Origin of the sequence: Loktanella gaetbuli (assembly GCF_020531945.1) — a bacterium.
GTDB classification, from domain to species: Bacteria; Pseudomonadota; Alphaproteobacteria; order Rhodobacterales; family Rhodobacteraceae; genus Loktanella; species Loktanella gaetbuli.
This window is the reverse complement of record NZ_JAJATZ010000003.1, coordinates 166228-220915: the sequence shown is the minus strand read 5'-3', so window position 1 is coordinate 220915 and position 54688 is coordinate 166228. Positions and strand designations below refer to the sequence as shown.

General features: G+C 61.8%; 62 protein-coding genes (2 of these 62 running past the window's edge). 34 read left to right on the top strand and 28 right to left on the bottom strand.

The window, feature by feature from the left end; all coding sequences use genetic code 11:
• Positions 1 to 43, bottom strand: partial view of an FtsX-like permease family protein gene (locus tag LGQ03_RS07700; protein WP_226747939.1) — the 5' end (the start) only. It extends 2348 nt beyond the left edge of the window; only the first 43 of its 2391 coding nucleotides appear in the window; its start codon is at positions 41 to 43; its stop codon lies beyond the left edge, outside the window.
• A complete protein-coding gene (locus tag LGQ03_RS07695) occupies positions 40 to 696 on the bottom strand; it encodes an ABC transporter ATP-binding protein (RefSeq protein WP_226747938.1) in 657 nt (218 codons plus the stop codon). The genes LGQ03_RS07700 and LGQ03_RS07695 overlap by 4 nt, the downstream gene beginning before the upstream one ends.
• 145 nt (positions 697 to 841) lie before the next feature.
• Between LGQ03_RS07695 and LGQ03_RS07690 the strand changes: the two genes are divergently transcribed.
• The gene (locus tag LGQ03_RS07690) at positions 842 to 2017 is read left to right on the top strand and encodes an acetyl-CoA C-acyltransferase family protein (RefSeq protein ID WP_226747937.1); all 1176 of its coding nucleotides are present in this window, start codon (positions 842 to 844) and stop codon (positions 2015 to 2017) included.
• A gap of 63 nt (positions 2018 to 2080) precedes the next feature.
• Here the strand turns inward: LGQ03_RS07690 and LGQ03_RS07685 are convergent, their stop codons facing one another.
• Positions 2081 to 2368, bottom strand: a complete 288-nt coding sequence (locus LGQ03_RS07685) for a YggT family protein (RefSeq protein ID WP_056030126.1) — start codon at positions 2366 to 2368, stop codon at positions 2081 to 2083.
• Positions 2369 to 2487: 119 nt separating this feature from the next.
• On the opposite strand from LGQ03_RS07685, the gene LGQ03_RS07680 reads away from it, so the two are divergent.
• The 7 genes from LGQ03_RS07680 to LGQ03_RS07650 all read left to right on the top strand — a co-directional run bounded on the left by LGQ03_RS07680 (position 2488) and on the right by LGQ03_RS07650 (position 7957).
• Positions 2488 to 3030, top strand: coding sequence for an acyl-CoA thioesterase (locus tag LGQ03_RS07680; RefSeq protein WP_226747936.1), 543 nt, complete (start codon positions 2488 to 2490; stop codon positions 3028 to 3030).
• A 63-nt stretch (positions 3031 to 3093) separates the two neighbouring features.
• Positions 3094 to 4461, top strand: coding sequence for an MFS transporter (locus LGQ03_RS07675; protein ID WP_226747935.1), 1368 nt, complete (start codon positions 3094 to 3096; stop codon positions 4459 to 4461).
• Positions 4458 to 5369, top strand: coding sequence for a penicillin-insensitive murein endopeptidase (gene mepA, locus LGQ03_RS07670; protein ID WP_226747934.1), 912 nt, complete (start codon positions 4458 to 4460; stop codon positions 5367 to 5369). The genes LGQ03_RS07675 and mepA overlap by 4 nt, the downstream gene beginning before the upstream one ends.
• A 1-nt stretch (position 5370) precedes the next feature.
• Positions 5371 to 6246, top strand: coding sequence for an esterase-like activity of phytase family protein (locus LGQ03_RS07665; RefSeq protein WP_226747933.1), 876 nt, complete (start codon positions 5371 to 5373; stop codon positions 6244 to 6246).
• 86 nt (positions 6247 to 6332) lie between these two features.
• Positions 6333 to 6959, top strand: a complete 627-nt coding sequence (locus tag LGQ03_RS07660; protein WP_226747932.1) for a queuosine precursor transporter — start codon at positions 6333 to 6335, stop codon at positions 6957 to 6959.
• Between the two features lie 376 nt (positions 6960 to 7335).
• The gene (arfB, locus tag LGQ03_RS07655; protein WP_090158190.1) at positions 7336 to 7764 is read left to right on the top strand and encodes an alternative ribosome rescue aminoacyl-tRNA hydrolase ArfB; all 429 of its coding nucleotides are present in this window, start codon (positions 7336 to 7338) and stop codon (positions 7762 to 7764) included.
• A 10-nt stretch (positions 7765 to 7774) separates the two neighbouring features.
• A complete protein-coding gene (locus LGQ03_RS07650; protein WP_226747931.1) occupies positions 7775 to 7957 on the top strand; it encodes a nicotinate phosphoribosyltransferase in 183 nt (60 codons plus the stop codon).
• Positions 7958 to 8050: 93 nt separating this feature from the next.
• On the opposite strand, the gene LGQ03_RS07645 is transcribed toward LGQ03_RS07650, so the two are convergent.
• Complete coding sequence (locus LGQ03_RS07645) at positions 8051 to 9343, bottom strand: nicotinate phosphoribosyltransferase (RefSeq protein WP_226747930.1); 1293 nt, start codon at positions 9341 to 9343, stop codon at positions 8051 to 8053.
• A gap of 185 nt (positions 9344 to 9528) precedes the next feature.
• Between LGQ03_RS07645 and LGQ03_RS07640 the strand changes: the two genes are divergently transcribed.
• The 3 genes from LGQ03_RS07640 to LGQ03_RS07630 are packed head-to-tail and all read left to right on the top strand — an operon-like array spanning position 9529 to position 10879.
• Positions 9529 to 9795, top strand: a complete 267-nt coding sequence (locus LGQ03_RS07640) for a PepSY domain-containing protein (protein WP_090158193.1) — start codon at positions 9529 to 9531, stop codon at positions 9793 to 9795.
• A gap of 27 nt (positions 9796 to 9822) precedes the next feature.
• On the top strand, positions 9823 to 10377 hold the full coding sequence (locus tag LGQ03_RS07635; RefSeq protein WP_226747929.1) for a cytochrome b/b6 domain-containing protein: 555 nt from the start codon (positions 9823 to 9825) through the stop codon (positions 10375 to 10377).
• Positions 10355 to 10879, top strand: coding sequence for a helix-turn-helix transcriptional regulator (locus tag LGQ03_RS07630; protein WP_226747928.1), 525 nt, complete (start codon positions 10355 to 10357; stop codon positions 10877 to 10879). The genes LGQ03_RS07635 and LGQ03_RS07630 overlap by 23 nt, the downstream gene beginning before the upstream one ends.
• Positions 10880 to 10883: 4 nt before the next feature.
• Here the strand turns inward: LGQ03_RS07630 and LGQ03_RS07625 are convergent, their stop codons facing one another.
• The 4 genes from LGQ03_RS07625 to LGQ03_RS07610 all read right to left on the bottom strand — a co-directional run bounded on the left by LGQ03_RS07625 (position 10884) and on the right by LGQ03_RS07610 (position 14622).
• The gene (locus tag LGQ03_RS07625; protein WP_226747927.1) at positions 10884 to 11342 is read right to left on the bottom strand and encodes a tellurite resistance TerB family protein; all 459 of its coding nucleotides are present in this window, start codon (positions 11340 to 11342) and stop codon (positions 10884 to 10886) included.
• Positions 11343 to 11406: 64 nt separating this feature from the next.
• Positions 11407 to 12453 carry an AbrB family transcriptional regulator gene (locus LGQ03_RS07620; RefSeq protein ID WP_226747926.1) on the bottom strand — a complete coding sequence of 349 codons (1047 nt, stop codon included), beginning with the start codon at positions 12451 to 12453 and terminating at the stop codon, positions 11407 to 11409.
• Positions 12454 to 13359: an oxygen-dependent tRNA uridine(34) hydroxylase TrhO gene (gene trhO, locus LGQ03_RS07615; RefSeq protein WP_226747925.1), complete on the bottom strand. Its 906-nt coding sequence runs from the start codon at positions 13357 to 13359 to the stop codon at positions 12454 to 12456.
• Between the two features lie 39 nt (positions 13360 to 13398).
• Positions 13399 to 14622 (bottom strand): Hsp70 family protein, encoded by a 1224-nt coding sequence (locus tag LGQ03_RS07610; protein ID WP_226747924.1) that lies wholly within the window; start codon positions 14620 to 14622, stop codon positions 13399 to 13401.
• A 127-nt stretch (positions 14623 to 14749) separates the two neighbouring features.
• Between LGQ03_RS07610 and pncA the strand changes: the two genes are divergently transcribed.
• The 4 genes from pncA (at position 14750) to LGQ03_RS07590 (ending at position 18084) form a co-directional block, all read left to right on the top strand.
• Positions 14750 to 15346 carry a bifunctional nicotinamidase/pyrazinamidase gene (pncA, locus tag LGQ03_RS07605; RefSeq protein ID WP_226747923.1) on the top strand — a complete coding sequence of 199 codons (597 nt, stop codon included), beginning with the start codon at positions 14750 to 14752 and terminating at the stop codon, positions 15344 to 15346.
• Positions 15343 to 16533, top strand: coding sequence for an NAD(P)/FAD-dependent oxidoreductase (locus tag LGQ03_RS07600; protein ID WP_226747922.1), 1191 nt, complete (start codon positions 15343 to 15345; stop codon positions 16531 to 16533). The genes pncA and LGQ03_RS07600 overlap by 4 nt, the downstream gene beginning before the upstream one ends.
• A gap of 12 nt (positions 16534 to 16545) precedes the next feature.
• A complete protein-coding gene (locus LGQ03_RS07595; RefSeq protein ID WP_226748186.1) occupies positions 16546 to 17379 on the top strand; it encodes an NAD-dependent epimerase/dehydratase family protein in 834 nt (277 codons plus the stop codon).
• 141 nt (positions 17380 to 17520) lie between these two features.
• Positions 17521 to 18084, top strand: a complete 564-nt coding sequence (locus LGQ03_RS07590) for a L,D-transpeptidase (protein ID WP_226747921.1) — start codon at positions 17521 to 17523, stop codon at positions 18082 to 18084.
• On the opposite strand, the gene LGQ03_RS07585 is transcribed toward LGQ03_RS07590, so the two are convergent.
• Positions 18081 to 19229, bottom strand: coding sequence for a capsular polysaccharide export protein, LipB/KpsS family (locus LGQ03_RS07585; protein WP_226747920.1), 1149 nt, complete (start codon positions 19227 to 19229; stop codon positions 18081 to 18083). The genes LGQ03_RS07590 and LGQ03_RS07585 overlap by 4 nt on opposite strands.
• A 3-nt stretch (positions 19230 to 19232) precedes the next feature.
• Positions 19233 to 19889, bottom strand: coding sequence for a peroxiredoxin (locus tag LGQ03_RS07580; RefSeq protein WP_226747919.1), 657 nt, complete (start codon positions 19887 to 19889; stop codon positions 19233 to 19235).
• A gap of 122 nt (positions 19890 to 20011) precedes the next feature.
• On the opposite strand from LGQ03_RS07580, the gene LGQ03_RS07575 reads away from it, so the two are divergent.
• Positions 20012 to 21451 (top strand): aldehyde dehydrogenase family protein, encoded by a 1440-nt coding sequence (locus tag LGQ03_RS07575; RefSeq protein WP_226747918.1) that lies wholly within the window; start codon positions 20012 to 20014, stop codon positions 21449 to 21451.
• 61 nt (positions 21452 to 21512) lie between these two features.
• Here the strand turns inward: LGQ03_RS07575 and LGQ03_RS07570 are convergent, their stop codons facing one another.
• Both LGQ03_RS07570 and LGQ03_RS07565 read right to left on the bottom strand, forming a co-directional pair.
• Entirely contained in the window at positions 21513 to 22160 is a 648-nt protein-coding gene (locus LGQ03_RS07570; RefSeq protein ID WP_226747917.1) for a pseudouridine synthase, read from the bottom strand.
• Positions 22157 to 22813: a YggS family pyridoxal phosphate-dependent enzyme gene (locus tag LGQ03_RS07565; protein WP_226747916.1), complete on the bottom strand. Its 657-nt coding sequence runs from the start codon at positions 22811 to 22813 to the stop codon at positions 22157 to 22159. The genes LGQ03_RS07570 and LGQ03_RS07565 overlap by 4 nt, the downstream gene beginning before the upstream one ends.
• 230 nt (positions 22814 to 23043) lie before the next feature.
• On the opposite strand from LGQ03_RS07565, the gene LGQ03_RS07560 reads away from it, so the two are divergent.
• The 5 genes from LGQ03_RS07560 (at position 23044) to holA (ending at position 29030) form a co-directional block, all read left to right on the top strand.
• Positions 23044 to 24351 carry a porin gene (locus LGQ03_RS07560; protein ID WP_226747915.1) on the top strand — a complete coding sequence of 436 codons (1308 nt, stop codon included), beginning with the start codon at positions 23044 to 23046 and terminating at the stop codon, positions 24349 to 24351.
• Positions 24352 to 24543: 192 nt separating this feature from the next.
• Positions 24544 to 24909 (top strand): DUF3576 domain-containing protein, encoded by a 366-nt coding sequence (locus LGQ03_RS07555; protein ID WP_090158206.1) that lies wholly within the window; start codon positions 24544 to 24546, stop codon positions 24907 to 24909.
• A gap of 68 nt (positions 24910 to 24977) precedes the next feature.
• Positions 24978 to 27539, top strand: a complete 2562-nt coding sequence (leuS, locus tag LGQ03_RS07550; RefSeq protein WP_226747914.1) for a leucine--tRNA ligase — start codon at positions 24978 to 24980, stop codon at positions 27537 to 27539.
• A complete protein-coding gene (locus LGQ03_RS07545) occupies positions 27529 to 28011 on the top strand; it encodes a hypothetical protein (protein WP_226747913.1) in 483 nt (160 codons plus the stop codon). The genes leuS and LGQ03_RS07545 overlap by 11 nt, the downstream gene beginning before the upstream one ends.
• Positions 28008 to 29030, top strand: coding sequence for a DNA polymerase III subunit delta (gene holA, locus LGQ03_RS07540; RefSeq protein WP_090158209.1), 1023 nt, complete (start codon positions 28008 to 28010; stop codon positions 29028 to 29030). The genes LGQ03_RS07545 and holA overlap by 4 nt, the downstream gene beginning before the upstream one ends.
• A 100-nt stretch (positions 29031 to 29130) precedes the next feature.
• Here holA and LGQ03_RS07535 read toward each other — a convergent pair whose 3' ends face one another.
• The 4 genes from LGQ03_RS07535 to LGQ03_RS07520 all read right to left on the bottom strand — a co-directional run bounded on the left by LGQ03_RS07535 (position 29131) and on the right by LGQ03_RS07520 (position 33608).
• Positions 29131 to 29370 (bottom strand): hypothetical protein, encoded by a 240-nt coding sequence (locus tag LGQ03_RS07535; RefSeq protein WP_056030209.1) that lies wholly within the window; start codon positions 29368 to 29370, stop codon positions 29131 to 29133.
• A gap of 106 nt (positions 29371 to 29476) precedes the next feature.
• The gene (locus LGQ03_RS07530) at positions 29477 to 30145 is read right to left on the bottom strand and encodes a YjbF family lipoprotein (RefSeq protein WP_226747912.1); all 669 of its coding nucleotides are present in this window, start codon (positions 30143 to 30145) and stop codon (positions 29477 to 29479) included.
• A complete protein-coding gene (locus LGQ03_RS07525) occupies positions 30142 to 32325 on the bottom strand; it encodes a YjbH domain-containing protein (protein ID WP_226747911.1) in 2184 nt (727 codons plus the stop codon). Before LGQ03_RS07525 ends, LGQ03_RS07530 begins: the two co-directional genes overlap by 4 nt.
• A 95-nt stretch (positions 32326 to 32420) precedes the next feature.
• A complete protein-coding gene (locus LGQ03_RS07520; protein WP_226747910.1) occupies positions 32421 to 33608 on the bottom strand; it encodes a BaiN/RdsA family NAD(P)/FAD-dependent oxidoreductase in 1188 nt (395 codons plus the stop codon).
• A 39-nt stretch (positions 33609 to 33647) separates the two neighbouring features.
• On the opposite strand from LGQ03_RS07520, the gene LGQ03_RS07515 reads away from it, so the two are divergent.
• Positions 33648 to 33959: an HNH endonuclease gene (locus LGQ03_RS07515; RefSeq protein WP_090158713.1), complete on the top strand. Its 312-nt coding sequence runs from the start codon at positions 33648 to 33650 to the stop codon at positions 33957 to 33959.
• Between the two features lie 19 nt (positions 33960 to 33978).
• Here the strand turns inward: LGQ03_RS07515 and LGQ03_RS07510 are convergent, their stop codons facing one another.
• Positions 33979 to 34575, bottom strand: a complete 597-nt coding sequence (locus LGQ03_RS07510) for an enoyl-CoA hydratase/isomerase family protein (protein ID WP_226747909.1) — start codon at positions 34573 to 34575, stop codon at positions 33979 to 33981.
• Positions 34572 to 35330, bottom strand: coding sequence for an SDR family oxidoreductase (locus LGQ03_RS07505; RefSeq protein WP_226747908.1), 759 nt, complete (start codon positions 35328 to 35330; stop codon positions 34572 to 34574). Before LGQ03_RS07505 ends, LGQ03_RS07510 begins: the two co-directional genes overlap by 4 nt.
• 102 nt (positions 35331 to 35432) lie before the next feature.
• Between LGQ03_RS07505 and LGQ03_RS07500 the strand changes: the two genes are divergently transcribed.
• From LGQ03_RS07500 to lpxK, 6 genes are all read left to right on the top strand, one after another.
• Entirely contained in the window at positions 35433 to 36929 is a 1497-nt protein-coding gene (locus LGQ03_RS07500) for a DUF2125 domain-containing protein (RefSeq protein WP_226747907.1), read from the top strand.
• A 73-nt stretch (positions 36930 to 37002) separates the two neighbouring features.
• Positions 37003 to 38346 carry a TldD/PmbA family protein gene (locus LGQ03_RS07495; RefSeq protein ID WP_226747906.1) on the top strand — a complete coding sequence of 448 codons (1344 nt, stop codon included), beginning with the start codon at positions 37003 to 37005 and terminating at the stop codon, positions 38344 to 38346.
• Entirely contained in the window at positions 38333 to 39103 is a 771-nt protein-coding gene (locus LGQ03_RS07490; RefSeq protein WP_226747905.1) for a 3'(2'),5'-bisphosphate nucleotidase CysQ, read from the top strand. Before LGQ03_RS07495 ends, LGQ03_RS07490 begins: the two co-directional genes overlap by 14 nt.
• A gap of 69 nt (positions 39104 to 39172) precedes the next feature.
• Positions 39173 to 39418 carry a DUF4170 domain-containing protein gene (locus tag LGQ03_RS07485; RefSeq protein ID WP_056030722.1) on the top strand — a complete coding sequence of 82 codons (246 nt, stop codon included), beginning with the start codon at positions 39173 to 39175 and terminating at the stop codon, positions 39416 to 39418.
• Positions 39419 to 39420: 2 nt separating this feature from the next.
• Positions 39421 to 40503, top strand: coding sequence for a hypothetical protein (locus LGQ03_RS07480; protein WP_226747904.1), 1083 nt, complete (start codon positions 39421 to 39423; stop codon positions 40501 to 40503).
• Positions 40503 to 41480, top strand: a complete 978-nt coding sequence (gene lpxK / locus LGQ03_RS07475; protein ID WP_226747903.1) for a tetraacyldisaccharide 4'-kinase — start codon at positions 40503 to 40505, stop codon at positions 41478 to 41480. The genes LGQ03_RS07480 and lpxK overlap by 1 nt, the downstream gene beginning before the upstream one ends.
• On the opposite strand, the gene LGQ03_RS07470 is transcribed toward lpxK, so the two are convergent.
• Genes LGQ03_RS07470 through LGQ03_RS07460 form a run of 3 tightly spaced genes read right to left on the bottom strand, consistent with a single transcriptional unit; the run spans position 41477 to position 43776 of the window.
• Entirely contained in the window at positions 41477 to 42598 is a 1122-nt protein-coding gene (locus LGQ03_RS07470; RefSeq protein WP_226747902.1) for a CaiB/BaiF CoA transferase family protein, read from the bottom strand. The genes lpxK and LGQ03_RS07470 overlap by 4 nt on opposite strands.
• A complete protein-coding gene (locus LGQ03_RS07465; RefSeq protein ID WP_056030243.1) occupies positions 42598 to 43251 on the bottom strand; it encodes a DsbA family protein in 654 nt (217 codons plus the stop codon). Before LGQ03_RS07465 ends, LGQ03_RS07470 begins: the two co-directional genes overlap by 1 nt.
• 15 nt (positions 43252 to 43266) lie before the next feature.
• Complete coding sequence (locus LGQ03_RS07460) at positions 43267 to 43776, bottom strand: DUF721 domain-containing protein (protein WP_226747901.1); 510 nt, start codon at positions 43774 to 43776, stop codon at positions 43267 to 43269.
• 68 nt (positions 43777 to 43844) lie between these two features.
• Between LGQ03_RS07460 and mutY the strand changes: the two genes are divergently transcribed.
• A complete protein-coding gene (gene mutY, locus LGQ03_RS07455) occupies positions 43845 to 44897 on the top strand; it encodes an A/G-specific adenine glycosylase (RefSeq protein WP_226747900.1) in 1053 nt (350 codons plus the stop codon).
• A 44-nt stretch (positions 44898 to 44941) separates the two neighbouring features.
• Entirely contained in the window at positions 44942 to 46084 is a 1143-nt protein-coding gene (locus LGQ03_RS07450) for an alkane 1-monooxygenase (protein ID WP_226747899.1), read from the top strand.
• On the opposite strand, the gene LGQ03_RS07445 is transcribed toward LGQ03_RS07450, so the two are convergent.
• From LGQ03_RS07445 to LGQ03_RS07430, 4 genes are all read right to left on the bottom strand, one after another.
• Positions 46081 to 47112 carry an NADP-dependent oxidoreductase gene (locus LGQ03_RS07445; RefSeq protein ID WP_226747898.1) on the bottom strand — a complete coding sequence of 344 codons (1032 nt, stop codon included), beginning with the start codon at positions 47110 to 47112 and terminating at the stop codon, positions 46081 to 46083. The genes LGQ03_RS07450 and LGQ03_RS07445 overlap by 4 nt on opposite strands.
• A 151-nt stretch (positions 47113 to 47263) precedes the next feature.
• The gene (locus tag LGQ03_RS07440; protein WP_090158226.1) at positions 47264 to 48376 is read right to left on the bottom strand and encodes a site-specific DNA-methyltransferase; all 1113 of its coding nucleotides are present in this window, start codon (positions 48374 to 48376) and stop codon (positions 47264 to 47266) included.
• Positions 48377 to 48474: 98 nt separating this feature from the next.
• Complete coding sequence (locus LGQ03_RS07435) at positions 48475 to 49104, bottom strand: ribonuclease HII (RefSeq protein ID WP_226747897.1); 630 nt, start codon at positions 49102 to 49104, stop codon at positions 48475 to 48477.
• A gap of 38 nt (positions 49105 to 49142) precedes the next feature.
• A complete protein-coding gene (locus LGQ03_RS07430) occupies positions 49143 to 49592 on the bottom strand; it encodes a hypothetical protein (RefSeq protein ID WP_226747896.1) in 450 nt (149 codons plus the stop codon).
• Between the two features lie 156 nt (positions 49593 to 49748).
• On the opposite strand from LGQ03_RS07430, the gene LGQ03_RS07425 reads away from it, so the two are divergent.
• The 3 genes from LGQ03_RS07425 to LGQ03_RS07415 all read left to right on the top strand — a co-directional run bounded on the left by LGQ03_RS07425 (position 49749) and on the right by LGQ03_RS07415 (position 52300).
• Positions 49749 to 50030 (top strand): hypothetical protein, encoded by a 282-nt coding sequence (locus LGQ03_RS07425; RefSeq protein WP_090158229.1) that lies wholly within the window; start codon positions 49749 to 49751, stop codon positions 50028 to 50030.
• Complete coding sequence (locus tag LGQ03_RS07420) at positions 50008 to 50706, top strand: winged helix-turn-helix domain-containing protein (RefSeq protein WP_226747895.1); 699 nt, start codon at positions 50008 to 50010, stop codon at positions 50704 to 50706. Before LGQ03_RS07425 ends, LGQ03_RS07420 begins: the two co-directional genes overlap by 23 nt.
• A 433-nt stretch (positions 50707 to 51139) precedes the next feature.
• A complete protein-coding gene (locus tag LGQ03_RS07415; RefSeq protein WP_226748185.1) occupies positions 51140 to 52300 on the top strand; it encodes an amidohydrolase in 1161 nt (386 codons plus the stop codon).
• 98 nt (positions 52301 to 52398) lie between these two features.
• Here LGQ03_RS07415 and LGQ03_RS07410 read toward each other — a convergent pair whose 3' ends face one another.
• The 3 genes from LGQ03_RS07410 to LGQ03_RS07400 are packed head-to-tail and all read right to left on the bottom strand — an operon-like array spanning position 52399 to position 54478.
• On the bottom strand, positions 52399 to 52866 hold the full coding sequence (locus LGQ03_RS07410; RefSeq protein WP_226747894.1) for a DUF3237 domain-containing protein: 468 nt from the start codon (positions 52864 to 52866) through the stop codon (positions 52399 to 52401).
• Positions 52863 to 53804, bottom strand: a complete 942-nt coding sequence (locus tag LGQ03_RS07405) for an alpha/beta hydrolase (RefSeq protein ID WP_226747893.1) — start codon at positions 53802 to 53804, stop codon at positions 52863 to 52865. The genes LGQ03_RS07410 and LGQ03_RS07405 overlap by 4 nt, the downstream gene beginning before the upstream one ends.
• On the bottom strand, positions 53801 to 54478 hold the full coding sequence (locus LGQ03_RS07400; protein ID WP_226747892.1) for a TetR/AcrR family transcriptional regulator: 678 nt from the start codon (positions 54476 to 54478) through the stop codon (positions 53801 to 53803). The genes LGQ03_RS07405 and LGQ03_RS07400 overlap by 4 nt, the downstream gene beginning before the upstream one ends.
• A gap of 133 nt (positions 54479 to 54611) precedes the next feature.
• Here LGQ03_RS07400 and LGQ03_RS07395 point away from each other — a divergent pair, with 133 nt between their 5' ends.
• Positions 54612 to 54688, top strand: partial view of a shikimate dehydrogenase gene (locus LGQ03_RS07395; RefSeq protein ID WP_226747891.1) — the start only. It continues 814 nt past the right edge of the window; 77 of the gene's 891 nt are visible here — the first part of the coding sequence; it begins with the start codon at positions 54612 to 54614; its stop codon lies beyond the right edge, outside the window.

The following is a 54688-nucleotide window of genomic DNA, read 5'->3' as shown; positions in this document are numbered from 1 at the left end:
GCCACCAGTGTGACAGCAGCGCCTGAAGTGTTGCACAGGTCACGCGATGCGACCCTTGCGCAGGTGAATCTGCCGCTGCATCTGGCCTGCCAGTGCTTGCGAATGGGTGACCATCAGCAAACCCGCGCCTGTGTCGCGCACCAGGTCCAGCATCAACGCCAGCACCGTGGCGGCTGTTTCCTCGTCCAGGTTGCCGGTGGGTTCGTCCGCCAGCACGAGTTTCGGACGGGGGGCCAGCGTGCGGGCAAGTGCCACCCGCTGCTGTTGTCCGCCGGACAATTGTTCCGGGTATTTGTCCAGTTGCGCATCCAGCCCCATGCGGTTGGCCAGTTGTGCGCACCAAGCCGCATCATGCCTGTCTGCCAGCCGCGCCTGAAAACTGATGTTGTCGGCAACCTTGAGCGACGGGATCAGGTTGAACTGCTGGAACACCACGCCCACCGTACCACGGCGCAGGGCCGCACGGTCTGCATCGTTCAGCGCGGTCAGATCCACGCCGTCCAGCAGGATCTGGCCGCGGTCGGCACTGTCCAGCCCGCCGATCAGGTGCAACAGCGTGCTCTTGCCGGACCCGCTCTCTCCGGTCAGGGCCAGTGTTTCGCCGGCATTCAGCGACAGGCTCACGCCGTCCAGCACCGTGATCTGGCCGTCGGCGCTGGCATAACCCTTGTGCAGATCGGTGACGGTCAACAGCATGGTGGACTCCTTTCGCAATAACATAAGGTGCGGTCGCGTTTTTCCACTCCTGCGGTTGCTTTGCCGCAGGGTTACGTTCCCCGGGGGCTGGTGCCGGGGCGCACCGCTTGTCATCCTGTCGCAAATCAAGGGGAGAGGGTTCAACATGTCAGAGATTGTCATTCTGGGGGGTGCCCGCACGGCCATCGGCACCTTTGGCGGTGCCTTGGCGGGTACGCCGCCCATCACACTGGGGGCGATTGCCTCCAGGGCGGCACTGGACAGGTCCGGCGTCACGGGCGACCAGATCGGTCACGTGGCGTTCGGCCATGTCATCAATACCGAACCGCGGGACATGTATCTGTCGCGGGTTGCCGCGATGGATGCGGGTGTGCCCGACACGACGCCTGCGATGAACGTGAACCGTCTGTGCGGATCCGGCGTGCAAGCCATCGTGTCGGTGATCCAATCGCTGGCGCTTGGGGATGCCGATTTCGGCCTTGCGGGGGGTGCTGAAAACATGTCGCGCAGCCCCTTCATCCTGTCGGACCAACGATGGGGTGCGAAAATGGGCGACGTCGTGACCCGTGACATGATGCTGGGGGCGCTGAATTGTCCCTTTGGCACGGGCCACATGGGGATCACGGCGGAAAACGTCAGCGCCGAACATGCTGTCAGCCGTGCGGATCAAGACGCCTTTGCACTGCTCAGCCAGCAACGCGCAGCGGCTGCGATGGCGGCGGGCTATTTCGACGATCAGATCGTTCCGGTCCCGGTCAAGGTCAAGCGCGAGATGGTGGATTTCGCCACGGACGAACACCCCAAGGCGACCACGGCAGAGGGACTGGCCAACCTGCGCCCGGCCTTTGCCAAGGACGGCAGCGTGACGGCTGGCAACGCCTCTGGCCTCAATGACGGGGCTGCGGCTATCGTTCTGGCGCGTGCGGATGCCGCGCAGGCGGCGGGCCTGACACCGCGGTTCCGCGTGCTGGGCTACGCCCACGCCGGCGTCCGGCCAGAGGTCATGGGGATCGGCCCCGTGCCTGCGGTGCGCAAGCTGCTGGAAAAGACCGGCCTGACTGCTGCCGATTTCGACGTGATCGAAAGCAACGAGGCCTTTGCCGCACAGGCGCTTGCCGTCAGCAAGGAATTGGGTCTGGACCCCGCCCGTGTGAACCCCAATGGCGGTGCAATCGCTCTGGGCCATCCGGTGGGCGCTACGGGTGCCATCATCACGGTCAAGGCGATGTACGAGCTAGACCGCATTCAGGGTAAACGTGCGCTGATCACCATGTGTATCGGTGGCGGTCAGGGCATCGCGCTGGCGATAGAGCGGATCTGACGTATCATCTTGCCACAAATACTCACGCCGTAGGCATTGGTCGCCCCGCGCGGGGCGACCAAATCAATAGAACAAGGCCGCGTTGTTCAGCAGCACGATGCGGATGATCTCGATCCCGATCAGTGCCACGATGGGCGACAGGTCGATCCCGCCCAGGTTCGGCAGAACACTGCGCAGCGGGCCATAGATCGGTTCCAGAATACGTTGCAGCGTGTACCAGATCTGCCCGACCAGCGGCTGGCGCACGTTCAGCACGTCGAAACTGATCAGCCAGCTCATGATGAAATGGGCAAAGATGAAAAAGCGCGCCACGCCAAGCAGCAGCAGGATGATTTCAAAGATCGAGGTCATGGGCGTCACTTTCGTCTGATGATGCCCCGCAGGTAAGCGCAAGCCGGGGGCGCATCAAGTGTTTCGTGCCGCAGCGGCACGCATTGACCCGCGCGCCACCTGCTGGCACGGCCCTGCGCATGTATCCGTTTGTCCGTCTTGCCAAGGAATTCATTCTGCATCGCAACGCGGGCGACCTGCCTGTGCTGGGCGCGCATGTCAGTCATCATCGCTGCTGGCCGCAGGATCTCGATGTTTTCGTGGAAATGAACAACGGGCGTATCCTGACGATCCTCGATCTGGGCCGCACGATCCTGGCGCAGCGGGTCGGGTTGCTGCGTGCATTACGGCAGAACAAGTGGGGCCTGACGATGGCGGGGGCCAGTGTGCGCTATCGCCGCCGGATCAGACCGTTCGAGCGTTTCCGCGTCGTCAGCCGCTGCGTGGGCTGGGACGCACGGTTTTTCTATCTCGATCAATCGATCTGGGTCGGAGACATCTGCGCGGCGCAGGCGCTGTACCGGTCCGCCGTGACGGACCGGAATGGCATCGTTGATCCTGCGCGCGTCTTTGCTGCGGCCGGTTTCGACGCAACCCCGCCCGCGCTGCCCGCTTGGACCCAAAGCTGGATCGACGCGGATGCCACCCGGCCCTGGCCACCGGAACTGCCTGCAGGGACGTAAACGGGACTTGCCAGCGCGGGGCCTGCCGGGGTTAGGTTGTGCCTGGGCGACACGGGGCAGGTCATGGCAGTATCACGCAAACGCATCTGGGGCTGGATGGCCTTTGATTGGGCATCACAGCCGATGTACACGCTGGGGCTGACATTCGTTTTCGGCCCCTATTTTGCCAGCGTTGCCACCACCTATTTCATGGACAGCGGTCTGGATCGCGCCGCTGCCGGGGCCGAGGCACAGGGCCTGTGGTCGATGGGGCAGGCCGTGGCTGGATTGCTGATCGCGATCACCGCACCATTTCTGGGGGCATTCGCCGACAATTCCGGGCGCAAGATGCCGTGGATCGCAGGATTTTCGATCCTGTTCGTCATTGCCACGGCGATGCTGTGGAACCTGACACCGGATGGTGCCTGGATCTACATGGCGCTGATCGTGTTCTACGCCGCTTTCTTTTGCGCTGAATCCGCGCTGAATTTCGTCAATGCGATCCTGCCCAGCCTTGGCAACCGCCAAGAGGTCGGGCGCATCTCCGGGTCGGGTGCTGCCTTTGGCTATTGGGGTGGCGTTGCGTCCTTGTTCATCATGTTGCTGCTGTTCGTCGAGGACCCCGACAGCGGAGTCACTTTGATCGGTCTGGCCCCCGCGCTGGGCCTTGATCCCGCCCAAATGGAAGGCACCCGCGCGGTCGGCCCATTCATTGCGGTGTGGTTCGCGCTCTTTATGGTGCCGTTTTTCCTGTATGTCCGGGACGACCCGTCGCTGGGCGGTCGGTCCACCCGCATCAGTGCGGTCTGGGCCGAGCTCAAGGACACGCTGCGCGGCGTTGTGCGCCGCAAGAGCCTGCTGAATTTCCTGCTGGGGTCGATGTTCTACCGCGACGGGTTGAACGCGCTCTATGCCTTTGGTGGTGTCTATGCGGCGATCGTGCTGGGATGGACGACCATCAACATCGGCATATTCGGGATCGTGGCAGCCATTGCGGCAGCAATCTTTACCTGGGTTGGCGGTCTGGCGGACGCGCGGTTCGGGCCGAAACCCGTGATCCGCGTCTGTGTCTGGTGCCTGATCGCTGTCAGCGTGGTGATCGTGGGCATGTCCCGCGAGACGCTGTTCGGCGTGCCGCTGCCTGTGGGGTCCAGTCTGCCCGATACGATCTTTTTCGCGGCGGGGGTCATCATCGGCGGCGCAGGGGGCGCGACCTATGCCGCGTCACGGTCCATGATGGTCCGTCACACCGACCCCGACCGCCCGACCGAAGCCTTTGGGTTGTTCGCACTGACCGGCAAGGCGACAGCATTCCTTGCGCCGGCCAGTATCGCGGTGTTCACATATCTGACAGGTAACGTGCAGCTTGGGTTTTTGCCGGTCATCTTTTTGTTCCTGCTTGGCCTGTTTCTGCTAAGGTGGGTCAACAAAGACGGGGACCGAGCAGCATGATCCGCACCATCGCAGCACTGACACTACTGACGGCCCTCGCGGCCTGTCAGCCGGAAAAACCGACGGTTTCGCCCGTCGTGTCGACACAGAACACGAATGATACACGGATCGCGAAACGCGTCTTTGGCGCGATACCGGAACCATCTGCGCAGGCCCCGGCACCGCTGGGGTTCTATTCGCGCGGCTGTCAGGCAGGGGGGCAGGCCCTGGCCGAAACCGGGCCGACCTGGCAGGCCATGCGCCTGTCGCGCAATCGCAATTGGGGTCAGCCCGAACTGATTGATTTCGTGCAGGACCTGTCGCGGCTCGCCGCAGCGCAGCCGGGGTGGAACGGTCTGTATGTGGGCGACATCAGCCAGCCGCGTGGCGGGCCGATGCTGACCGGTCATGCCAGCCATCAGGTCGGTCTGGATGCCGACATATGGCTGAAACCTGCCACCTCGCTTTCGCTGACGCGGACCGAACGCGAAAACATCTCGTCCGACCGGATGGACCGGCGCAGCGGCGCTTTCGTCAACAATAGCTGGACACCCCAGCATGAGGCGATCGTCAAGGCGGCTGCATCCGACCCGCGCGTGGCCCGGATCTTTATCTTTCCGGGGGCCAAGGTCGAGATGTGCAAGAACGCCACCGGCGACCGCAGCTGGCTGAACAAGGTGCGCCCCTGGTACGGGCACAATTACCATTTCCACGTGCGCCTGAACTGCCCGCGCGGTGCCGCGTACTGCGAGGATCAGCCCGCACCGCCCGCCGGTGACGGCTGTGCCGATGCGCAGGAATGGGTGAACAACATCATTAACCCGCCGCCGCCCCAGCCGCGCGACCCGAATGCCCCCGCACCCCAGCCCAAGCGTGAACTGACGATGGCCCGCCTGCCCGGGCAATGCGCCGCTGTCGCCGCCAACTGATATGCGCGCCTTGATCGTTGCCGCCCTTGCCCTGCTGGTGGGGTGCCAGTCCGTTGGGGATGCGCAGGCCGAACCGACCGTGACCTACCTGGGCCGCTATGTCTGGAACGATAGCGACCCGGCGTTTGGCGGGCTGTCGGGGCTGGAACTGAGCGCGGACGGCACGCGGATCTGGGCGCAAGGGGACCGTGGTGTTCTGTGGACCGGTGTGGTGACGCGCGACGGGGATCAGGTGACCGGCATCACGACGGACCCGCCACGCGTGTTGCGCATTTCGACCGGAGAGCCTGTTTCAGGTGCGACGGCCGATCCCGAGGGACTGGCCCTGTCAGCGGATGGCACGCTGTTCGTCTCATTCGAAGGGCTGGCCCGTGTCGCGGCCTACCCTGACCTGGACGGTCCTGCAGTGCGAGTGCCGCGTCCGGATATGTTCAGGGGTCTTCAGAACAATTCCGCGCTCGAAGCGCTTGCGATTGGCCCGGACGGTGCACTTTATACTTTGCCCGAGCGGTCGGGTGGCACGCATCGCCCTTTTCCGGTTTATCGCTATGCCGGCGGGGTCTGGACCACGGTATTCGACATCGCGCGCACCGATGCATTCCTGCCGGTCGGCGCGGATATCGGGCCTGATGGTCTGCTGTATCTGCTGGAACGGGATTTCACCGGATTCGGGTTTCGGTCGCGCGTGCGCAGGTTGCCGCTGGACGGCAGCGCATCGGAACTGCTGTTGCAGACGCGCACCGGGACGCATGACAACCTCGAAGGGATCAGCGTCTGGCGCGATGACGCAGGCGATATCCGCCTGACGATGGTGTCCGACGACAATTTCCGCTGGTTCCAGACGACCGAGATCGTGGAATACCGCGTCAGCGATTGACGCAAGCCGTCCGTGCGGCTAACCGGGCGCGTCCCCGCGATCTTGCGGGGCCAAGTGCCGCACCCTTGCCAAAACGGAAAACCGCTATGACCCGTATTCTACCTGGCGTGATCGCCATGGCCGCCATCGTCGTGGCCTCGAACATCCTCGTGCAATTCCTGATCCTCGACGGGCTGCTGACCTGGGGTGCGTTCACCTATCCGCTGGCGTTCCTTGTGACTGACCTGATGAACCGCATCTACGGCGTGTCCGCCGCGCGGCGTGTCGTTTTCGTGGGCCTGATCGTGGGTATCATCTGTTCGCTGATCGGCAGCCAGATCCAGCTGGAATTCGGTCCCGCCGTGCCGATCCGGGTCGCCATTGCATCCGCCACCGCATTTGGCGTGGCGCAACTGCTGGATATCACCGTGTTCAACAAGCTGCGCCTGGGCGTGTGGTGGGTGGCCCCGCTGGGATCGACGCTGGTGTCGTCGGTCGTGGACACGGCCATCTTCTTTTCCATCGCGTTTGCAGCAGTGTTCAACCCGCTGTCAGCAGGGGCCGCGGACCAGATCATCTGGGCACAGGACGCTGTCCCGTTTCTGAACGCAGGGCCGCTGGTGCCGCTGTGGGTGTCGCTCGCCGTGGCCGATTGGGGGGTCAAGATCGCGGTTGCGCTGGTTGCGCTGATCCCGTTCCGCCTGATTGTTCGCCGAGTCACAGCCACGTCATAAATGCAGTATCTGGTGTGATTAGGGTTTGACAGCCGCGATATCTGCGGCAACCCTCAACACAGGCGAAACATTTGAAAGGAGGTGATCCAGTGCATCATGAAGTTCTGGAGAAGTGTGTCGGGACAGCTTGGGGGGTTCTGATCTAGGGCAGCCCTTAGGTCTGTAGCACCACAGGTGGGTGACCCTATGGGTCCCTAACCGACCCACCTCCGATATTCAGGAAAGGGCTGTCCCATCGCCGGGGCAGCCCTTTTTTACGATGAACGCTGTGCGTTCATCGGGTGGGGGCAAGCGAATGGCGCAGGCAATCGCGGCCCCGCTCGGTACTCAACTGGGTGCTGGTGGCAAATGCGTCTTGGTCTGCTACATCATCCCTATGGCCGACGATCTGCGCATCACCGACAGCATCACCCTGCAAGGCTGGGAAATGACCGAGGCATTCACCCGTGCCTCCGGTCCCGGCGGGCAGAACGTGAACAAGGTCAGCACGGCGGTCGAGCTACGGTTCGAGGCCGCGCGCTCACCCTCCTTGCCCGATCCGGTCAAGGCGCGGCTCAAGCGGTTGGCGGGGCGGCGGTGGACATCCGACGGGGCGCTGGTGCTGTTCGTTCAGGACACAAGGTCCCAGGCCCGCAACCGCGAGCTGGCGCGCGAGAGGCTGGCCGAACTGGTCGAACAGGCCACGCAAAAACCCAAACGCCGCGTGCCAACGAAACCGACCTACGGATCGGTGAAACGGCGACTGAAGGCTAAGAAGGTCAGGGGTGAGGTGAAGTCCCTGCGCGGCAATGTCACGCCCGACTGACGGAACGCGGATGCCCCTGACGCTGTTGGACAACAACCTCAGACAGGAGACGACCGTGAAACAAAAATGGATCTACGCCCTCATCCCCCTCGGCTTTGTCGCCATCATCGCATCCCTGCTGCTGGGCGGCGAAGTCGTGCAGGAAACAACCGACAGCCCCGTCGGTGAGATTGTGGAGGGGCAGGAGGAGTAAGCAAATTTCCCCTTTGCATGCCACACTCATGTCAGAAGGCGGGCTCCGAACCTTGGGACAGAGCCACTTGATCAAGCTGCGGGATCAATAGAACTAGACCACAACCTCCACCCGCTCCTGCGCCCCCACCCCGAACACGCGCTTGTAGCGTGCGATCTCCTCCGCCGGACCCATCGCCTTGTTCGGGTTGTCGCTCAGTTTGACCGTGGGGCGGCCATCCGCCGCGATAGCTTTGCACACCAGGCTGAAGGGGGCGAGTGCGTCGCCCTCGGTCAGGCCGATGAAGTCGTTGGTCAGCATCGTACCCCAGCCGAAACTGACGCGGACGCGACCGGCGAATTGGCGGTGCAGGTCCAGGATCTTGTCCACCGTCAGCCCGTCGGAAAAGATGATCAGTTTTTCGCGCGGATCCTCGCCCCGTGCGCGCCACCAGTCGATGGCGGCCTCTGCCCCGGTGGCGGGGTCGCCGCTGTCGATGCGGATGCCGGTCCAGCCCGCCAGCCAGTCGGGTGCGTTGGCAAGAAAACCGGGCGTGCCAAAGGTGTCCGGCAAAATGACCCGCAGGTTGCCGTCGTGTTCCGCCTGCCAGTCGGCCAGCACATCATAGGGTGACCGCGCGAGTGCTGCATCGTTCTGCGCCAGCGCGGCATAGACCATCGGCAGCTCGTGCGCGTTGGTGCCGATCGCTTCCATGTCGCGGCTCTTGGCGATCAGGCAGTTGGACGTGCCGGTAAAGGCGTCGCCCAGCCCCTCGCTCATCGCTTGCACGCACCAGTCCTGCCACAGAAAGCTGTGCCGGCGCCGGGTGCCGAAATCAGCGATCCGCAGGTCGGGCACGTCGCGCAGGCGTTCGACCTTTTCCCAAGCCTTGGTCATGGCGCGGGCATAGAGCACCTGAAGTTCGAACCGGCCCATGTCGCCCAGCACCGCGCGGCCGCGCAGTTCCATCAGGGTGGCAAGTGCGGGAATTTCCCACAACATGACTTCTGGCCAGGACCCTTCGAACGTCAGTTCATACTGGCCGTCGCGTTTTTCCAGATGATAGGGTGGCAGGCGCAGGTTTTCGAACCAATCCATGAATTCGGGCGTGAACATCGCGCGCTTGCCGTAGAAGGTATTGCCGCGCATCCAGGTGGATTCGCCGCGCGACAGCGACAGGGACCGGATGTTGTCCAATTGCTCGCGCAGCTCGCCCTCGTCGACCAGATCGGCGAGGCGGATGGACTTGGTCCGGTTGATCAGGCTGAAGGTGACCTGCGTGTCGCGGTTGTTGCGAAAGATCGACTGACACATCAGCAGTTTGTAGAAATCGGTGTCGATCAGGGACCGGACGATCGGGTCGATCTTCCATTTGTGGTTCCAGACACGGGTGGCGATATCGACCATTGGGGTCCTCCGGCGTTTGGTTTCTTAGACCAACTGCCGTGCAGGCTTGCAAGGGCGGGGCGCGGCATAAGCCTGGGCTTATATCCGGACGCATAAGCCGTTGGCGGATAGTGCGGCAAACAAGGGTGGTTCAGATCGGTGTCAGGCCCGGCGCTGTGCCGCGGCATCACCCAAGGAACGCACCCATGAAAAAGATCGCAACACTGACCGCCCTGATCGCCCTGTCCGCTACGGCGGCGCTGGCAGAGCCGTCCTGCACCCCCGCCGCCGACGGTGCCGCAGCCCCCGTCTGGGAGGCCGTCAAGGCATTCGAGGAAGAAGGCGGCGTCGTAAAGGCGTTCAAGATCAACGGCGGCGACTGCTACGAAATCTACGGCTCGCTGGACGGCACCAACATGGAAGTTTTCTTTGACCCGACCACAGGCGAAGAGCTGGAACGTATCGACGCATAACCGCTGAACCACGAAAGGAGGCGCACCATGGCCGCTATGTCTGAACAGCACGGGACCGTCCGGGTCTGGGATATCGGGGTGCGCCTCTTTCATTGGTCACTGCTGACCTGCGTGGCGGGGGCGTGGCTGTTCGTCGATCCCCGCTCACTCCACCGCTGGCTTGGCTACTGCGTGATCGGATTGATTGCGTTTCGCCTGATCTGGGGGCTGGTGGGATCGCGCCACGCGCGGTTTACCGATTTCATCAAGGGACCCCGTACGGTGCTGGCCTATCTGCGCGCGATGGCTGCGGGAACCGAACGCCGTCATCTGGGTCACAACCCCGCGGGTGCCGCAATGATTGTGGCGCTGTTGCTGACGTTGGCGGGCATCTGCACCACCGGGATCATGATGGGGATGGATGCCTATTTCGGTGTCTCGTGGGTCGAGCATTGGCACGAAGGACTCGTGAACGGCTTGCTCATTCTGGTCGCCATGCATCTGGTGGGTGTGGTAACTGCAAGTTGGCGCCACCGCGAAAACCTTGTGGCGTCCATGGTCCACGGCCACAAGGACGCGCATGAAACAGGTGCTGAAACCTAATTCACGATCCCGACGCGTCCTTTTCCTGGGGGCCGCCGTTTTGCAGCTGGTCTGTCTGGGCCTTTTTACGATCGACATCCTCTCAGAGATGTCTTCGCCCGACTTTCACACCCTCGTTGAAACATTGAGCGTTCTCGGACTGTGTTTGAGCATCGCGGTCACGTTTCGTGAGTATCTGCACCTGATCAACCGCAATCGCCGGATTGAGCGGGAGCTGGGTGCCGCCACTGGCGCATTTTCACAAATGATGCAGGAAAATTTCGCGCAGTGGGGCCTGTCTCCGGCAGAGCGCGATGTCGCGCTGATGTCGGTCAAGGGCCTGTCCGTCTCGGAAATTGCCACATTGCGCGAAACGGCCAATGGCACGGTCAAAGCGCAATGCACTGCAATCTATCGCAAGGCCGGGGTATCCAACCGCGCAGAGTTGATTTCGGTGATGATCGAGGATCTGATCGCTGGCGTGCCGCTTCCTGGCCAGACCCACCAATCGTCATCAACATAAGGTATCAGGACGGGAACCGTCCTGATTTGGCCATCTCCTCGTCGTGCAATTCACGGGCGCGTTCTGGGGACACGCCCAGGATCGCCTCGATTTCGTGCAACAGGGCGTCTTCGGCGGCCGCCTCGTTTCCATCGGAAAAGACGACGGACCACAGCGCGCGCACGGCGTCTTCCAGGTGATCATCGCTGATATGCTGGTGCAGAACCTCGGCAAGTTCGGCTGTGTCGGGCATCGCGGATTCGAGCTTTTCACAACGGGCGCGCATCTTGGCCGCCTCGACCGGGTTCAGGTCATAAAGCGCGGCCAGCACGTGGTCGATCTCCTCGACCTCTTCGAACAGATAGGCCCGGTCGATCTTGGCCGCGCGCACCAACAGCGCCCCCAGTGCGTGCTGTTCATCCGCCTTTGGCAGCGGCGTGACCGTGGTACCGGGATGAAACAATGACAAAAGACGTTCTAGCATGGGACCCCCGGAAATGTGCAGGGTGATTCTAGCCTAGTCAGCCGATGCTGCAAAGCGGTCGCGCCTAGCGTTTTCGGCGCATCAAGACCTGAAAGGTCGCGGGCGCGATAGCGATCACCAGCGTGATCCTGACGATGTGCATGACAGAGACAAAGGCGATGTCCTGTCCCAGTGCCAGCGTCAGTAGTGACATTTCTGTCAGTCCGCCCGGCGAATACGCGAGGAATGCCTGGGACAGCGGGATACCCTGCGACAGAGCGATCACTTCGGCAAAGCCCAGTGCCACAACGAGCATGGCCACCGATGCGACCGTCGCGATCCACAGATCACGCCCGATCTGGCGCGGACTGGACCCCACGAATCGCGCGCCGATGATCGTGCCGATCACGATCTGGGCCACGATGACCAGAACGGTGGGTGGGGCGATTTCGACCCAGCCGACCAGATGCACGATACCCGACAGGATCATCGGTCCGAACACGGTCGCAGCGGGCAGGCGCAGCAAGCGGCCACCGTAGACGCCCAGCACGGCACAACCCAAAAGGATCAGGCCGTTGGTCAGGGTAATTGCGCTGATTGGGACGATGCCGCGCCCGTCGGTCCCAGACCGCACACCCAGCACATAGCCGAAATACATCACCACCAGTGTGACAACGATCAGAATACGGGCGGCGTGCGCCAGCGCGATCTTGCGGGTGTCGCCGCCGGCGGCCTCGCCCAGAATCAGCATTTCGTTCAGGCCGCCCGGCATGGCCGCATAAAAGGCGGTGACGGGATCGTAGCCGCCCAGCCTGCGGTAGACGACGATGGAAACACCGGCGGCGAGCGCCAGAAAGAACGGCAACAGCAGGATCGTCAGTGTCCAGCTGCCAAGGCGGTCGAACAGATCAGGGGTGATCGCACTGCCCAGCAAGACGCCGATGACAGGAATGACGATGGTGCGCAGCTGACCGGGTCCGCGCACGGGTAGCCCCACAATGGCCGCAAGCGTGGTGCCGATCATTGGTCCCAGCATCCAGGGCAACGGCATGTTGACCATCCAGCCGATGAACCCGGAAATTACCCCGATCAGCAGCGCAAGGCCGATGTCCTGATGCTGCCGGATCCGCACCTAGAGGCTGCCGATATGTCGTTCGCCCCGCGCACGGGCGAGGGCAATCTGGCGTTGGCGTTCGCGAAACCGTTCCTTGTCCTCGGGGGTGGTTTCGTCGACGCAGTGGTGGCAGGCGACGCCTTCCTCGAATGACGGCAGTTGCGTGTCCGCCGGTTCCAGCGGGCGGCGGCAGGCGTGGCACAGCACATGCGGGCCCTCGGCCAATCCGTGGCCGACGCTGACCCGCCCGTCAAAGACGAAACAGGACCCATTCCAGGTGCTTTGATCCTGTGGCACCTCTTCGAGATATTTCAGGATGCCGCCCTGCAGGTGATAGACGTCCTCGACGCCTTGCTGGCGCAGGTAGTTCGTCGATTTTTCGCAGCGGATGCCGCCTGTGCAGAACATCGCGATCCGCTTGTTGTGGAAACGGTGCTTGTTCGCTTCCCACCATGCAGGGAATTCGCCAAAGCTGCGGGTCTGCGGATCAATGGCCCCGTCAAAGGTGCCGATCGCGACCTCGTAGTCGTTGCGGGTGTCGATCACGGCCACATCATCGGATTGAATCAAGGCGTTCCAGTCAGCCGGGGTAACATAGGTGCCTGTCCCCTCGGCAGGGTTCACATCCGGTTGGCCCATGGTGACGATCTCACGCTTGAGCCTGACCTTCATCCGGTTGAAGGGCTGTTCGGTGGCGTGGCTTTCCTTGTGCGCAAGGTCCGCGCAGCCGGGCAGGGCGCGGATATGGGCCAGAACAGCGTCGATCCCGGCACGCGTTCCTGCGATCGTGCCGTTTATCCCCTCGCCTGCGAGCAGCAGCGTGCCGCTGATGCCATGCGCCTGACAGGTGTCCAGCAACGGCCCACGCAAGGCGGCGGGATCGGCAAAGCGCGTGAAATGATAGAGTGCGGCGACAGTAAACATGTTTCTTCGCATACGCCCGCGCGAAACGGGCGGCAACCCTCAGGCGCGTGCAGCGGCGCGTGCCAACCCGTCGGATACGGCTGTAAATGCGGCACCCCTGTCCAGCTTGGCGCGCGGAAAGTCCTGCGCCAACGCCTGCGTCAGAACACCCATCAGCGAAGAGCCGCCCACGAAAACAAGTGCCGCGATCTGGTCAGGGTCGGTGTCGCCTAATGCGTCGCGCGCTGCCTGACGCACCTCGGTTACCGGATCGGACAGGGTGTCGGCCAGTGCTGCACCATGCAGCGGCACCGCCAGGCCTTTTTCCAGCGGGGCGAGGTCGATGCGGGCCGCGTCGTGCGTGTTCGCCGCGATCTTGCCGTCCTCGACCGCAAAGGCGATGTCGTGGCCGAGCTCCATCTCGATCACCTCTGACAGGCGGGCAAAGGCGGTCTGGTCCACGCCCTGTTTGGCAAGATCCGCCACCAGACGCCGCGTTTCCGGCGCGTAGAGAAACGCGATTTTTTCCCAGGTGGCGAGGTCGTTGTAAATTGCATTGGGTGCGGTCGAGGTGCCGTTGCCAAACACGTCGCGCACGTCACCACCACGGCCCAGCAGCGGCATGACATGGGCCAGCGACAGCAGTCGGTCGAAATCGGTGCCGCCGATGCGTACGCCGTGACTGTTCAGGATCTCTATGCCGTCCGCGTTCTGCCGAAACAGCGTGAAATCCGATGTGCCGCCGCCGATGTCGACGACCAGACCCAGCTCGCCGGGTGGTAGCGGATCGGCAGTCAGGGCGGCGGCCTCTGGTTCGGGCAGAAAATCCACGGCGTCGAACCCGGCCATGTGGTAGGCTTCGGTCAGATCGGCAAGCGCGCGGGCATGGCGTTCGGGATCATGGTGAAACCGGACAGGCCGCCCCGACAGCGCGGTGTCAAAGGTCAGATAGGTCGATTCCTCGGCTGCGGCCTTTACGTGGCGCAGGAAATCCGCGACCACACCCAGCAGCGTCATGCGCTGATAGCCGATTTGCCGGGTTTCGCGCATCAACGGCGTGCCAAGAACGGATTTCAGCGCCCGCATGAACCGGCCTTCGCGCCCGCCGATCAGGGCCGCATTGGCCGCAGAACCGGTCAGCATCTGGTGGCGCGCCATGTCAAAGAAAACGGTCGTCGGCAGCGTGGTCTTGCCTGCCTCGACGGGGACGCGGAACACAGCGTCACCTGCCATCAGGGCAGCGGCAGTGTTGGATGTGCCGAAATCGATTCCAAGGGTGGGCATCGCGGTCTCCTGTTGCGGGACGCGCCGGATAGGCGAAACCCTGGTGCCTGACAAGTCGGCACCGGACAGCGATTGACCGAACCAGACGGCAGGCCTAACCCTAGGGGCAGCAAGGAGAGGATGACCGATGACCAGCGCCCTGATCGTGATTGATGTGCAAAATGATTTCTGTCCGGGCGGTGCGCTGGCGGTTTCTGGCGGCAATGACATCGTCACTGGTATCAATGCGCTGATGGACGATTTCAGCACCGTGATCCTGACGCAGGACTGGCATCCGGCGGGGCATTCGTCGTTCGCGTCCAGCCATCCCGGTCAGGCCCCGATGGACCTGATCACCATGCCCTATGGTCCACAGGTCCTGTGGCCCGATCACTGCGTCCAAGGCACGGCCGGGGCCGCTTTTCATCCCGATCTGCGCACGGACGGGGATCTGATCATCCGCAAGGGTTACAACCCGGCCATCGACAGCTATTCCGCATTCTTCGAGAACGACCAGACCACACCGACGGGGCTGGAGGGTTACCTGAAATCGCGCGGGATCACCCGGCTGACGATGGTGGGCCTGGCACTGGATTTCTGCGTGAATTACTCGGCTGTGGACGCCGCCCGGCTGGGGTTCGATGTCACCGTGCGCGAGGATCTGACCCGCGCAATCGACATGAACGGGTCACGCGATGCAGCCCTGACCGCGATGCAGGACGCCGGGGCCAGGATCGCCGTATGACGCTGCACCCCCATTACGATGTGGTGATTGTCGGGGGTGCGATCTATGGGTCGGCCGTGGCCTGGTTTCTGGCGTCAGATCCCGATTTCGACGGTCGCATCCTGGTGGTGGAACGGGACCCGACCTATGCGCGGGCTGCGACTTCGCTGACCAATTCTTGCATTCGGCAGCAGTTTTCCGATCCGCTGAACGTGCGGATCAGTCAGTTTGGCGCGGCCTATATCCGTGATTTTCGGACGCGGATGGGGCTGGGCGATACGGTGCCGCATCTGGCGCTGCACAGCTTTGGATACATGTATCTTGCCGATACACCGGGTTTCGCGGCAACGCTGCGCGAGGTGCAACAGATGCAGGCGGCCAACGGGGCCGCGACACGCCACATGACGGCCGACCAGATCGCTGAGGCCTATCCGTTCTATGCCTTGGACGACATCATCGCGGGCAACCACAACACCGTCGACGAGGGGTATTTCGACGGCGGCACATTGTTCGACTGGTGGAAACGGGGTGCCCGGCAAAAGGGCGTGACCTATGTTGCAGATACGGTCGTCGGTCTGGACCGCACCGCGGACAAGATCACCCACGCGCAATTGCAGGCCCATGGTCGCATTGGGTGCGATTGGCTGGTGAATTGCGCAGGCACCCGCGGATCAACGGTCGCGGCCATGGCGGGGCTGGGGTTGCCGGTAGAGCCGCGCAAGCGCTACAGCTATGTTTTCAAGGCAGAAACCCCGTTGGATCGTGCTCTGCCGCTGACAATCGATCCATCGGGTGTTCATGTGCGCCAAGACGGTGCCTATTATCTGGCGGGCAGTCCGCCTGACGATGATCCACCGGTCGATCCTGATGATTTCGGGTTTGACCACAGCCTGTGGCAGGAGAAGATCTGGCCCGCGATCGCAACCCGCATCCCGGCGTTCGAGCGGGTCAGGATCATGAACGAATGGGTCGGCCACTACGATTACAACACGCTGGACCAGAATGCGGTGGTCGGGCCGCATCCGCAGGTGGGCAATTTCGTCTTTGCCAACGGGTTTTCCGGCCACGGATTGCAGCAGTCGCCGGCCATCGGGCGCGGGCTTGCGGAATGGATCACACAGGGGGCATACCGGACGCTGGATCTGTCGCCACTGGGCTACGCCCGTGTCGCCACAAATACACCGATCATCGAAAAAGCCGTGATTTAGGGGAATATCATGTTGAAAAAGATCGTCCTGACCGGGGCCGCCGGAAATCTGGGCGGCGTGCTGCGCGCTCCGCTTGCGCAGATGTGCGAGGTGCTGATCAGCACCGACATCGCACCCGCGCTGGACGGCTGCCAACCGAACGAGACCTACATGCCCGCCGATCTGGGTCAGTTGGATCAGGTCGAACCCCTGCTGGAAGGTGCGGACATGGTCGTGCATTTTGGCGCGATCGGGGATGAGGCACCTTGGGACGAGATCCTCAATTCAAATATTGTCGGTGCCTACACCGTCTGGGAAGCGGCCTACCGTCAGGGCGTCCGCCGTGTGGTCTATGCCTCTTCGATTCATGCCGTCGGCATGCACGCCAAGACCGAAAATCTGGACGGCACCGAACGCCACAGGCCAGATACCTATTACGGTCTGGCCAAATGCTTTGCCGAAGATCTGGCCAGCCTCTATTGGGACAAGCGCGGGATCGAGTCCGTCTGCATGCGCATCCTGTCCTGTCAGCCGGAACCCGCAAACGCGCGCGCGCTGGGCAGCTGGTTGTCCTATCCCGACCTCATTCGCATGGTGCAGGCCGCGATCACCTCGCCCACGACCGGATTCAGCATCGTCTGGGGCGTGTCGAACAATGACCGTGCACCGGTCAGCAACGCCCGCGCGTCGTTCCTGGGGTATCGTCCCCAGGACAACGCAGAGAGCTATGCCCCGGACATCCTGCCGAACGCCGCGCCGATGGACCCGCAAAACCCCGAGGATATGTGCCACGGTGGTCCCTTTGCCGTGGTGCCATTGGGTGAAAGCGGTGTCGCGATGATCAAGGCGCGCAGCGTCAAACCGTAGGTGCCAGCGCATCTGTGTGATGCATCCGCATCGCCATTTCGATTATCCGATTGTTGACGGTCATTGGTCATAATCACGGCGCAATGGTGTATTTAGAATGGTATTGTTGATGCACGATTCCTTGACCGCAGGTGCCCTGTCATGTTGACCCGACGTTCCTTTGTCGCCGCCGCCGCCGCGCTGCCCTTGGCTGCTCCTGCGCTTGCGAATACCGCCACGTCCTACCCACGATTGCCGCGTAAATTTCGGCCGCAGATCGTTCATGTGAACCCTGATTTGCCCGCCGGCGAAATCCATGTGGTGCAAAAGGAATTCTTTTTGTTCTGGACGTTGGGGGATGGTCGCGCGCGTCGTTACGGCATCGCGACCGGGGCCGAGGGGCGTAATTATCGCGGCGTGCTGACCATCGCCCGCAAGGCTGAATGGCCCAGCTGGCGACCGACCCCCGACATGATCCGCAAGGAACCCGACGTTTACGGCCCCTATGTCGCGGGTCTGCCGGGTGGGCATCCGCGCAATGCGATGGGCGCACGGGCGCTGTATCTGCACGATCATCGCGGTGACACGTTCTATCGCATTCACGGCACACCCTTGCACGACAGCATCGGCCAGGCGTTTTCATCCGGTTGCGTGCGTCTGCGCAACGACCACGTTGCCGAATTGTATGACATGGTGCCGGTCGGCACCCGCGTTTATCTGTTCTAGAGGTCGGAACGGTTCAACTGTCGGTCCAGCCTATAGCCCAGATCGGATGGCAGGTCGTCATAGCGGGCATGAACCAGATAGTGATTCCATAGCCAGCCCAGAACCTGCCGCCGCAATGCCGCGTCAGGCATCCAGTCGGTTGACCGCCTTATTGCGTGGTCAAGGTCCTGTGCATTGCGCGCGCGCAAGACAAGCCCGTCGATATCATAGCAGGCATCGGCCAGAATGATGACGGGGCGGTCCATCAGCACAGCTTCCAGTCCGACTGTCGAATTCAGCGTGATGACGGCCTGTGCCGCCAGAATCAGGTCCCGGGTCACGTTGGTATTGGCAAAGATCACCCGCGGATGTGGGGTGATGTCACCCTGCACGGACAGTGGAAAACTGGGATGTTCCTTGATGACGAAAACCCGGTCCGGTTGCCGTTCGGCAGCATCGCGGATGACGTTGTAGAACTGGTGCATGTCGCGCACCCATGGGGAATGCAGCGTGACCTGCATGTCGGACGGGACCTGAAACGCGACAAAGATATAGGACCCCGGCAACGTGATCGGGTCGGGCCCTTTGGCCTTGGTCGCCCGCTGGTTCAGCAGGTCAGGCAATCCAGGTGCTGCAAAATCGGTGTCGCTGTTCAGGTAGAAGGCAGGATCGCGCGGCACGCTGTTGGCGGCATTCAGCCCGCGCGGGTCGATTTGCAGCGTGCCGGGAAAAAACCCGGCCTCGATGAACAGACGTTCGCGGTTCAGGCGGTCCGCCACGCTGGCCAGCACGGATTCGGGGAACAGCGATCCGTTGTAGATCAGCGCCGCCCTGTCGGGATCGTCTGATAATTGCGCCGCAAGCCGGTATTCAAGCAGTCGGGCCTCGACCGCCTTGAGCCAGCCGTACGCCCCCCCGATGACCCGGTTCCCGAATACCGCGGGCAACCGGATTTGTTTGCGCGTCAGATTGCCCGCAACAAGATCATGGGCGGGATCGCGGATGGCGCAGCGCAACGCGACCAGCACGCCGCGCCAGCCCTGCGTGTCGTGCAGGGCCCGCAGCGTCGCCCCGGTCCCGGTCTGCACGGTGTCCGACAGGGCACCGAGGGCCCTGTCGAAATGTTGCACGACGCCGGTATCCAGTTTCAGCCAGCGCCGTGACATGGGTCAGTCAGCCTTGAGCGCGGTTTTGCGCAGGTAGGGCAATACGGTGGTGAATTCACCGAATTTTGCCTTTGCGTCGGCATCCGACAAGGTGGCCGGGATGATCACGTCGTCGCCCACGTTCCAGTTTGCGGGCGTCGCCACACCGTTCTTGGCGGCGGTCTGCAGACCGTCCAGTGCGCGCAACACCTCGGCAAAGTTGCGGCCGACATTCATCGGATAGACCATCGACAGCTTCAGCTTCTTGTCGGGGCCGACAATGAAAACGGCGCGCACGGTGGCGGTGTCGTTCGGCGTGCGTCCGTCAGGCAGATAGGCCTCGGCCGGGAGCATGTCGAAGGCCTTGGACAAGGCCAGATCGGTGTCGGCGACGATCGGAAAGCCAGGATTAGCACCGCTGGCTGTCTCGATGTCCTTTTTCCACTTCTTGTGGTCCTCCACACCGTCGACACTGATGCCCAGCACGTTGGTGTCGCGTTTCGCCCATTCGTCGGCCAGTTGTGCGACCGCACCGAATTCGGTGGTGCAGACAGGCGTGAAATCCTTGGGGTGGGAAAACAGGATGGTCCATTTGTCGCCGACGAAATCGTGCAGGCTGATCGGTCCGTGATCGGTTTCGACGGTCAGGTCGGGGATCGTGTCGTTGATGCGCAGTGCCATGTCGTGATGTCCTTGTGCGATGATTGGTTGACCTTCACATAGACATTCACGTCGGGGTTTCCAACGCTTGCGGGGCGCGACCGGCAGTGACACTCTCACCTCAAATCCCACAGGAGCCTGTCATGCTGGACAAACGCGAATTCTATATCGACGGACGTTGGATGGGGCCCGCTGCCCCCCGTGATTGCGAGGTCATTGACCCCGCGACCGAAGAACCATGCGCCGTCATTTCATTGGGCGATCAACGCGACACCGACGCCGCCGTGATTGCGGCAACCGCCGCCTTTCCGGGCTGGGCCGCACTGGAACCGGCAAAGCGGGCGGAATATTGCGCAGCGATCCTCGATCAATACCGCGCCCGCAAGGACGAGATGGCCGAGGCGATCCGCGCCGAGATGGGTGCACCCATCAAGCTGGCCCGCGAAAGCCAGGCGCCCTGCCTGTCGTGGCATTTGAAGAATTTTCTGGATGCGATGGATCAGATCGACTGGTCCCGCCCCTTGGGGGATCATGCGCCCAATGACCGGATCGTGCTGGAACCGATCGGCGTGGTCGGGCTGATCACGCCATGGAACTGGCCGATGAACCAGGTCACGCTCAAGGTGATTCCGGCGCTGTTGGCCGGCTGCACCGTCGTTCTGAAACCCAGCGAAGAAGCCCCGCTGTCATCAATGCTGTTCGCAGAGTTCGTTCATGATGCCGGTGTGCCTGCGGGCGTGTTCAATCTGGTGAACGGTGACGGCGTGGGTGTCGGTGAGCAGCTGTCATCGCATCCGGACGTGTCGATGATCAGTTTTACCGGGTCTACCCGTGCGGGCATCGCGATTTCCAAGGCGGCGGCAGACACGCTCAAGCGGGTGACGCTGGAGCTGGGCGGCAAGGGCGCCAACGTGATCTTTGCCGATGCAGGCCCCAAGGCGGTCAAGCAGGGCGTACTGCATTGCATGCAGAATTCCGGTCAGTCCTGCAACGCGCCGACACGGATGCTGGTCGAGGAATCGATCTATGACCAAACGGTGGCAGAGGCCGCCGAGATCGCTCAGGGCATCAAGGTCGGCCCCACCGCCGAGGATGGTCGTCACATCGGACCCGTCGTGAACAAATCGCAGTGGGACAAGATCCAAAGCATGATCGAACGCGGGATTGCCGAGGGTGCACGCCTCGTGGCCGGTGGTCCCGGTCTGCCGGAAGGTGTCAACCGCGGCTACTATGTTCGACCGACCGTTTTCGCTGACGTGCGCAATGACATGGATATCGCGCAGCAGGAAATCTTTGGCCCGGTGCTGTCGATCATTCCGTTCAAGGATGAGGCCGATGCGGTGCGCATCGCAAATGACACACCCTACGGATTGACCAACTACGTGCAGTCCGAAGACGGGGCCAAGCGTAACCGCATGGCGCTGGCGTTGAAATCGGGGATGGTCGAGATGAACGGCACCTCGCGCGCGGCGGGCAGCCCCTTTGGCGGGATGAAAATGTCGGGACGTGCACGTGAGGGCGGCGTCTGGGGCATCGAGGAGTTTCTCGAGGTCAAGGCGATCAGCGGCTGGTCGACAGACTGACCGCAGGCAGAGTTTTCGCGAAAACTCTGACAGGGCCGATTTTTCGCGAAAAATCGGGGGATCAGAACGGTGGCTTGGCGGAAACCTTGACCGGCAAGCCACCGTCCGGATGACGGAAAGCCAGTGATTCGCTGTGCAGCATCAGGCGCGGGTGATCCAGCGCAGTGCCTGTTGCGTAAAACGGATCGCCCAGAATCGGATGGCCGATGGCCAACATATGCACCCGCAGTTGGTGGGACCGGCCAGTCTTTGGCATCAGGCGCATGCGGGTTTCATCGCTGCCGCGTTTCAGTCGGCGCCAGTCAGTCACAGCGGCGCGGCCATTTTCATGGTCGACCATCTGACGCGGCCGGTTCGGCCAATCCACGCACAGCGGCAGATCGACAGTGCCCTTGGCCTCGGCCACCTGTCCGTGCACCCGGGCGACATAGGTCTTGCGTGTCTGCCTGTTCTCGAATTGCAGGCCGAGGTGGCGCTGGGCATGGGGCGTCAAGCCGAAGATCATCACCCCGGACGTGTCCCGGTCCAGTCTGTGCACCAGCAGCGCATCGGGAAACACCGATTGCACGCGGGCGATGAGGCAGTCGGCCAGATGCGGGCCCTTGCCCGGGACAGACAGCAACCCGGCGGGTTTGTCGACCAGCAAGACCTGATGGTCATGGTGAAGCACCACCAACGGGTCCTGTGGCGGGGTGTAGGTGTCGGTCATCCTTGCGCGACCCTCTCACCAAAGATCGCGGACCCGACGCGGATATGCGTGGCCCCCAGCGCGATCGCGCTTTCAAAGTCGCCGCTCATACCCATGGACAGGCCGGTCAGCCCGTTGCGCGCCGCAAGTTTGGCGAGCAATGCGAAATGCAGTGACGGTTCCTCATCGACGGGGGGGATGCACATCAGTCCGCGCAAGGGCAGGTCTAGTGCGCGGCATTCCGTGACAAAATCATCCGTCTCGGCAGGCAGCACGCCGGATTTCTGGTCCTCTTCTCCGGTATTCACCTGAATGAACAGATCGGGACACCGTCCTTCTTCCTGAGCGATTCGAGCGATGGTCTGCGCCAGTTTCGGACGGTCAACTGTATGGATCGCATCAAAGAGCTGCATCGCGTTGCGGGTCTTGTTGCTTTGCAGCGGGCCGATCAGATGCAGGTCGATATCTGTGTAATGCTTTGCAAATTCGGGCCATTTCCCACTCGCCTCCTGCACCTTGTTTTCACCGAAACAGCGGTGCCCCTGATCCAGCACATGCGCCACCCTGTCGAGAGGCTGGACCTTTGAGACAGCGATCAGCGTGATGTCGGCGCGCGGGCGCCCTGCTTTTTCAGCGGCTTTGGTGATGCGGTCCTCGATCGTGGATAGGGTCACTGTATATCCTCTGTGCTGGGCAAAGATGCGGCCTCGTTGGTCAAATAGGACAGAACGGTGGCGGTGTCATGATGGGAAGCTGTCGGCATTGTGTGTCCCTCATGCATCATTTGTCCGTGACCCCCGTGCTGCGGGGCCAATTTCCTTGAGTGCGGGCCGCAACAGGCGCAAATACGCAGCAATGCCGGACAACTGGCATATTCGGGAATGCAAACACGAGGGAATTATCCATGAAAAGCATCCTTCTTACCTCGACCGCGCTGGTTGCCTTTGCTGGCGCAGCGATGGCAGAGAGCCACGGCGCAATGGCGCCGATGGCAGACGGTACGACCGCACCCAGCGATATGGCTATGGAGCCGCTCGCCGGGATGGGCCCGCAGGGCGTCGTCGTTGGTGCTGACGGTGAGTTCGGCTACAACGAAGAAGTCGAAAACGGCTTCTACTTTGACGGTGGCCTGTCGATCACGACTTCCGCTGGCATGAACATGGGCCTGACCGCTGGTCTGACCCTGGACATCGACCTGGGCTTTGGTGACGCAGAAGGCGACAACCTGACCGCTCCCGGTGGCGGCGGTACGTTCGGTGACATCTCCGTCGACGCATCCGATTTTGTCGTGTTCGTCGAAGGCCAGGGCGCTGCTCTGTACGTTGGTGACACCGAAACCGGTGCCGCAACGCGCTGGGCCGGCACGACCAACATGGAAAACGACGCTTTCCTGGAAGTCGACGATGTTGACGATGGCGCTGACGAAGGCGACTTCATCGACGGCGTGATGCGCGGCGACCTGGAAATGGGTCCGATCGCAGCGTCGCTCTCGTTCCTGCTGGTTGACGGCGTGAACGATCTGGTCGACACCGACGTCGAACTGGACAGCCTGGACGGCCTGTCGCTGGGCGTCGAAGGCACCTTTGGTGGCTTCGTGGTCGGTATGGCCTACCAGGAAGAGATCAGCCGCGGTCTGGTCGACTTCTCCTCCGTTGACACCAACAACGACGGCATCATCGGCGCAGCAGAAGCTGGCAACGACGATCCCGGCACCGTTGACGAGATCATCGGTCTGTACGCTGGTACGTCCTTTGCAGGCGCAGACGTCAAAGTCGCATACGCCAGCAACGAAACCAGCAACGAAGACTCGCTGGGTCTGCAGGTCGACTATCCGTTCGGTCCGGTTTCGGTTTCGGCATTCTACTCTGCTGAATCCGCAGTCGACGACAACTACGGTATCGGCGTCTCCTACGAGAACGGCCCGCTGGCCGGTGCTCTGTACTTCCACGACGGTAACGACGAAGAAATCGGTCTGGAAGCATCCTACGTCCTGGGCAACGGCCTGACGATGTACGCTGGTTACATCGACAACCGTGACGGTGGCGACGACTACGAAGCCTATGCCGCAGCAACCTACGACCTGGGTGGCGGTGCCGCTCTGATCGCAGCCTACGGTGACACCGGTGACGACTACACCGGCGCGAACGACGAGATCGGTAACTCCTTCGAAGTGAACGAAGGTGTGACGGTCGCAGTGTCCTTCACGTTCTAAGCGATACACTCTCATTCGAGAGTTGGGGGCGGTCCGCAAGGGCCGCCCCTTTTCGTTTCAGGGTGCTTATCGCGGGGCTGGGCTTGTGACAGGCTTGTGGCTTCGATACATAATTAGGCAATGCCAATTGCGCGACGGGGCCTAGACGTGACTCATGCGATCCGAGCTGGCCGAAGGGCCATAATCAGTCTGATGTTCGTCGCGCTGACGGGTTGCGGGTTTCTTGGCTTTGGCGGGGGCGCATCGGCACCGGCAGCCGCCCCGTCCGGGCCAAACCCGTATCTGTATAATGCAAGCCTGCAGGTTCTGTCGTTTCTGCCGTTGGAATCGGCCAATCAGTCGACCGGACAAATTGTCTATGGGTTCGGGCGTGCGCCGGGTGCCGCGCAGTCCTACCGCGTGGTTGCAACCGTCACCAGCAATGCGCTGGATGCGCGGTCTTTGGTCGTGGATGTCAGGTCTGCCAGCGGAGCTGCATCGCGCGAGGTCCGGCGCGGCATCGAGGATGCAATCTACACGCGCGCACGGGCGCTGCGGATCGCCGATCTCGCACCCTGAAAAATTCTGAACGTATTCTCTGGGCCGGGTCCTGTCCCGGCTCTTTGTCATTAGAAAGTCTGATACCGATGTCGTCCTACGCTCCGTCCGAAATCGAACCGAAATGGCAGGCCGCATGGGCCGATGCAGGGACCTTTGCGTCCGAACGTGACGAGTCCAAGCCGAAATATTATGTGTTGGAAATGTTCCCGTATCCATCGGGGCGCCTGCACATCGGTCACGTGCGCAACTACACGATGGGTGACGTGGTGGCCCGCTACAAGATGTCGACAGGCCACAACGTGTTGCATCCGATGGGATGGGATGCCTTTGGGATGCCTGCGGAAAATGCGGCGATGGCGACTGGCGGGCATCCGTCGGATTACACCTACAACAACATCGCGGAAATGAAGACCCAGATGAAACCGCTGGGATGGTCGCTGGACTGGAACCGGGAATTCGCGACCTGCGATCCTGCCTATTACGGCCAGCAGCAGGCGCTGTTTCTGGATTTTCTGGAAAAAGGCCTCGTCTACCGCAAGAACGCGGTGGTGAACTGGGACCCGGTCGACATGACCGTGCTGGCCAACGAACAGGTCGAGGACGGCAAGGGCTGGCGGTCCGGCGCAGAGGTCGAGCGGCGCGAGCTGACGCAATGGTTTTTCAAGATTTCCGACCATTCAGAAGAGCTGCTGGAAGCGCTGGACGGACTCGACAACTGGCCGGCCAAGGTCAAGCTGATGCAGGCCAACTGGATCGGCAAATCGCGCGGTCTGCAATTCTCGTTCAGCCTGATCGACGGACCTTCCGGCCATGACCGGGTCGAGGTCTATACGACGCGACCCGACACTTTGCTTGGTGCATCATTCGTCGGAATTTCGCCTGATCATCCGCTGGCCAAGCAGCTGGAGGCCGACAATCCTGATGTCGCCGCCTTCTGTGCTGATGTCCGCAAGGGCGGCACGACCGAAGAGGCACTGGAAAAGGCTGAAAAGCGCGGTTTCGACACCGGCCTGCGCGTGCGCCATCCGTTCGACACCGCCGCCGAACTGCCCGTCTATATCGCGAATTTCATTCTGATGGACTACGGCACCGGCGCGATTTTCGGTTGCCCGGCACACGATCAGCGTGATTTCGATTTCGCCACGAAATATGACCTGCCGATCATCCCGACCTTCTTGCCGTCCGAAGATGCGAGCACTGAATTTACCGCGGCCTATGTCCCGATGAAGTCGGAAAAGGTTTATTACTGCAAGGGGTTCGCCGGTGATGATTGGCAGACCGGCGATGCGGCTGTCGATGCCGCCATCGCATTCTGTGAGGAAAATGGCGTCGGCCACGGTGTGACGAAATTCCGCCTGCGCGACTGGGGGCTCAGCCGGCAGCGGTACTGGGGTTGCCCGATCCCTGTGGTCCATTGCGACGCCTGCGGCGTCGTGCCCGAGAAAAAGGAAAACCTGCCGATCGAGCTGCCGTATGACGTCAGCTTTGATGTGCCGGGCAATCCCTTGGACCGGCATCCGACATGGCGCGATTGCGCCTGCCCGTCTTGTGGTGCTGAGGCACGCCGCGAAACCGACACGATGGACACCTTTGTCGATTCGTCGTGGTATTTCGCCCGGTTCACAGCGCCAGGGGCCACGACCCCGACCAGTGCCGAAGATGCCGCCTATTGGATGAACGTTGACCAGTACATCGGCGGCATCGAACACGCGATTTTGCACCTGCTGTATTCGCGGTTCTTTGCCCGCGCGATGCATATGACGGGTCATTTGCCGGAAACGGCCAAGGAACCGTTCGACGCGCTGTTTACCCAAGGCATGGTGACCCACGCGATCTATACGACCAAGAACCCGCAGGACGGTCGCCCCGTCTACCACTATCCCGAAGAGGTCGAGCTGCGTGACGGCAAGGCATTCCTGAAGGAGGCAGGCACCGAGGTGACGGTGATTCCGTCGGCCAAGATGTCCAAGTCCAAGAACAACGTCGTCGATCCCACGCGCATCGTTGCGGAATTCGGCGCTGATACGGCGCGCTGGTTCGTCTTGTCCGACAGCCCACCGGAACGTGACGTTGAATGGACCGCAGCCGGCGCAGAGGCCGCGCACAAGCATCTGGGCCGCGTCTGGCGGATTGCGTCGGACATCGCTGAAGACACCTCACCCGCATCTGACGCTGATGAGGCCCTGCTCAAGGAGATGCACCGCGCGATCCGTGATGTGACCGGTGGCATCGACAGTTTTGGTTTCAACGCAGCCATTGCAAAGCTTTATGCCTTTACCAATGCGCTGTCGAAATCCAAGGCAGGAAGCGCGGCAAAGCGGACAGCCGCGATGACGCTCGCGCAGTTGATGGCCCCGATGACACCCCACCTGGCAGAGGAAATCTGGGCCTTGCTCGGGGGGCAGGGGTTGGTGATCGACGCGCCCTGGCCGGAGGTCGACGAGGCGATGCTGGTCGACGCCACAGTCACCTTGCCGATCCAGGTCAATGGCAAGCGCAAGGCCGAGATCGTTGTCGCGGCAGACGCGTCCAAGGACGAAATCGAGGCACTGGCGCTGTCACAGGACGCGGTGCAGCGGATGCTGGACGGTAGTGCGCCCAAGAAGATCATCGTCGTGCCGGGTCGGATCGTGAACATTGTCATCTGAGGGCATCACCCGACGTGCGGCCCTGTTGGCCGTGCTGGCGCTGGGGGCCTGCGGGTTCAAACCCGTTCTGGCCCCGGGCGGCACGGGTGACGCCTTGCGCGGTCAGGTTGTGATCGAGGCACCACGCACCATCGCCGGCTTTGCGGTGCGGTCGCGCCTGGTGGACCGTCTGGGTGATGGTGCCGAGCCATATCGCCTGTCCGTCAGTCTGGACCGCGCCCAAGAGGCAGCGGCGCTGTCGACGGGCGGGGACATCCTGCGGTACAATGTCGTCGGTGCTGCGGGCTGGGCGCTGACGGATGCGGCTGGGACGCGGCTGGGCGGTGGTCAGGTCGATGCCTTTACCAGCTATGCGGCCACGGGATCGACCGTTGCCACCCAAACGGCAGCGACCGACGCGAATGGTCGATTGATGATCTTGCTGGCGGACCGGATCGTCGCGGACATCTATCTGCTGGACCTTGCGCGATGAAGCTTGCGGGCCGGGATGCGGCCGGGTTCCTGCGCAAGCCTGACCCGACCCGCGCGGGTATCCTGATTTTTGGTGCGGACCCTGTTCGTGTGGCCACGGCGCGTGCGCAGGTGATTGCAGCACTGGTCGGGCCGCAAGGCGAAGCCGAGATGCGGCTGACGCGCATTCCTGCGGGCGATCTGCGCAAGGATGGCGCAGCGCTGGACGATGCGGTCAAGGCGCAGGGGTTTTTCCCCGGACCGCGCGTTGTGCATCTGGACGAGGCGACGGATGGGCTGTCACAACAGGTTGCTGCCGCACTCGAGGATTGGCGCGAGGGCGATGCACAGATCGTTGCGACCGCCGGGCAACTGACGGCCAAGTCAGCCCTGCGCAAGGCGTTCGAAGGGCATCGTAATGCGGTTGCCATCGGTCTGTATGACGATCCACCGGGGCGGGATGAAATCGAGGCTCAGCTATCAGCTGCAGGTCTGCAACCGCCGTCGCGGGATGTGATGGAGGCGATCACAGGCTTGGCCCATGGTCTGACACCCGGCGATTTTCGCCAGACGATCGAAAAACTGGGCCTGTACAAGCGCGGAGATTCGCTGCCTGTCACGGTCGAAGAGGTGCATCTGTGCGCGCCGCAGGCGGCGGATGTGGATGTGGACGACATTCTGGATGTGGTCAGTGCCGGCGATACAGCGCAGATTGGCACCGTGCTGCGTGATCTCTATGCGCAGGGTGTCGCGCCGACGACGCTGTGCATCGGCGCGATGCGTCATTTTCGGCGGCTGCATACGGTCGCGTCCGATCCGGGCGGTGCAGGGCAGGGGATCGCGCGGTTGCGTCCGCCGGTGTTCGGCCCGCGCCGGGACAAGATCATGCGTCAGGCCAGCCACTGGGGCCGCATACGGCTGGAACAGGCGCTGACGACGCTGACGGATACCGATCTGATGATCCGGTCATCCAGCCAGGCCCCGCAGGCAGCCCTGATGGAGCGCACGCTGATCCGTCTGGCGATGATGGCGCGCCGCTAGGCCGGTCGGGTCGCCACATACAGCTGTGCGATAGCGATGGTCCAAACGAAAAAGGCTGACCCGAAGGCCAGCCTTTCGAACTTCAAGATCCGGGGATCTATTAGTTGGTGGTGGTGGTCGCTGCAGCTTCGTCGTCGTCGCTGTCTGCGGATGCCAGAACCAGAGCTGCCAGCAGGCCGAGAACGACGTAGCCGGAGTTGATGGAGCCAGCAGGAGCCATCGGGGTGTCAACCATGACAACCGGTGCTTCCATGACTTCGGGTGCCAGGCCGCCAGCGGTAGCTGCGGCACCGGTCACTGCGATAGCAGCAGAGGCGGCGAGAGTAGTGATGATGCGCATGTCGGTACTCCAATTAGATGCACTGTGTGGATGATCTAGGGTTGTCTAACTACGTTTCACGCTCGAAACAAGATACTTCTTAATTTCGGGCGCTTGCAGCGCGTGTTCAGGGACGATCCAGAACAAGGAAACCCAGTTCGGGACTGATGGCCTGTCTGCTGCGGACAATCTGCCCACTGCCGTCCAGCCAGTAAGTGTTTGTAAACGATAGATTTTCGTTCTGACACTGCTCTTCGTAACGCTGCGTAAACACATCCAATTCGACGATCTGGATGGTTTCCGGACCGGCGGAATTGATGCTGCACTGCAACACTTCGGTGGAAATCTGGTCCAGATCGGACAGTGTTTCATGCGTTCTGACTGCATTTCCGCCGCCAGCGGCCAGTGCGCGGCGGGATTCGATTACCGATGCAGCCATCAGATCACGCGGAAAGCCGCGTGTGGCGATGACGATTCCGTTCTCTGTGGTGATGGATGCCTCGTCCTCACTGATCCAGGTGACGCGGTTGAGGTTGATGGCCGCGGGCACCATCAGTGCGCGCGATGTCCCCTCGTAGGCCTCGACAACCATCACGTCGCCGGGCAACTGATCCACCATGGCACGGGTGACCACAAAGGGTGCGGCCTCTGCCGCGGGCTCTTGCCCGGGGAGAGGCAAGTAGTTCAGCGCCTGTCTCACTGCACCGGCACCCTGATCCCCCTCGTTCAGTGGACCACATGCGGTCATCCCAAGGATGCAGGCACCCAGGGCTATTCCCTGCCAGACTGTCGTCATCGCCAGAACCTCCCGCTGGTATCCTCAAGGTCGTTGAACTGCCCGTCCCGCAGGCTGTTGTACAGACGGCCCGGCACCCGCAGACGTGCGCCGCCGTCGCGTGTCAGCGAACGCAATCCCGTGGAAACGGTCCGGCGGGTCGGTGATCCGATAAAGTAATCGGCTGGAATTGTCAGGCGGATCCCCTTGTCAAACGAGCCTTCGCCGAACTGGCTGAAGGGCATGTCGGTCAGGGTAAAGAACCCGCCGACGCGCCAGCCGTTGTCGAACTCGCGGTCCAGCGAGAATGTCGCGCCATAGTCGCCAGCCAGGTAGCGGCCCACGTCCAGTTGCGCATGATAGCCTTCGCCGATGTCATAGTAGCCGGACAGATGGCCTGTCACCACGTCGTAGTCGCCGACCTCGACCCGGTCGCCGTTGCGCCGCGTTTCATACAGGGCAAATCCGAACCCCATGTCCTGGTCGCGCAACTTGGAATAGTTCAGCTCTGCACCGAGGGCCCAACGGCGATCAACCGGCGCATAGAGAACTTCGCCGGACACGCCGCCGTACATCTTTTCCAGGTAGCCTGCCGTCAGGCGGCCATAGACCTCTGGCGCGAGGCGGTCGGCATAGGACACATACAGCCGGTCGAGCTGCAATCCGCCGTCCAGTCCGAAATAGGTCTGATCGGTCCGCACGTTCACGTAGTCGTTGGAATCGCGGAAATCGACCAGCGGATCACGCGCACCCAAGGCGGAAATGGAGGTCCGGCCGACGAACGACAGTTTGCGCGTGGCCTGATATTCGGCGTCAAAGGCGAGGCCGAAATCCGGGCTGATCGGTTCCCCCGGTGTGAACAAGACAAAATCGAGGTAAGGCCCGATGCCCCACTCGAATTTCGGGCTGGGCACGGGGGCGAGGTCCAGCGGCGCATCGGGGCCTGCGGGTGCAATCGTGATTTCGTCGAAAATTGCTGCGGTGCTGCCGACGGTGTTTTCCAGATCCTCGAAATCTGTGCGCGGCAGCGATACGGCCGACATGGGCAGGCCGTTGCGCTGGGGTTCCAGCACAAAGGTCTCGATCGCGTCGGGCATGACTTGCGTCATCATTCGGGCGACACGGCCAATGGCCTGCGTTTCGGAACGGTAGCGGTTGTTTTCAAACCGGACCCGCGCGGTGCGATCCGTCATGTCCAGACCGATCAGGTCAATACCCTCGATCTCGAGCAGGCCTGCCAGCGCCTCTCGGATGGCGGGTTGTGCGCCGCGGTTCCACGATTGCGCGGCGCGCTGCGCCTCGGTGCGTGTCTTGATCGGGGCAGGTGCCCTGTCCAACCCGCTGAATGTCGGGCGTTCGTTGGGGTTGATCGTGAACGTTGCACGCACCCCCAGTTCGTTGCCGTACATATAGCTGGCCCCCAGTTCGACACCGGGTTTGGGACGATAGGACACGCCGAAATTCAGCGGCGAAGACACCTGCACGGCGGGACGGGCCTGCCCGGGTTCATAGGCGATGGATGAATATTCTGCCTTGAAGGTCAGGTTCGGGGTGGCGGTATATTCGATCCCGCCAAAAGGTGCGATATCGCCGCGAAACCATTGTTCGACCGACAGCTGGCCACCCGTGTTCACGCCCGCATCCTCGTCAAAGACATCGGGTTCGTCGCGGGTTTCAAAGCTGCCGCCCAGCGGGTTGCTGACCCCGTTGCGTTCGCCCATGCGACCCCAGCCCAGACCGGCAGTCACCTTGAGGTTGGAACCGATGGATTTGGTGCCGACAACGTATTCGGAACTGTAACGTCCGGTGCCAAGGAAATCGCGCAGACCCACAGCGACGGCAGGCAGATAGCGACCCTCGTTCGTCAGGCGATACTGGATGTCGAAACTGCGGTCATAGGTGGTTGCGATGCCGCGGGTGCCATCCGCGCGCAGGCTGCCGTAGATATCGAACACACCATACCGAAAGCTACCTGAAATCCGGTCATTCAGCTGAAAGGTCAGGGTCGTGCGATATCCGGCGGTATCGGAATAGCTGCTGGTGATCGCCAGTTCGCCACTGTCCGCGCTTTCGGCGGTGGGCATTTCCAAAAGGCCGGTCGTACCAAAGCTTGTGTAGGTCGGACCCTCGGCGGACAAGGGTGCCGCCAGTACTGTCAACAGCGCAGCGTAGCTGGTTGTTCTGGCATATTTCAGCGTCATCTGCGTCACCTTCGTCCCTGCTTTATGGGCTTCTAACAGGAGGGGCCGCAGTTGGAAATCTTGAAAATCCGTAGCGGGCGAATCATGCCAAGCGGTCATGCGCCCGCGACAGGACTGGCCGCAGGCATCGTGGCAAGCGCCTGCATCGCCGCTGCACGCCCGGTCGCGAGGCAGGCGGTGATCAGGTAGCCGCCTGTCGGCGCATCCCAATCCAGCATTTCCCCCGCACAATAGGTGCCGGACCTGTCACGCAGTGCAAAGCCGTCCAGCGCGTCCCAGCGCAGCCCGCCCGCGGTCGAAATGGCCTGATCCATCGGCATTGGACCCTGCACGGGCAGCGGTAGCGACTTGAGCGCCTGCGCCAGCGCATCAGGGCTGTTGTAGGTCATGCCTGCACATTCGTTGAACAGCGCCTGTTTGACGACGGGCAGTTTGATCCCCTTGCGCAGCAGTGTTGCGCGGGACGGCTTTCCCTTGACGCGATTCAGTCTGGCCGCGATGTCATCCACACCCAGATCGGGCAGCAAATCGACATGCAGTGCTGCACCCTGCATCAGCGCATGGCTGACCTCATAGACGCCGCCGCCCTCGATGCCATCGCGTGTCAGGACCCATTCCCCGCGCGACATCAGGTCCCCGGCCCGCAGGACCGTCGCCTTGACCGGCTGTCCGATGACAGTGGCCATGTGATGCGACCAATCCACGCGAAACCCGCCGTTCGACGCGCGAAATGGGGCCACCTGCGCAAACTGCCCGGCCCAGGCCCCATCGGACCCAAGGCGCTGCCAGCTTGCGCCGCCCAGCGCGAGGATCGTGATGTCGGCTGCCACCTGCCGCGGTCCTTCGGGCGTGTCGAACTGGCAACCATCTGCGTCAAAGGCGGTCCAGCGCCAGCGCATGCGGCGCTGCACACCCTGCGCATCCAGCCGCGCGAGCCAGGCGCGCAACAGCGGCGAGGCCTTCATCGCGACCGGAAACACCCGGCCAGTCGATCCGGTAAACACCTGTTGGCCCAGATCATTGGCCCACTGGATCGCCTCATCCGGGCCAAAGACTGCCAGTGCCGCACGCAAGGCAGGCGAGGTTTCGGCGTAGCGGTCCGCGAATTTCGCGGCATCCTCGGCTTTGGTCAGGTTCAGGCCAGATTTGCCCGCCATCAGGAACTTGCGACCGACCGACGGCATCCGGTCGACGATCGTGACCGGCAGCCCGGCACCGGACAGCACGTCGGCGGCCATCAGGCCGGCAGGTCCAGCGCCGATCACAAGGGCGGTCTGTGGCATGGCTTGGCGATCCTTTGTGTTGGATTACCTTGTGCGATGATGACGCGTGACCCGCAAGATACCCTTCCGACCTGTGCGCTGTGCCTGCGGCCAGTGCCGCCCGGCGTGCCGCAAAGCCAGCATCACCTGATCCCCAAGCTGAAGGGCGGCAAGGGTGGGCCGACCGTTCTGGTCCATCACATTTGCCACAAGGAAATCCACGCGACCCTGTCAGAGGCTGAACTCGCCCGCGTCTATAACACGCCAGAGATGCTGCGCAGTCATCCCCGGCTGGAAAAATTCGCAAAATGGGTCGCCAAACGCCCGCCGGAATTCATGTCCAAGGTGCCAAAGCGCAAACGCGGGCGTTAGGTTTGGTGGGCTGTCATCGTTAGAAAATTGATTTCAGATCGCGCACATGGCCTGCATCGGCCTGCAACGCTGCCGTTGCCATGGCACGGGCGGCAGCGACGGGGTCATCCGCGATTTCCTCGATCAGACCGTATGTCAGGGCCTGTTCGGCCGTCCATTTCCGTGCGCCCAGCAGCAACGATTTCGCCCGTGCCGGACCGCACAGGGCCGCCAGGCGACCGGGATCGGACGGTTGCGGGCGCACACCCATTTTCATTACCGGATAGAAAAAGCTGGCCCCCGGCACCGCGATGCGCATGTCGCAGGCCAGTGCCATTCCCATCGCCCCCCCAGCCAGCGTGCCGTTCAGTGCGGCGATAGTCAGGCCGGGATGATCGGCAATGGCGGTGGACAATTCTTCCCACAGGGGCGACGTGGCCAGCCTGCCGACATCCGCCAGATCGGCCCCTGCACTGAACACGCGCCCGTTTCCGGTCAGGATCAGTGCCTTGGAATCCTGGGCGGCCTGCACGGCGCGGCACAGCTCTGCCAGCATGGCGGCAGTCAGTGCATTTGCCTTGTCCGGGCGGTCCAGCGTGAGGATCGTCAGATCGCCCTCGATCGCGGTGCGGATCACGCGACGCCGACCATTTGGCGGATCTTTTCGTCGCGCAGTGACACATCCTGTCCCAGATGGCTGTCGGCCTCTGACGTGCACATCCAGACCAGCGCCTGTGCTGCCCATTCAGGCGGGATGTGGTCGGACCAGTCCAGCTGGCTGACAGGGCCGATGCCTGACGCCTTGATGTCCTTTTGCATGTCCGTGGCCACGGTGCCGGGCGACAGACCCATGACCCGCAGCCCCTTGCCGCGGGATTCGCGGTCGGCCACCTGCGTCAGCATATAGGCCCCCGCCTTGGAGGCGCAGTAGGCGGACCACCCTTCGAGGGGGTTATGCGCTGCACCCGAGGATACGGTGATGATCGTGCCCGACCCTTGCGCGATCATCGGGCCCATCGCAGCGCGTATCCCGTGCATCGCTCCCTTGAGGTTGATGTCGATGGCCTTGGACCATGCCTCTGGGTCTGTGGATGACAGCGCACCCATCGGGTCGATCACGCCCGCATTGTTCACGATGATGTCAATCGCGCCATAGGTCTCGATTGCGGCACCCACGGCCTGCTCGACCTCCCAGTAGCGGGACACATCGCAGGGCACGGCCAGAGCCTTTTCACCGATCTCACCCGCGATTTCGACAATGTTTTCACGGCTGCGCGCGACCAGAACGACGTTTGCACCAGCAGCGGCAAAGGCGCGCGCCGCTGCTGCGCCGATACCGCGGCTAGCCCCGGTGATAAGCGCAGTCTTGCCTGTCATGTCAAAGTTTTTCATCGTCAGTCCCTTTTGATCGTGCGACGCAACAACTAGCATCGTTTTAACGTTTTCAAAACCATCGCGGCAGAGAGTCCGGGATGCGACCAAAGGAATGACAAGATGACCCGTACCCAAAATCTTGCGCCCGTACTGGCCAGTGCTCTCTGCCTTGCGGGCCTTCCCGCCTTTGCCGATGTCACGCCCCGTCAGGTCTGGGACAACTGGCAGGCGATCATCGACAGGTCCGGCAGCGGGGCGGTGACCGTCGGCAATCTGGAAGAGGGGGCGGACACGTTGATTGCGACGGACGTGGTCTACACTTTTTCCGGTTCCGACACGACAAGCGCCGTCATGGTCGATCGGATCACATTGCAGGACAACGGCGATGGCACGGTTTCGGTCAGCTTGCCTGACGACATTCCGGTGAACGTGCGCACCGATGAGGGCGAACGTATTGAACTCTACGTTACGCCATCGGGTGCGCAGACGCTGGTCAGCGGTACGCCGGACGCGATGAACTATGCCGTGTCGGCTGACCAGTATGTCGTCGGTCTGACCCAGATGGTCGACGCTGATGGCGCGCCGGTCGATCTGGATTTTCGCGTGGCGCTGAACGGTTTGACCGGCAACACCGTGCAGAACATCGGGACCGATCTGAACATCACCTATGATTTTGCCGCGCAAAGTGTTGATCTGCTGGTGGACGGTGCCGACGACACGGGCGAAGCCTTTACCATGTCGGGCAAGATCGATGCGATGGCACTCGATGCCGACCTGACCTTGCCTGCGGGTTCCGGCCTGTCCGATATCAGCGCGGATGGTCTGTCGGGCGTGCTGGTGTCTGGTGGCTATGGATACGATTCCGCTGCCTATATCTTTGCCAGTTCCGGCGCGGAAATGTCGGCTGACGGTACCGCGACGACCGGTGCCGTCCGCGTGGATTTCGGCATTGATGCCGACAGTCTGCGCTATGCCGTCCGGGCTGACGATATGGTTACGGCACTGCGCGGCACGGAACTGCCGACCCCGGTCGAAGTCGCGGCTGCATCTTATGAGGTGGGTCTGACCATGCCGGTCAGTCCGTCGGATGAACCCCAGCCATTCGCGCTGAATTTCGGTTTGAACGGTGTGACGTTGAACGATGAAACCTGGGGTCTGTTTGACCCAATGGGTGCTGTTCCGCGTGATCCGGCCGATCTGGTCATCGACCTGTCCGGCACGATGCTGTCTGCGGACAGCGACGATACAGGTGCAGATGACGTGATGGAAAACCCGCTTGCGGGGCGCACCCTTGCCAGCCTGGATGTGAATGAAATCCGTCTGGGTGCAGCAGGTGCGCTGGTCCGTGCCGTCGGCGCGTTCACCTACGACCTGAGCGGGGAACAGACACTGTCCGATGTGACAACCCCCGAAGGATCGGCTACCATTACGCTGACCGGAATAAACCAGTTGATCGACACGCTGATCGCCATGGGTGTCGTCCCGCAGGATCAGGCGATGATGGGCCGCATGATGCTGGGCATGTTCACGACCCCGGCCGGTGACGATACGTTGGAGACCGTTTTCACCTTCACGAACGACGGTCAGATCACGGCAAACGGTCAGCGCATCCGTTGAGCCATTGTGTCGCGCCTTGCGGTATTGAGGGCTGGGAATTAGGTCGAGCGCGACAAGACAAGGACCATTTGACATGACCGAACTCTCTGACCTGACCCAGGCGATGCTGGATGCGGCCCGCAAGGCGGGTGCCGACGCCAGCGATGCGCTGGCCGTGGACGGCACCTCGATCGAGATCGCGGTGCGGGCCGGTGCGCTGGAAAAGGCAGAGCGTTCGGAAGGTGTCGATATCGGTTTGCGCGTGTTCGTGGGGCAGCGACAGGCAAGTGTCGCATCCTCTGATACACGGCCAGAGGCGATTGCGGAAATGGCCGCGCGTGCCGTCACCATGGCGCGCGAGGCACCGATCGATCCCCATTGCGGGCTGGCCGCGCCCGATCAGTTGGCAACGGACACCGATATGTCCCGGCTGGACCTGTGTGATCCGGCCTCGGAACCAGACCCTGCGATGCTGCAGGACATGGCGCTGCGCGCCGAGGCGGCGGCACTGCGTGTCGAAGGGGTGTCGCAGGTGTCGGAAACCAGTGCAGGCTACGGTCGGCGTCGCATGCACCTGAGCCAGAGCAACGGATTCGCGGCCGGTTATGCCCGGTCGGATATCGGGTTGTCCTGCGTTCCGATCAGCGGGACCGGCACCGGCATGGAACGCGATTACGATTACGATTCGCGCATCTACATGACGGACATGCGCGACCCCGAGGATATCGGGCGCAACGCCGCCCTGCGCACTGTCGCGCGGATCGGTGCGCGTCGTCCCAAAACGGGGCAATATCCGGTGCTGTTCGATGAACGGATCGCCAGCTCTTTGATCGGGCATCTGGTGCAGGCCACCAACGGCAGCGCCATCGCACGCGGCGCGTCGTTCCTGCGCGATGCGCTGGGCGAACAGGTGCTGCCCAAGGGCATGACCCTGACCGAGGACCCGCACCGTGCACGCACGTCGGCCTCGAAACTGTTCGATGCCGAAGGTTTGCCCACGCAATCGCGATTGCTGGTCGATGACGGCAGGCTGACCGGCTGGACGCTTGACCTGGCCACTGGGCGCAAACTGGGGCTGCCGTCGACTGCGAACGCAGCGCGCGGCACGTCATCTGCGCCGCGTCCTGCGGTCACGAACCTGTCGCTGACGCAAGGCACGGCCAGTCGTGACGACCTGATCGCACAAATGGGCACGGGTCTGGTGGTCACCAGCATGATCGGGTCGACGATCAATCCCAACACCGGCGATTATTCGCGGGGCGCATCCGGGTTCTGGGTCGAAAACGGCGAAATCGCCTATCCCGTGAACGAACTGACGATTGCAGGCAATCTGCGCGACATGTGGTTGACCATGATCGCGGCAAACGACGCGCGCACCCATCTGAGCCGGGTGGTGCCGTCGCTCTTGGTCGAGGGCATGACGCTTGCCGGCGATTGATCTGCCATTGTTGATCGACGCGGCGCGGGCTGCGGGTGACATTTCGCTGTCGTTTCACGGACGGTCCCCGACGGTCTGGGAAAAGGATGGCGACCAGGGACCTGTGACTGAAGCCGACCTTGCGGTAAATCGCATGCTGTCGGAGCGTTTGCGCGCTGCGCGCCCGGAGTACGGTTGGCTGTCAGAGGAAACCCCCGACGACAAGGACCGCCTGGCCGCACAGCGCGTGTTTGTGATTGACCCGATCGACGGCACACGGGCCTTTATCCGCGGTGACAAGGATTGGGCCCATGCCATTGCCGTGGTCGAGGATGGCGTGCCGATCGCCGGTGTCGTCTATCTGCCTGCCCGCAGCCTGATGTTCGCCGCCGCGCTGGGACACGGGGCGACATGCAACGGTCGTCCGATCCGGGTCAGCGGTCAGTCGAACGTCGCGCGTGCCCAGGTGCTGACCACGAAACCAAACCTTGCGCCGCATCATTGGTCGGGCGGCGTGCCGCCGTTCACGCGGGGTTTCCGGTCGTCGCTGGCCTACCGGATGGCACTGGCCGCAGAGGGCAAGTTTGACGCCATGCTGACGCTGCGCCCGTCATGGGAGTGGGACATTGCCGCGGGTGCCGTCATCGTGTCCGAGGCGGGCGGTGATGTCACCGACCGGCGCGGTCGTCCGCTGCGTTTCAACACGCCCAAACGTCAGCTGGATGGTGTCATCGCCGGTGGCGCGGTCGTGCCTGCGCTGCTAGCCGCATTGGCCTGACCAAGCAGGCGGTTGTGCAGGCCGCCAGCGCCGCCTAGTTTGACGCAAACCCTGCAAGAGGACGACACCATGACCCAACGCCTGCATCTTGTTTTTGGCGGAGAGCTGATTGACCCGACCAAGAACGCGTTTGTCGATGTCGACAAGATCGACATCGTCGGCATGTTCCCGAATTATGACAGCGCCTACAACGCCTGGAAGGCCGCCGCACAGCGCACGGTCGACGATGCGCACACCAGATATTTCATCGCACATATTCACCGCCTGCGGGACGAGGAGCAGGCTGCATCCTCGACCGAGGAACTGGGCCACTAGGCATGACGCCCTGCGTCTGGTGCCGCTGCGGATCGCCGGCGATTGCGACCATGGCCGACACGCTGCGCAGCCGGTTGGCCGATGATGGCGATACGGTCCGTTTCGTTCTGACGGGGGATGGGTCGATCCCGCATCCCCAAGGCAAGCGCGAGGCGCGCGCCCATATCGACAGGACCCGGCCTGTCGCCTTGATCTGGATGGGCGGAACCGTCGATCTGGGCACGTTGCAGGCCGCAGCGGATGCGCAGTTGCCGGTGATCATGGTCAATATGAATGGGGCATCCATCGCCCCGTTGACGGGATTCTGGACGCGTGGACGCACGCGGGCTGTTCTGGGGCGGACACAGTTGGTACTGGCTGTCGACAAGGCCGCTGAACGGGCCTTTGTCGCGGCAGGTGTCGACCGGAAAAAGGTCAAAACGGACATCCGACTGGAAGAGCCGGTATCCGTTCTGCCCTATACCGAAACGGACCGCCGATCGATTGCGGACGCATTGAACAACCGCCCTGTATGGTGTGCCACGCGGGTCACGATGAATATGGTCGCGGGCCTGATCGCCGCCCATCGCCACGCCACGCGGCGTTCGCACCGCCTGCTGCTGGTAGCTGAGGCCGCCGATCCCGGCGCGGGTGCTGCACTTGCCCGGGCTTTTGGCGACCAGCGATTGCTGACAGAGCAGTCGTCTGTCGCGCAAATTCCACAAGAGGCCGCGCAGGTGCATATCGCTGACAGTGACGGCGATCTGGGACTGTGGCTGCGACTTGCCTCGGTCACCTTTGCCGGGGGGACGTTCGACCGGTCCGATGCGCAGGACCCCTTTGCAATCGCAACGCTGGGGTCTGGCCTGATCCATGGACCGATGACCGAACCATTCGCCGCGCGATATGCGAGGCTGGATGCCGCGCAGGCCACACGCAAGATCGATCAATGGACCGAACTTGGCCCGGCTGTCGAGGATCTGCTGGCGGCGGACCGGGTTGCGCGCCTTGTTGCGGCCGGGTGGGACGTGACATCGCAGGGGGCCGAGGCTGCGGATCTGATCGTCGGCCTGATCCGGGACGCAGTCGATGGGGTGGCCGCCTGATGCGCCCGCCCGGTTTCTGGTCAAATCCGCCGGATCATCCTGGCTGGCAGGCGCGGATACTGGCACCTCTTGCAGGTCTTTATGCGCTGGGAACGGCGCGACGTGTCGCGCAAAGGGGCTATCGTGCGCCGGTCCCGGTGATTTGCATCGGCAACATCAATGTCGGCGGCACCGGCAAGACACCGACGGCCATGGCGCTGGCCAGTCGCCTGCATGCCGCCGGACATGTCCCGCATATCGTGTCCCGCGGCTATGGGGGCACGTTGGAGGGCCCGGTGCAGGTCGTCGAACGCACCCATGATGCGGCGCAGGTCGGTGATGAGCCGCTGCTGCTGTCTGCCTTTGCGCCCACGTGGGTCGCCAAGGACAGGGCTGCCGGGGTGCGCGCCGCCGTCGACGCGGGCGCGGGCGTCATTCTGCTGGATGACGGATTTCAGAACCCGGCAGTGGTCAAGGACCTGTCCATCGTCGTCGTGGATGCCGCGCGCGGATTTGGCAACGGTCGGGTGATGCCGTCAGGGCCATTGCGGGAACCGGTGGACGCAGGCCTGGCCCGTGCGGACCTGCTGCTCGCCATCGGTGATGCCGCGGCGCAAATCCGTTTTGCCGCGCAATGGCATGTGCCGCAGTTGCGCGGCGAACTGGTGCCGCTGGTGACGGGGATGCCATGGACCAGCCTGCGCCTGCTGGCCTTTGCCGGGATCGGCCATCCCGAGAAATTCTTTGCCACGCTGCGCGCCATGGGGGCCGATGTTGTCCGTGCCGAACCGCTGGACGATCACCAGCCCCTGACCGAGGCGCTGATGACCCGTCTTGCGTCAGAGGCAAGGCTGCGCACGGCGCAACTGGTGACCACCGAAAAAGACGCGGTGCGCCTGCCCCCTGCGTTCCGGTCGCAGGTCCTGACGTTGCCGGTGCGGTTGCAGGTGGATGACTGGGGTCCGTTGGATCGGTCGTTGGCGGCGCTGGGCCTTTAGTCCAGCAGCGATTGATCCTGACCCAGCATTGGGGACGCACTGTCCGATACCGCCGTTGCGTCGGAAAACAGGACGGGCATGCGGACGCCCGGAACGCCATCACGGTCGATCCGGAGTCCCCGCGCGACCACCTGTGGGTCCGCGAACACCTCTGCCATGTCGTTGATCGGTCCGGCAGGCACGCCGTGGGATTCGCACCGCGCCAAAAGATCGGCCTTGGAGACCATCCGTGTTGCCGCCGTCAGCGCCGCGTTCAGCGCGTCGAGGTGTGCCAAACGGTCGGCATTGCTGGCAAAGCGCGAGTCCTTGGACAATGCCGGCAGGTCGAGCAGCGCGCACAGCCGTGCGAACTGGCTGTCGTTGCCGGTCGCGATGACGATATGCCCGTCGGCGCAGTCGTAGACCTGATAGGGGGCAAGATTGGGGTGGTGATTGCCCGTGCGTTCCGGTGGCGTGCCGGTGGTCAGGTAATTCATCGCCTGATTGGCCATGGTGGACACCGCAACGTCCAGCAGGGCCACGTCCAGATGCTGCCCACGCCCGGTACTGTGCCGCTGGTGGACAGCCGCGAGGATCGCCGTGCTGGCATACATGCCGGAAAACAGGTCCACGACGGCGACTCCCACCCGATTCGGCTGGCCGTCGGGTGGGCCTGTCACGCTCATCAGTCCGGACATGCCTTGAATGATGTAATCGTACCCCGCGCGGGAGGCATAGGGGCCGGTTTGTCCGAAACCCGTGATGGAACAATAGATCAGCGCGGGGAAATCATCGCGCAGGCTGGCGTAGTCCAGCCCGTATTTCGCCAGTCCGCCGACCCGGAAATTTTCAATGACGATATCTGCGTCGGCCAGCAGGCGGCGCACCTGTGCCTGACCCTCCGGCGTGCGGAAATCCACGACGACCGATGCCTTGCCACGGTTCGTGCCGTGGAAATAGGCAGCAGACCGGTCGCCGGCGCGATCAACAAAGGGCGGTCCCCAACGGCGCGTATCGTCGCCGTCGGGGGATTCGACCTTGATGACTGTGGCACCCAGATCGGCCAGCGTCTGGCCGCACCACGGTCCGGCGAGGATGCGGGCCAGCTCGATGACCTTCAGCCCGGCCAGGGGTTGCATCAGCCTTCCAGCTTGGCGTCGAGGATCGCTTTCATGTCGTCATACGACATGTTGCTGTAGGCCTCGCCGTCGATGATGAACGACGGTGTGGACCGGACGTTGTCGGCCGCGGCGTTCTGTTCGTACCATGCCACGAGGTTCTGCGCGTTCTCTGCGTCCTGCATGCAGGCGTCGAGCATTTCATCGGTCAGGCCTGCGGTTTTTGCAACGGTGCGCAGATCCGCCGCAATCGTGGCGGGATCGCCCGACGCGGTCCACATGCGCTGTTTGTCGTAGAATTCTGCGGTCACGCCAAAGAACCGCATTTCACCGCCGCACCGCGCCATCATGGATGCCCACAGGCCGGGACGGTCGAAATAGACCTCGCGGTAGATGAACCGCACCTTGCCGGTGTCAATGTAATCGGCCTTGAGCTGGGGCCAGACCGTCGCGTGAAAGTTCGCGCAATGCGGGCAGGTAAAGGATGCGTATTCGATCATTTCGATCGGGGCATCGGCATCGCCCATTACCATGTCCTGGATTGCGCTGGGATCGGCGTCCTGGGCATTGGCCATGCCGACCAGAAGATTGCCGCCCTCGCCGCCAGTGGTAAATGCGATTGCGCCGATAGCGGCCAGTGAGGCCCCACCCAGAAGAAGTGTTCTACGGTTCATGTCTCGATCCTTTGGTCAGGTTTTCTGTTTCGTCAGGAAATTCGCGGTCAATGCCTCTAGGGCTGCCCGCAGGTTGTCGTCGCCCACACCCGCCGCCGCTGCCTTGGCCTGTGCCTGCACGGCTGGGTCGGGTTCGGGGGCGACCTTGGGCGCATGATCGAATTGCGCGCGCCCGTCTGCAAACCCAGTGGGTGCGGTCTGTGTAATGTGGATGCGGGAAATCGCGCGATAGCCGTAGCAGGCATTCACGCGTTCCAGCAGTTGCGGTTTTTGCATTTCCAGCATCGGGGCGTTCGACCCCGTGGTCAGCACCGTCAGCGTGGCCCCCAGCGCGCCGCGTCCGTAGGATATTTTGACGGGCCGCGCGATCCCCGCGATCTGTTCGCCCACGATTTCCGCCCAGTGGGTCAGCAACCGCGATTCGGCAAAGCCACGGCCTTCGGTCGCGGTGCGGATGCGTGTCTGCATCAGCGTCGCTGCGCGGGAGAAGCCGCGTGTGGTTGAATGGCGCCTGGGCTGTTTCATAGTCATGACTTAATCTAAGGGTGGTCCCGCGCCAAGTCAGTGCGCGCAGCCCCGGCAACAGGTGAAGAATGCGTGAACAAGCGTTACAGCTTTTGCAATGGTATGATCGCCATGCGCGGGCCATGCCGTGGCGTGTCCCGCCCGAGGACCGAAAAAATGGCGTGATGCCAGACCCCTATGGTGTCTGGCTGTCAGAGGTGATGTTGCAGCAGACCACCGTGGCCGCCGTGCGCGACTATTGGCGGAAATTCACCGACATTTGGCCAACGGTTGCTGATCTGGCCGCGGCCGAAGATGCCGAGGTCATGGCTGCATGGGCGGGACTTGGCTATTATGCCCGCGCCCGCAACCTGCTGAAATGCGCGCGGGTGGTCGTGACGGATCATGGTGGGCAGTTTCCACGCGATCATGCGACGCTGCTGACGCTACCGGGGGTCGGTCCCTATACTGCCGCCGCCGTCGCCGCGATTGCATTCGACCAGCCCGAAACGGTGCTGGACGGCAACGTGGAAAGAGTGATGTCGCGCATTCATGACGTGCATACGCCATTGCCGGCCGCCAAGCCGGAACTGATGGCATTGGCGCAGGCGCTGACCCCCGTTGAGCGGCCCGGCGATTATGCGCAGGCCGTGATGGACCTGGGGGCCACGATCTGCACACCCAAATCACCGGCCTGCGGCATCTGCCCCTGGCGTGATCCATGCCGGGCGCGCATGGCTGGCACGGCGTCAGAGCTGCCGAAAAAGACCCCGAAAAAGAAGGTTCCGACCCGCCGCGGGATTGCCTATGTCACCCGACGCGCCGATGGGGCATGGCTACTGGAAACGCGACCCGAAAAGGGTCTGCTGGGCGGTATGCTGGGCTGGCCCGGATCCGATTGGGGCGATGCCCCGGTCGCAGATCCGCCGCTGGACGCAGACTGGTACAGGTTGGACGCCACAGCGCGTCATACCTTTACCCATTTCCATCTGGATTTAACGATCATGACGGCGCGCGTGCCAGCGGATGCCGTGGCGGACAGGGGCGACTTTATCCCGCATGGTACCTTTCGCCCGGCGGCGTTACCCACCGTCATGCGCAAGGTCTATGACCTTGCGTCCGGCCAATTGATTATTGACTGAAAGCCTTCATACTTTGGCCACAGGGACGAGGGATCATCCGGACCATGACCGATATTTCACAGCCTCACCGGATTGCGCGGTTCAGCGCGGCACTGCCGTTCTGGCTGTCGCTGCTGTTGATCCCCATCGCCTGGGTGTCGGCGGTCGTTGGCGGCTGGGCTGTCCTGCTGTTGCCGCTGACGACGTGGTATCTGTTCAGCGTCATCGATATCTTTGCGGGTCTGAACGAGGCGAACGAGGACCCCCAGACGGGTGACGATCAACTGTGGTGGTATCGTCTGATCACGATCATCTGGGCCCCGATACAGGGCGTATCACTGTTCGCGATGATCTATTACGTGACACGGACGGACCATCTGGGCGGGTGGGAAATGTTCGGCCTGTTCTTTGGGATGGGCGTAATCACGGGAACCATCGGGATCAACTACAGCCATGAGCTGATGCACCAAAAGCCCAAGATCGAACGCTGGATGGCCGATATCCTGTTGGCGATGGCGCTGTATTCGCATTTTCGCAGTGAACATCTGCTGGTGCATCATCGCTATGTCGGCACGCCGCGCGATCCGGTCACGGCCCGCTACAACGAGGGGTTTCACCGGTTCTTTCCGCGTGTGCTGGTGGGCTGCGCCACTTCGGCATTCAAGGCAGAGGCAGCGATGCTGGCCCGCAAGGGCAAGCCTGCGCGGGATTTCGGCAACCCGTTCTGGCGCTATGGCGCGCTGCAACTCGGGTTTCTGGCGATTGCATTTGTGGTCGGCGGTTGGGTCGGGCTGGGTCTGTTCGTGCTACAGGCCTTTGTCGCGATCTGGCATCTGGAACTGGTCAACTACATTGAACACTACGGGCTGACACGTGAACATCTGGGCGACGGGAAATATGAACACACCAAGCCGCGCCACAGCTGGAATGCTGCGTTCAAGGCGTCGAACTGGTTGCTGATCAATCTGCAGCGGCATTCCGACCATCACTACAAACCCGACCGCCGGTTCCCGCTGTTGCAGAACTATGGCGCAGACGAGGCACCGCAATTGCCCTACGGCTATCCGGTGATGGGCATCGTGGCAATGACACCGCCCTTGTGGCGGCGCATGATGAACCCAAGGGTCCGCGCATGGCGCCGCCAGTATTATCCGCACATCACGGATTGGACACCGTATAAAACGGCGTCCAATCCCTGGCCGCGCTAGGCGGGGTCTGCGCCGACGCGCACCAGCTGTTTTCCGAAATTGCCGCCCGACAGCATGTCGAGGAACGCTTGCGGTGCGTTTTCCAGACCCTCTGCCACGTCTTCGCGGAATTTCACCGTGCCGTCCGCGACCATCGGTGCGACCTGCCCCACAAAGTCAGGAAATTTGTGGTAGTGATCAAAGATGATGAACCCTTCGACCAGCAGGCGACGGGTCAGGATGTTGCGCCACACGGCGGGAAGGGGCTGTGCATCGGCCACGCCCTGACCGGAATACCAGGCGATCATCCCGCACAATGCAATGCGGCCGTGCGTGTTCATGCGCGTCAGCACCGCCTCGAGGGTCTTGCCGCCGACGCTTTCGAAATAGACGTCGACACCATCCGGGGCCGCATCCTTGATCGCGGCTGACAGGCTCTTGGCGTCATGGTCATGGTGGTCGAGGCAGACATCATAGCCCAGTTCCTCGACAGCAAAGGCGCATTTTTCGGGACCGCCGGCCACACCGATGACACGCATGTTGCGTGCCTTGGCCAGCTGACCAACCACTCCGCCCACGGCACCTGTCGCGGCTGAAACGACGATGGTTTCGCCATCCTTGGCGCGACCGATGTCGTTCAGACCGACCCAGGCTGTGATACCGGGCATACCCAGCACACCCAGGGCGGTCGAGATCGGCGCCTGTTCGGGATCGACCACACGCACGCCCTCGCCATCGCTGATGGCATGGCTGGTCCAGCCGAATGCACCCACGACGATCTGACCGGGTTTGAAATCGGTGTTGCGGCTTTCCATGACCTCTGCGACAGCGCCGCCTTCCATCACCTCGCCGATTTCGACCGGTTTGGCGTAGGATTTGGCGTCGTCCATGCGGCCGCGCATGTAGGGATCCAGCGACAGACAGATGACCCGGACCAGGATCTGCCCATCCTGCACCGCGGGCAGGGTTGCCGTCTGAAGTTTGAAATTATCCGTGCTCGGCTTGCCCTGTGGCCGGCTGGCGAGAGTGATTTGTGTGGCGTCCGTCATGTTGTGCTCCTTCTTTGATGGGTGACGTAGCATGGATGGCACAAAAAAAACCCCGACCTCGCGTTAGCGAGAGCCGGGGCAAGTTAGTGCCTGCGCGGCCGCATCATTGTGCGGCCGTCGTCGCGAGGCACCGGCGGTAACTGTGAAATCCTTAGGTGTTGGCAGCCATTTCAGCGCGGATCTGCTGGCGCAGCAGGTCGATCGGGACCTTTTTTCCGTCGCGGCGGAATTGCCAATAGGTCCAGCCGTTGCAGCTGGGCGCGCCTTCGAGATGGGCGCCGACCTGATGAATGGACCCTTTGATATCGCCCCCGATCAGGGTGCCATCGGCCCGTACGCGGGCCTTGTGACGCCCGTTCATCGACCAAAGCTCTTCGCCCGGACGCAGCATGCCACGTTCGACCAGAACACCGAATGCGACGCGCGGTTCGGCCCGTTTCGACTGCGTGACTTCCAGCGCCTCGCGGTCGAATTTGCGGACCTTGGACAGGCGTTTTTCCGCAACCTTGCGGTAGCTCTCTTCGCGTTCGATCCCGATGTAATCGCGCCCCAGCATCTTGGCGACGGCACCGGTGGTCCCGGTGCCAAAGAACGGATCCAGCACGACGTCGCCGGGGTTCGTGGTGCCCAGCAGAATGCGGTGCAGCAGGCTTTCCGGTTTTTGCGTCGGATGTGCCTTGTTGCCGTCCTCATCCTTCAGCCGTTCGTGACCGGTGCAGATCGGCAGCATCCAGTCGCTGCGCATCTGCACGCCTTCGTTCAGGGCCTTCAGCGCCTCGTAGTTGAAGGTATATTTCGCGCCTTCGGACTTGGATGCCCAGATCAGCGTTTCGTGTGCGTTGGTCAGCCGCTTGCCGCGAAAATTCGGCATCGGGTTGGCCTTGCGCCAGACCACGTCGTTCAGAATCCAGAACCCCTGGTTCTGCAATTCGGCACCCATGCGGAACACGTTATGATAGCTGCCGATGACCCAGATCGCGCCATTCGGTTTCAGTAACCGCTGCGCCGCCTTGAGCCAGTCGCGGGTAAACCGGTCGTAGCGGGCGAAACTGTCGAACTGGTCCCAGTCATTGTCGACGGCATCGACCTTGGAATTGTCGGGCCGATGCAATTCGCCCCGCAATTGCAGGTTATAGGGCGGATCAGCAAAGATCAGATCGATGCTGTTCGCTGGAAGGGCGTTCATCCGTTGGATGCAATCGCCGTCCAAAATTTGGTTAAGCGGTAGCGTTAAGGCCTTTTGGCCCTTTGTTTTTATTGTCATGCTCTGCCTCTGTCCCGGCCAGATTTTTTCCGGCTCGTGAATTGGGTACAGGATGGCCCAGCGGGCAAATCAACCGCAACGGATAAAGTTGTCCACAGCTACGGGTTTTTTCCTTGCCACAAGATATTGCGGACAGGGGCGAAACTACGGCGATGATGTAGTGTGACACCGTTGCATTTGAGTCCCTCTTTGTGTTCGGGTGTCGGATATCCGGCGTTTCGATCCCAGCCATAGCCCGGATGCTGTTGCGCCAATCCCACCATCAATCTGTCGCGCCACACTTTCGCCATAATTGAAGCCGCAGCGATCGACAAAGACCGACTGTCACCCTTGATGATGGTCATCGCGGGACAGGGCATATCGCGGGGCAGAAGGTTGCCGTCGATCAGGGCAAAATCAGGCGCGCGGGGTAGGGCTGCGATGGCGCGGACCATTGCGATATGGCTGGCCCGGAGAATGTTGTGCTTATCGATTTCCGCGACTGTTGCCTCTGCTATGCCCACCAAGGCGACCTTGGGGATTTGGTCGAACAGGATCTCGCGTTTGCGCGCGGTCAGGCGTTTGCTGTCGTTCAGGCCGTCCGGGATATTGTCCGGGTCCAGAATCACAGCCGCGGCGACCACTGGGCCCGCGATCGGGCCGCGCCCGACCTCGTCGACGCCCGCGATATGGTGAAACCCGTCCGTGCGCGCGGACAGCTCGAATGTGTAGTCAGGTGAATGTGTCATGCCCTAAACTGCATGCGCGGGCCTTTGGGGTGCAAGCCCTAGCGGTAGCCCGCCGCACGCAGGCATCCATCGTGATAGAGTGTCCTGACCCGATTGCCGTGCATCACTCGTTCGGCACAGATATTTGGTAAAGGTGACGTGACAGGTAGCTGGTCACGCAGGCAGTCGCCGTCGTAATGAGAGTTGCCCAGGCGGCAGGACCGGGGCAGACGTGTGCCGGTCCAGTCGGCACCAATCCGCGCCCCTCCAGGGGCTGTCACCGGTGGCGCGATCCCGTCTGTCAGCCCACCCCGGTCGCGGGTTGTCTGCGGCAGGATGGTGGCGCTGGTGTCGTCTGCATCCGATGACATCAGTTGCGCCAGGACAAGCGCGGCTGTCAGACCGACGGCGATGCGTGCCAGCGTCGTGTCCTTGTCTGTTTCCGCCTGTGCGGCGGGGGTCGCAGCCAAGGTGGATGCCACAATCATGGCGATCAGTGTTTTGTGCATGTCGGTGTCTCCGGCTCGGGCGGGCGTGCCCGCATTGGAGAACAACCGTCCGTCAGGTCACGGTGTCAGGCAATAACAGGCACTGGCGGACAGGGTGCTGCGCCGATAACATCGCGGGATATTGCATAACATCAAGACGAGAGGTTCAGTGCTGACATGAAACACATTCTTTCTCTGACCCTCGTTTTGATCGCCACCACGACAGCGGCGCAGGCTGCCTGTTTTGCCGACTACAAGGCGAAACAGGATAACCCGCTGCGCCTGCACTACGGTGTTGCCGAGATCGACGAACCCTGCACGGTGGATTCGGCCAAGGACCAGATCGGTCCGAAGCTGCAAGCCGATGGTTGGGTTCTGTTGAACATCGTCGGCACCTTTGGCGATGCGGGACTGGACAGCAGAAAGGACAGCGCAGGTGAATATTTCCTCCGCTACTGAAGGGCGCGAAATCGGCAATCGGATCGTGTTGGGCGGGATCATCGCCATCGTCGTGATCCTGGCGGGTGCCGCCGTTTTGCTGTTCGTCAATCTGCCGGACGCCAACGCGTTCAATGCGCGGGTCGAACAGCTGTTCGTGGAAAATGACACGCTGACCGGCAACGCCGAAATCAAGCTGCTCGAAATCATCGCGCAATCCGGGACGGCCTTTAGTGATACGCTGTCGTCCTATCGGTTCGTGATTTTCGTGTTGCTTGTCTTTTCGACGGCGCTGCTGGTGGCGGCCATCGCTTTTCTTGTCATGCTGATCGGACTGACCCGTCGCATGGGCCAGATCGAGCGAAAGGGGATCGAGGTGAATTCTCTGTTGATCAGCCGCGATCAAAAAGCGGTCTATCTGAACAATTTCGAATTCAAGCTGACTGAGGCTGCCATTGAGACGCTGTCCGTCCTGGCAGAGGCGCGTATGGATGACGAGGTTCTGTCCGGTGCCGAGATCGAAGGCGTCATCTCGGGGCGCGATCCATCCGACTGCGAAGAGGCGGCGGGTGCCACCCGCATCAAGCGGCTGCGCGATACGCTGGGCAACCAGATGGTAAGCGAACTCTTGGTGAAAAATATCGCGCGCAAGGGGTATATGCTGGCCATCGACAAGGATGTGATCCGGATGGTCTGACCGGGGGCACCACGCCGGAAGCGCTGCAACCGTGGGCTAAACGCCGGTTGCATCAGTCAGATTCTGCCGTGCCGTGATTGCCTATGCCAAAGGTCCGGCAATCCGCGAAATCCCGCACCGAAGTTCAGGGTCCGCACCACCCCTGACAGACCCATGCGAGAAAGTCGTTTTCCCGAGGTGCAGGCAAACGGTGTGAACACGCCAGATGGGCGATATCACCTGTCAGGGCTGATCGATGCGTGCTTTCAGAAAGTCGATCAGCCTTGGCATCATAGGGGCAAAGAGGTCTCCACCGTATCTCGCACCATCAAATCGTGGGATCAAACACCTGGGGCCCTCACACCAAGCCTCCTGAAGTCCATAGGCCGAATGGCCTTTCATAAAGTCATTCATTAAACTGCGGCGCAGCGCAAATTCGAAAGCATCAGTGAACATGCTGACAAATAGTGATCTTGTTGAACTAACAAACTTTCGCCGTGCGCTTCACCGCCGTCCTGAAATCTCCGGCGAAGAAGCCGAAACCGCAAATACTATTGTGGCAGCGCTGAAGCGGATGTCGCCCTCGCGGATTGTGACTGGATTGGGCGGGCATGGTGTGGCCGCCGTATTTGATAGCGGCCAAGACGGCCCGACGGTCCTGTTTCGCGCTGAGCTAGATGCCCTCCCGATCGAAGAGCGCAACAGTTCCATCGAGTGGCTTTCCGAAATTTCGGGCAAGAGCCATGTCTGCGGACATGACGGCCACATGACGATGCTGCTCGCCTTGGGGCGGATGATCTCGCGCAGGCCCGTCGCAAAAGGACGTGTCATTTTGATGTTTCAGCCTGCGGAAGAAGATGGAAGCGGCGCGAAAGCGGTGGTTTCCGATCCAGCCTTTGAAGACCTCGAGCCAGATTGGGCCTTTGCGATCCACAATCAACCGGGAAGCCCATTTGGGTATGTTGCGACTCGCGTTGGGCTGATGAATTGCGCGTCTCTGGGTCTGAAAATCATGCTGAGCGGAAAAACCGCCCACGCCGCCGACCCGCGGGACGGTGTCTCTCCGGTATTGGCTGTCGCCAAACTCATCCCTGCACTTGATGCGCTTGGTCATGGCGATGGTGGGCCGCGCAACAACAATTTTCGATTGGTGACAATCACTCATGCCAAAATCGGAGAGCCAACTTTTGGGATTTCCCCGGGTAAAGCCGAAGTGTTTGCTACTTTGCGCACTGCAACTGATGCAAGCTTGGAAAGTCTTGAGGTTGCGGCGCGAGACCTTGCCGGGTCACTCGCAAAAGAATTCGGGCTGGGTGTGAGTTTTGAAATACACGACCATTTTGCAGCTTCGATAAACGACGCAGAAGCCTATGCCGTCGCTGTAGAGGCGATGGATGCAATCGGTGTCCCATACGGCGAAGAGAGCGTGCCAATGCGTGCATCAGAGGACTTCGGCGTCTTCGGATGGAACGCAAAAGCCGCGATGTTGTGCCTTGGACCGGGCGAAGATTATGCCGCCTTGCACAACCCGGACTACGATTTTCCTGATGACTTGATCCCAATTGGAAGTTCGATCTTTGAGCGCATCGCGCGAGATTTATTGGGAAGCACTTAGAGCGCGCCGCTGACGGCACAGAGCGGACATGGCCAGCCTTATCGGTTGCTCTGGTGCCAGTTTCTTTTGGACGACATTCATCTGTCCAGAGGCAACGTCTAATCCACTGAATACACATCAATCGTCACCGATCCGGACGACGGCGCCAGCGAACATACGAAAATTCGATCGCGCAGCCAGGCGTGTACGCCGTCCGGTGCATCAAAAACCGGCGCGGCGCGCATGTAGACCTCAGAGGCATCAACTGGTTCTCCGGCGCGCAGTCGCCGAAGCGTGTCGGTAGAGGAAACACGCAGGCCCTTGTTGACCACATAGATCAACGCTCCATTGTCGGCCCTGATGGTATAGTGTGCCTCTATCCTGGAATTTCCGTCAGGTCCGATCACAGGCCAGTCCGAACCTCCGGGCAAAATGGTTCCTGTCAGCCTCGGTCCGTGTACGCGCCCCCCGTTTATCGGAATATGAAGCCTTTCTCCATGCGGCGATGAGCCAGCGGATTGTGGTTTCGCAATCTCCGCCTCAATCGTGAAGGCGAAGGTCAAAGCAGGTACGGGAGGACGGGTCACCCGATCTTGCCGTCGTTCATGTCACGCAACCATGCTGCCATATCCTCCAGCTTTGTCACGCTATCGCTGCAGAATTCCATCGCCCGCAGATAGCCATGGATCAAACCCTCCCCTTGGTCGAGGACGACGTCAACGCCCGCTGCTTTCAACGTTTCTGCATAAGCGCGCCCGCTGTCGCGCAAGGGGTCATATTGAGCGACGGCGATAAAGGCTGGCGGGAGGCCTGTATGGTCGGCTCCGTAGAGCGGCGCTGCCCGTGGGTCTTTCAGGTCTGCCGCATTCGGACAGTACATCGCATTCACCGCGTCCATGTCTTTGACGAAGATCAACGGTCCATCGGCGTTTTCCACCATGGACGGGCGCGACGTGTCGAAATCGCAGGCCGGATAGACGAGCAGTTGCGCCATTGGCATGTCATCCGTTCCCTGAAGGGCAAGTGAGACGGCAGCGGCAAGGTTCGCACCTGCACTGTCGCCACCAATTGAGATGCGATCGGGATCGACGGACAGGTCTTTGGACTCTGCCTTGACCCATTTTGTCACAGCGAGGCATTGATCATAGGCCTGCGGAAAGGGTCGTTCCGGCGCGAGAGCGTAATCCACGCTTATGACCGTCTGCCGGTTCCACGATGCGATCCGCGCGGTAATGTCCCAGTGTGTCTCCGGGCTGCCTTGCATCCATGCCCCGCCGTGCATGTAAATCAGGCAAGGTTGTAGGTCATCGTTTTGGTATCGAAACACACGTACACGTACCGGACCGGCAGAGGTATCGACGATATGTTCCTTTGAACAATCGACATCGTCGGGCGTTGGCAGGCGCATATCTTCGGCAATGTCTTCAAAATGCGTGCGTCGCTCGGCGGGACCGGATCCTTTGGGAAGCGTGCTCCACTTCTCGTTCCAGACTTTCAGAAAGATGTCGATTTCAGGGTTTATCATGTGGTTGGCTCCGTTGAAACGCGGACAGATCCAACCACCAGCCGGATGATCTCGTCGCGAAGGATTTTCTGTTGTGTGTCGGTAAACAAATCGGGCCCGAACAAAGCCGAAAAGGACGGCTGGTTAGAGACATTGAAAAAGGACAACGCCGATATCTGCCAATGCAGGCGCACGGGGTCGGTATCCGCGCGGAAATCTCCGTCCTTGGCACCGCGCGAGCAGATGTTGCGCAATGTGTCGATCGCGGCGACGTTCAATCCCCTGATCATGTCTGATTTCCGAATGAAGTCGGCGTTATGGATGTTTTCTATCATGACCATACGGATGAAGTCCGGGTTGGCCCGATGGTGGTCGAACGTGAACCCAACAAGTTTTTCGAGGGCTTTGAGTGGCGGCAAACCGTCAAGGTCGAGTTCCTCCTCGCCACGCCGGACCTTTGAATAGGCAACTTCGAGCGCGCGGGCATAAAGCCCGTCTTTGTCGCCAAAGTAGTAATAGATCATGCGCTTTGACGTGCGTGTCCGGGCGACAATGTCGTCAATTCGTGCACCGGACAGACCGCGTGCAGCAAATTCCGAAATCGCAACGTCCAGGATATCGCGGCGCACGCCTTCCGGGTCCTGTTTCCAGCTTTGACTGTGCTTGCCAGCTACCTTTGCAGTGGTCCGGTTCATCCACCTACTCCTCATAACCAGACCCTAACATTCCCCAAATTAACCGGCTAGTACAAAATGCTTGACGGAATTAACCGCTCGGTACAATCTGGTTTTGGAGGCGGCAGAATTATTGCCGTGGGAGGATTGTGAAATGAGCGAGAGCGCGACTCCGCTTTGCAAAGAGCCATATCCACAGAGCAAATCTGTGCGCGTCGGCCTTGTGGGCAA

Bases quoted from the DNA above. Each gene is read 5' to 3' on its own strand.
- holA (WP_090158209.1), top strand. From the start codon at position 28,008: ATGAAGCTTGCGGGCCGGGATGCGGCCGGGTTCCTGCGCAAGCCTGAC.
- LGQ03_RS07635 (WP_226747929.1), top strand. From the start codon at position 9,823: ATGGCCGCTATGTCTGAACAGCACGGGACCGTCCGGGTCTGGGATATC.
- LGQ03_RS07465 (WP_056030243.1), bottom strand. From the start codon at position 43,251: ATGAACCGTAGAACACTTCTTCTGGGTGGGGCCTCACTGGCCGCTATC.
- LGQ03_RS07535 (WP_056030209.1), bottom strand. From the start codon at position 29,370: ATGCGCATCATCACTACTCTCGCCGCCTCTGCTGCTATCGCAGTGACC.
- leuS (WP_226747914.1), top strand. From the start codon at position 24,978: ATGTCGTCCTACGCTCCGTCCGAAATCGAACCGAAATGGCAGGCCGCA.
- LGQ03_RS07450 (WP_226747899.1), top strand. From the start codon at position 44,942: ATGACCGATATTTCACAGCCTCACCGGATTGCGCGGTTCAGCGCGGCA.
- LGQ03_RS07505 (WP_226747908.1), bottom strand. From the start codon at position 35,330: ATGAAAAACTTTGACATGACAGGCAAGACTGCGCTTATCACCGGGGCT.
- LGQ03_RS07600 (WP_226747922.1), top strand. From the start codon at position 15,343: ATGACGCTGCACCCCCATTACGATGTGGTGATTGTCGGGGGTGCGATC.
- LGQ03_RS07680 (WP_226747936.1), top strand. From the start codon at position 2,488: ATGTATCCGTTTGTCCGTCTTGCCAAGGAATTCATTCTGCATCGCAAC.
- LGQ03_RS07480 (WP_226747904.1), top strand. From the start codon at position 39,421: ATGACGCCCTGCGTCTGGTGCCGCTGCGGATCGCCGGCGATTGCGACC.
- LGQ03_RS07435 (WP_226747897.1), bottom strand. From the start codon at position 49,104: ATGACACATTCACCTGACTACACATTCGAGCTGTCCGCGCGCACGGAC.
- LGQ03_RS07445 (WP_226747898.1), bottom strand. From the start codon at position 47,112: ATGACGGACGCCACACAAATCACTCTCGCCAGCCGGCCACAGGGCAAG.
- LGQ03_RS07405 (WP_226747893.1), bottom strand. From the start codon at position 53,804: ATGATAAACCCTGAAATCGACATCTTTCTGAAAGTCTGGAACGAGAAG.
- LGQ03_RS07645 (WP_226747930.1), bottom strand. From the start codon at position 9,343: ATGGTCGATATCGCCACCCGTGTCTGGAACCACAAATGGAAGATCGAC.
- LGQ03_RS07650 (WP_226747931.1), top strand. From the start codon at position 7,775: ATGCCCCTGACGCTGTTGGACAACAACCTCAGACAGGAGACGACCGTG.
- LGQ03_RS07685 (WP_056030126.1), bottom strand. From the start codon at position 2,368: ATGACCTCGATCTTTGAAATCATCCTGCTGCTGCTTGGCGTGGCGCGC.
- LGQ03_RS07585 (WP_226747920.1), bottom strand. From the start codon at position 19,229: ATGTCACGGCGCTGGCTGAAACTGGATACCGGCGTCGTGCAACATTTC.
- LGQ03_RS07630 (WP_226747928.1), top strand. From the start codon at position 10,355: ATGAAACAGGTGCTGAAACCTAATTCACGATCCCGACGCGTCCTTTTC.
- LGQ03_RS07530 (WP_226747912.1), bottom strand. From the start codon at position 30,145: ATGACGACAGTCTGGCAGGGAATAGCCCTGGGTGCCTGCATCCTTGGG.
- LGQ03_RS07560 (WP_226747915.1), top strand. From the start codon at position 23,044: ATGAAAAGCATCCTTCTTACCTCGACCGCGCTGGTTGCCTTTGCTGGC.
- LGQ03_RS07690 (WP_226747937.1), top strand. From the start codon at position 842: ATGTCAGAGATTGTCATTCTGGGGGGTGCCCGCACGGCCATCGGCACC.
- LGQ03_RS07485 (WP_056030722.1), top strand. From the start codon at position 39,173: ATGACCCAACGCCTGCATCTTGTTTTTGGCGGAGAGCTGATTGACCCG.
- LGQ03_RS07610 (WP_226747924.1), bottom strand. From the start codon at position 14,622: ATGCCCACCCTTGGAATCGATTTCGGCACATCCAACACTGCCGCTGCC.
- LGQ03_RS07695 (WP_226747938.1), bottom strand. From the start codon at position 696: ATGCTGTTGACCGTCACCGATCTGCACAAGGGTTATGCCAGCGCCGAC.
- LGQ03_RS07520 (WP_226747910.1), bottom strand. From the start codon at position 33,608: ATGCCACAGACCGCCCTTGTGATCGGCGCTGGACCTGCCGGCCTGATG.
- LGQ03_RS07640 (WP_090158193.1), top strand. From the start codon at position 9,529: ATGAAAAAGATCGCAACACTGACCGCCCTGATCGCCCTGTCCGCTACG.
- LGQ03_RS07660 (WP_226747932.1), top strand. From the start codon at position 6,333: ATGACCCGTATTCTACCTGGCGTGATCGCCATGGCCGCCATCGTCGTG.
- LGQ03_RS07575 (WP_226747918.1), top strand. From the start codon at position 20,012: ATGCTGGACAAACGCGAATTCTATATCGACGGACGTTGGATGGGGCCC.
- lpxK (WP_226747903.1), top strand. From the start codon at position 40,503: ATGCGCCCGCCCGGTTTCTGGTCAAATCCGCCGGATCATCCTGGCTGG.
- LGQ03_RS07525 (WP_226747911.1), bottom strand. From the start codon at position 32,325: ATGACGCTGAAATATGCCAGAACAACCAGCTACGCTGCGCTGTTGACA.
- LGQ03_RS07400 (WP_226747892.1), bottom strand. From the start codon at position 54,478: ATGAACCGGACCACTGCAAAGGTAGCTGGCAAGCACAGTCAAAGCTGG.
- mutY (WP_226747900.1), top strand. From the start codon at position 43,845: ATGCGTGAACAAGCGTTACAGCTTTTGCAATGGTATGATCGCCATGCG.
- LGQ03_RS07675 (WP_226747935.1), top strand. From the start codon at position 3,094: ATGGCAGTATCACGCAAACGCATCTGGGGCTGGATGGCCTTTGATTGG.
- trhO (WP_226747925.1), bottom strand. From the start codon at position 13,359: ATGTTTACTGTCGCCGCACTCTATCATTTCACGCGCTTTGCCGATCCC.
- LGQ03_RS07425 (WP_090158229.1), top strand. From the start codon at position 49,749: ATGAAACACATTCTTTCTCTGACCCTCGTTTTGATCGCCACCACGACA.
- LGQ03_RS07580 (WP_226747919.1), bottom strand. From the start codon at position 19,889: ATGGCACTGCGCATCAACGACACGATCCCCGACCTGACCGTCGAAACC.
- LGQ03_RS07570 (WP_226747917.1), bottom strand. From the start codon at position 22,160: ATGACCGACACCTACACCCCGCCACAGGACCCGTTGGTGGTGCTTCAC.
- LGQ03_RS07515 (WP_090158713.1), top strand. From the start codon at position 33,648: ATGACGCGTGACCCGCAAGATACCCTTCCGACCTGTGCGCTGTGCCTG.
- LGQ03_RS07415 (WP_226748185.1), top strand. From the start codon at position 51,140: ATGCTGACAAATAGTGATCTTGTTGAACTAACAAACTTTCGCCGTGCG.
- LGQ03_RS07460 (WP_226747901.1), bottom strand. From the start codon at position 43,776: ATGAAACAGCCCAGGCGCCATTCAACCACACGCGGCTTCTCCCGCGCA.
- LGQ03_RS07590 (WP_226747921.1), top strand. From the start codon at position 17,521: ATGTTGACCCGACGTTCCTTTGTCGCCGCCGCCGCCGCGCTGCCCTTG.
- LGQ03_RS07500 (WP_226747907.1), top strand. From the start codon at position 35,433: ATGACCCGTACCCAAAATCTTGCGCCCGTACTGGCCAGTGCTCTCTGC.
- LGQ03_RS07625 (WP_226747927.1), bottom strand. From the start codon at position 11,342: ATGCTAGAACGTCTTTTGTCATTGTTTCATCCCGGTACCACGGTCACG.
- LGQ03_RS07430 (WP_226747896.1), bottom strand. From the start codon at position 49,592: ATGCACAAAACACTGATCGCCATGATTGTGGCATCCACCTTGGCTGCG.
- arfB (WP_090158190.1), top strand. From the start codon at position 7,336: ATGGCCGACGATCTGCGCATCACCGACAGCATCACCCTGCAAGGCTGG.
- LGQ03_RS07555 (WP_090158206.1), top strand. From the start codon at position 24,544: ATGTTCGTCGCGCTGACGGGTTGCGGGTTTCTTGGCTTTGGCGGGGGC.
- LGQ03_RS07665 (WP_226747933.1), top strand. From the start codon at position 5,371: ATGCGCGCCTTGATCGTTGCCGCCCTTGCCCTGCTGGTGGGGTGCCAG.
- LGQ03_RS07470 (WP_226747902.1), bottom strand. From the start codon at position 42,598: ATGCAACCCCTGGCCGGGCTGAAGGTCATCGAGCTGGCCCGCATCCTC.
- pncA (WP_226747923.1), top strand. From the start codon at position 14,750: ATGACCAGCGCCCTGATCGTGATTGATGTGCAAAATGATTTCTGTCCG.
- LGQ03_RS07495 (WP_226747906.1), top strand. From the start codon at position 37,003: ATGACCGAACTCTCTGACCTGACCCAGGCGATGCTGGATGCGGCCCGC.
- mepA (WP_226747934.1), top strand. From the start codon at position 4,458: ATGATCCGCACCATCGCAGCACTGACACTACTGACGGCCCTCGCGGCC.
- LGQ03_RS07440 (WP_090158226.1), bottom strand. From the start codon at position 48,376: ATGACAATAAAAACAAAGGGCCAAAAGGCCTTAACGCTACCGCTTAAC.